The sequence below is a fragment of the Escherichia sp. 93.1518 genome (assembly GCF_013368915.2).
Taxonomy (GTDB): Bacteria; Pseudomonadota; Gammaproteobacteria; order Enterobacterales; family Enterobacteriaceae; genus Escherichia; species Escherichia ruysiae.
This window is the reverse complement of the sequence record NZ_JABWMT020000030.1, coordinates 1-47,797: the sequence shown is the minus strand read 5'-3', so window position 1 is coordinate 47,797 and position 47,797 is coordinate 1. Positions and strand designations below refer to the sequence as shown.

General features: G+C 50.8%; 45 protein-coding genes and 1 pseudogene. 23 read left to right on the top strand and 23 right to left on the bottom strand.

Annotated elements, in window-relative coordinates:
- Positions 1-175: 175 nt before the first annotated feature.
- From kdsA to hemA, 6 genes are read right to left on the bottom strand one after another with little or no spacing between them, the layout of a single operon-like run.
- Positions 176-1,030 carry a 3-deoxy-8-phosphooctulonate synthase gene (gene kdsA / locus HEN21_RS18625; RefSeq protein WP_000811058.1) on the bottom strand — a complete coding sequence of 285 codons (855 nt, stop codon included), beginning with the start codon at positions 1,028-1,030 and terminating at the stop codon, positions 176-178.
- A 35-nt stretch (positions 1,031-1,065) separates the two neighbouring features.
- Positions 1,066-1,875 (bottom strand): invasion regulator SirB1, encoded by an 810-nt coding sequence (gene sirB1, locus HEN21_RS18620; RefSeq protein ID WP_001257033.1) that lies wholly within the window; start codon positions 1,873-1,875, stop codon positions 1,066-1,068.
- A gap of 3 nt (positions 1,876-1,878) precedes the next feature.
- Positions 1,879-2,271 (bottom strand): invasion regulator SirB2, encoded by a 393-nt coding sequence (gene sirB2, locus HEN21_RS18615; RefSeq protein WP_176251886.1) that lies wholly within the window; start codon positions 2,269-2,271, stop codon positions 1,879-1,881.
- The gene (prmC, locus tag HEN21_RS18610) at positions 2,268-3,101 is read right to left on the bottom strand and encodes a peptide chain release factor N(5)-glutamine methyltransferase (RefSeq protein ID WP_000456437.1); all 834 of its coding nucleotides are present in this window, start codon (positions 3,099-3,101) and stop codon (positions 2,268-2,270) included. Before prmC ends, sirB2 begins: the two co-directional genes overlap by 4 nt.
- Positions 3,101-4,183 (bottom strand): peptide chain release factor 1, encoded by a 1,083-nt coding sequence (gene prfA / locus HEN21_RS18605; RefSeq protein ID WP_000804729.1) that lies wholly within the window; start codon positions 4,181-4,183, stop codon positions 3,101-3,103. Before prfA ends, prmC begins: the two co-directional genes overlap by 1 nt.
- Before the next feature lie 40 nt (positions 4,184-4,223).
- Positions 4,224-5,480: a glutamyl-tRNA reductase gene (gene hemA / locus HEN21_RS18600; protein WP_010352454.1), complete on the bottom strand. Its 1,257-nt coding sequence runs from the start codon at positions 5,478-5,480 to the stop codon at positions 4,224-4,226.
- A 213-nt stretch (positions 5,481-5,693) separates the two neighbouring features.
- Between hemA and lolB the strand changes: the two genes are divergently transcribed.
- The 4 genes from lolB (at position 5,694) to dauA (ending at position 10,070) form a co-directional block, all read left to right on the top strand.
- Positions 5,694-6,317 carry a lipoprotein insertase outer membrane protein LolB gene (gene lolB, locus HEN21_RS18595; RefSeq protein WP_001130678.1) on the top strand — a complete coding sequence of 208 codons (624 nt, stop codon included), beginning with the start codon at positions 5,694-5,696 and terminating at the stop codon, positions 6,315-6,317.
- Positions 6,317-7,168, top strand: a complete 852-nt coding sequence (gene ispE / locus HEN21_RS18590) for a 4-(cytidine 5'-diphospho)-2-C-methyl-D-erythritol kinase (protein WP_176251887.1) — start codon at positions 6,317-6,319, stop codon at positions 7,166-7,168. The genes lolB and ispE overlap by 1 nt, the downstream gene beginning before the upstream one ends.
- A gap of 150 nt (positions 7,169-7,318) precedes the next feature.
- Positions 7,319-8,266, top strand: a complete 948-nt coding sequence (prs, locus tag HEN21_RS18585) for a ribose-phosphate diphosphokinase (protein WP_001298109.1) — start codon at positions 7,319-7,321, stop codon at positions 8,264-8,266.
- A 124-nt stretch (positions 8,267-8,390) separates the two neighbouring features.
- Positions 8,391-10,070, top strand: a complete 1,680-nt coding sequence (gene dauA / locus HEN21_RS18580; protein ID WP_001033163.1) for a C4-dicarboxylic acid transporter DauA — start codon at positions 8,391-8,393, stop codon at positions 10,068-10,070.
- Between the two features lie 59 nt (positions 10,071-10,129).
- Here dauA and ychH read toward each other — a convergent pair whose 3' ends face one another.
- On the bottom strand, positions 10,130-10,408 hold the full coding sequence (gene ychH / locus HEN21_RS18575) for a stress-induced protein YchH (RefSeq protein WP_000823884.1): 279 nt from the start codon (positions 10,406-10,408) through the stop codon (positions 10,130-10,132).
- Positions 10,409-10,684: 276 nt separating this feature from the next.
- On the opposite strand from ychH, the gene pth reads away from it, so the two are divergent.
- The 3 genes from pth to HEN21_RS18560 all read left to right on the top strand — a co-directional run bounded on the left by pth (position 10,685) and on the right by HEN21_RS18560 (position 12,834).
- Entirely contained in the window at positions 10,685-11,269 is a 585-nt protein-coding gene (pth, locus tag HEN21_RS18570; protein WP_000152950.1) for an aminoacyl-tRNA hydrolase, read from the top strand.
- A 116-nt stretch (positions 11,270-11,385) separates the two neighbouring features.
- On the top strand, positions 11,386-12,477 hold the full coding sequence (gene ychF, locus HEN21_RS18565) for a redox-regulated ATPase YchF (protein WP_000505860.1): 1,092 nt from the start codon (positions 11,386-11,388) through the stop codon (positions 12,475-12,477).
- 180 nt (positions 12,478-12,657) lie between these two features.
- Positions 12,658-12,834 (top strand): hypothetical protein, encoded by a 177-nt coding sequence (locus HEN21_RS18560; protein WP_016158417.1) that lies wholly within the window; start codon positions 12,658-12,660, stop codon positions 12,832-12,834.
- A 35-nt stretch (positions 12,835-12,869) separates the two neighbouring features.
- Here HEN21_RS18560 and dhaR read toward each other — a convergent pair whose 3' ends face one another.
- Positions 12,870-14,789 carry a dihydroxyacetone kinase operon transcriptional regulator DhaR gene (dhaR, locus tag HEN21_RS18555; RefSeq protein ID WP_176251888.1) on the bottom strand — a complete coding sequence of 640 codons (1,920 nt, stop codon included), beginning with the start codon at positions 14,787-14,789 and terminating at the stop codon, positions 12,870-12,872.
- Between the two features lie 226 nt (positions 14,790-15,015).
- On the opposite strand from dhaR, the gene dhaK reads away from it, so the two are divergent.
- From dhaK to dhaM, 3 genes are read left to right on the top strand one after another with little or no spacing between them, the layout of a single operon-like run.
- A complete protein-coding gene (dhaK, locus tag HEN21_RS18550; RefSeq protein ID WP_016231742.1) occupies positions 15,016-16,086 on the top strand; it encodes a dihydroxyacetone kinase subunit DhaK in 1,071 nt (356 codons plus the stop codon).
- A gap of 10 nt (positions 16,087-16,096) precedes the next feature.
- Entirely contained in the window at positions 16,097-16,729 is a 633-nt protein-coding gene (dhaL, locus tag HEN21_RS18545; protein WP_176251889.1) for a dihydroxyacetone kinase subunit DhaL, read from the top strand.
- Between the two features lie 10 nt (positions 16,730-16,739).
- Entirely contained in the window at positions 16,740-18,158 is a 1,419-nt protein-coding gene (gene dhaM / locus HEN21_RS18540) for a dihydroxyacetone kinase phosphoryl donor subunit DhaM (RefSeq protein WP_105285523.1), read from the top strand.
- A gap of 52 nt (positions 18,159-18,210) precedes the next feature.
- On the opposite strand, the gene HEN21_RS18535 is transcribed toward dhaM, so the two are convergent.
- Positions 18,211-19,566, bottom strand: a complete 1,356-nt coding sequence (locus HEN21_RS18535; RefSeq protein ID WP_176251890.1) for a glycoside-pentoside-hexuronide (GPH):cation symporter — start codon at positions 19,564-19,566, stop codon at positions 18,211-18,213.
- Between the two features lie 329 nt (positions 19,567-19,895).
- Here HEN21_RS18535 and HEN21_RS18530 point away from each other — a divergent pair, with 329 nt between their 5' ends.
- Positions 19,896-21,587 (top strand): alpha,alpha-trehalase, encoded by a 1,692-nt coding sequence (locus HEN21_RS18530; protein WP_000804566.1) that lies wholly within the window; start codon positions 19,896-19,898, stop codon positions 21,585-21,587.
- Between the two features lie 139 nt (positions 21,588-21,726).
- On the opposite strand, the gene HEN21_RS18525 is transcribed toward HEN21_RS18530, so the two are convergent.
- Positions 21,727-21,981, bottom strand: coding sequence for a GlsB/YeaQ/YmgE family stress response membrane protein (locus HEN21_RS18525; RefSeq protein ID WP_000511315.1), 255 nt, complete (start codon positions 21,979-21,981; stop codon positions 21,727-21,729).
- 200 nt (positions 21,982-22,181) lie between these two features.
- Here HEN21_RS18525 and ycgR point away from each other — a divergent pair, with 200 nt between their 5' ends.
- Positions 22,182-22,916, top strand: a complete 735-nt coding sequence (gene ycgR, locus HEN21_RS18520) for a flagellar brake protein YcgR (protein ID WP_000020171.1) — start codon at positions 22,182-22,184, stop codon at positions 22,914-22,916.
- 1 nt (position 22,917) lies between these two features.
- On the opposite strand, the gene emtA is transcribed toward ycgR, so the two are convergent.
- Entirely contained in the window at positions 22,918-23,529 is a 612-nt protein-coding gene (gene emtA / locus HEN21_RS18515) for a membrane-bound lytic murein transglycosylase EmtA (protein WP_001295616.1), read from the bottom strand.
- Positions 23,530-23,628: 99 nt separating this feature from the next.
- On the opposite strand from emtA, the gene ldcA reads away from it, so the two are divergent.
- A complete protein-coding gene (ldcA, locus tag HEN21_RS18510; RefSeq protein WP_000051594.1) occupies positions 23,629-24,543 on the top strand; it encodes a muramoyltetrapeptide carboxypeptidase in 915 nt (304 codons plus the stop codon).
- Positions 24,544-24,637: 94 nt separating this feature from the next.
- A pseudogene (locus HEN21_RS18505) lies at positions 24,638-26,308 on the top strand (potassium/proton antiporter); the annotation flags it as partial.
- On the opposite strand, the gene HEN21_RS23625 reads toward HEN21_RS18505, so the two are convergent.
- From HEN21_RS23625 to dadA, 3 genes are read right to left on the bottom strand one after another with little or no spacing between them, the layout of a single operon-like run.
- Positions 26,246-26,392 (bottom strand): hypothetical protein, encoded by a 147-nt coding sequence (locus HEN21_RS23625; protein ID WP_423779532.1) that lies wholly within the window; start codon positions 26,390-26,392, stop codon positions 26,246-26,248. The pseudogene HEN21_RS18505 and the gene HEN21_RS23625 sit on opposite strands and share 63 nt — an antisense overlap.
- A gap of 43 nt (positions 26,393-26,435) precedes the next feature.
- Positions 26,436-27,506 (bottom strand): catabolic alanine racemase DadX, encoded by a 1,071-nt coding sequence (gene dadX, locus HEN21_RS18500; protein WP_000197886.1) that lies wholly within the window; start codon positions 27,504-27,506, stop codon positions 26,436-26,438.
- A 9-nt stretch (positions 27,507-27,515) separates the two neighbouring features.
- The gene (gene dadA, locus HEN21_RS18495) at positions 27,516-28,814 is read right to left on the bottom strand and encodes a D-amino acid dehydrogenase (RefSeq protein ID WP_001266888.1); all 1,299 of its coding nucleotides are present in this window, start codon (positions 28,812-28,814) and stop codon (positions 27,516-27,518) included.
- A 329-nt stretch (positions 28,815-29,143) separates the two neighbouring features.
- On the opposite strand from dadA, the gene HEN21_RS18490 reads away from it, so the two are divergent.
- Positions 29,144-30,676, top strand: a complete 1,533-nt coding sequence (locus HEN21_RS18490; RefSeq protein WP_176251891.1) for a SpoVR family protein — start codon at positions 29,144-29,146, stop codon at positions 30,674-30,676.
- 149 nt (positions 30,677-30,825) lie between these two features.
- Here the strand turns inward: HEN21_RS18490 and fadR are convergent, their stop codons facing one another.
- A complete protein-coding gene (gene fadR / locus HEN21_RS18485; protein ID WP_010350948.1) occupies positions 30,826-31,545 on the bottom strand; it encodes a fatty acid metabolism transcriptional regulator FadR in 720 nt (239 codons plus the stop codon).
- 221 nt (positions 31,546-31,766) lie between these two features.
- On the opposite strand from fadR, the gene nhaB reads away from it, so the two are divergent.
- The gene (nhaB, locus tag HEN21_RS18480) at positions 31,767-33,308 is read left to right on the top strand and encodes a Na(+)/H(+) antiporter NhaB (protein WP_000406399.1); all 1,542 of its coding nucleotides are present in this window, start codon (positions 31,767-31,769) and stop codon (positions 33,306-33,308) included.
- 145 nt (positions 33,309-33,453) lie between these two features.
- The gene (gene dsbB, locus HEN21_RS18475; protein WP_000943445.1) at positions 33,454-33,984 is read left to right on the top strand and encodes a disulfide bond formation protein DsbB; all 531 of its coding nucleotides are present in this window, start codon (positions 33,454-33,456) and stop codon (positions 33,982-33,984) included.
- Between the two features lie 87 nt (positions 33,985-34,071).
- Here the strand turns inward: dsbB and ruvB are convergent, their stop codons facing one another.
- Together ruvB and ruvA are read right to left on the bottom strand one after the other, a co-directional pair.
- Entirely contained in the window at positions 34,072-35,082 is a 1,011-nt protein-coding gene (ruvB, locus tag HEN21_RS18470) for a Holliday junction branch migration DNA helicase RuvB (RefSeq protein WP_000568526.1), read from the bottom strand.
- 8 nt (positions 35,083-35,090) lie between these two features.
- A complete protein-coding gene (gene ruvA / locus HEN21_RS18465) occupies positions 35,091-35,702 on the bottom strand; it encodes a Holliday junction branch migration protein RuvA (RefSeq protein ID WP_000580341.1) in 612 nt (203 codons plus the stop codon).
- A 274-nt stretch (positions 35,703-35,976) separates the two neighbouring features.
- Here ruvA and HEN21_RS18460 point away from each other — a divergent pair, with 274 nt between their 5' ends.
- Positions 35,977-36,579, top strand: a complete 603-nt coding sequence (locus HEN21_RS18460; RefSeq protein WP_000701079.1) for a YebB family permuted papain-like enzyme — start codon at positions 35,977-35,979, stop codon at positions 36,577-36,579.
- Position 36,580: 1 nt separating this feature from the next.
- Here the strand turns inward: HEN21_RS18460 and ruvC are convergent, their stop codons facing one another.
- The 4 genes from ruvC to aspS are packed head-to-tail and all read right to left on the bottom strand — an operon-like array spanning position 36,581 to position 40,123.
- Positions 36,581-37,102: a crossover junction endodeoxyribonuclease RuvC gene (gene ruvC / locus HEN21_RS18455; RefSeq protein WP_010350951.1), complete on the bottom strand. Its 522-nt coding sequence runs from the start codon at positions 37,100-37,102 to the stop codon at positions 36,581-36,583.
- Positions 37,103-37,136: 34 nt separating this feature from the next.
- Complete coding sequence (locus HEN21_RS18450; RefSeq protein WP_000907234.1) at positions 37,137-37,877, bottom strand: YebC/PmpR family DNA-binding transcriptional regulator; 741 nt, start codon at positions 37,875-37,877, stop codon at positions 37,137-37,139.
- A gap of 28 nt (positions 37,878-37,905) precedes the next feature.
- Positions 37,906-38,358: a dihydroneopterin triphosphate diphosphatase gene (nudB, locus tag HEN21_RS18445; RefSeq protein ID WP_077629253.1), complete on the bottom strand. Its 453-nt coding sequence runs from the start codon at positions 38,356-38,358 to the stop codon at positions 37,906-37,908.
- Complete coding sequence (gene aspS, locus HEN21_RS18440) at positions 38,351-40,123, bottom strand: aspartate--tRNA ligase (protein WP_176251892.1); 1,773 nt, start codon at positions 40,121-40,123, stop codon at positions 38,351-38,353. Before aspS ends, nudB begins: the two co-directional genes overlap by 8 nt.
- Before the next feature lie 310 nt (positions 40,124-40,433).
- Here aspS and HEN21_RS18435 point away from each other — a divergent pair, with 310 nt between their 5' ends.
- The 5 genes from HEN21_RS18435 to cmoB are packed head-to-tail and all read left to right on the top strand — an operon-like array spanning position 40,434 to position 44,015.
- Complete coding sequence (locus HEN21_RS18435) at positions 40,434-41,000, top strand: hydrolase (RefSeq protein WP_000891640.1); 567 nt, start codon at positions 40,434-40,436, stop codon at positions 40,998-41,000.
- Positions 40,997-41,815, top strand: coding sequence for a DUF72 domain-containing protein (locus HEN21_RS18430; protein ID WP_176251893.1), 819 nt, complete (start codon positions 40,997-40,999; stop codon positions 41,813-41,815). The genes HEN21_RS18435 and HEN21_RS18430 overlap by 4 nt, the downstream gene beginning before the upstream one ends.
- 52 nt (positions 41,816-41,867) lie before the next feature.
- Positions 41,868-42,263: an MAPEG family protein gene (locus HEN21_RS18425; RefSeq protein WP_002462319.1), complete on the top strand. Its 396-nt coding sequence runs from the start codon at positions 41,868-41,870 to the stop codon at positions 42,261-42,263.
- Positions 42,264-42,303: 40 nt separating this feature from the next.
- Positions 42,304-43,047, top strand: coding sequence for a carboxy-S-adenosyl-L-methionine synthase CmoA (cmoA, locus tag HEN21_RS18420; protein WP_000019621.1), 744 nt, complete (start codon positions 42,304-42,306; stop codon positions 43,045-43,047).
- A complete protein-coding gene (cmoB, locus tag HEN21_RS18415; RefSeq protein ID WP_000564734.1) occupies positions 43,044-44,015 on the top strand; it encodes a tRNA 5-methoxyuridine(34)/uridine 5-oxyacetic acid(34) synthase CmoB in 972 nt (323 codons plus the stop codon). Before cmoA ends, cmoB begins: the two co-directional genes overlap by 4 nt.
- 35 nt (positions 44,016-44,050) lie before the next feature.
- On the opposite strand, the gene torZ is transcribed toward cmoB, so the two are convergent.
- Both torZ and HEN21_RS18405 read right to left on the bottom strand, forming a co-directional pair.
- The gene (gene torZ / locus HEN21_RS18410; protein WP_000176862.1) at positions 44,051-46,480 is read right to left on the bottom strand and encodes a trimethylamine N-oxide reductase TorZ; all 2,430 of its coding nucleotides are present in this window, start codon (positions 46,478-46,480) and stop codon (positions 44,051-44,053) included.
- A gap of 24 nt (positions 46,481-46,504) precedes the next feature.
- Positions 46,505-47,605 carry a NapC/NirT family cytochrome c gene (locus HEN21_RS18405; RefSeq protein WP_176251894.1) on the bottom strand — a complete coding sequence of 367 codons (1,101 nt, stop codon included), beginning with the start codon at positions 47,603-47,605 and terminating at the stop codon, positions 46,505-46,507.
- Positions 47,606-47,797 lie beyond the last annotated feature (192 nt).

Genomic DNA, 47,797 nt, shown 5'->3' with positions numbered 1-47,797 from the left:
TTGTTAGCTGGTGGCGTAACCGGAAGTAAGGTGAATACGGGCGTCAGGCTGCCGTGATGGCAATATGCGCCCGAAACCGGTCGCAGGGGTAACAGCCTGCGGCCTTTTTTGTCTCCGTCAACCATGAAAAAAGCCTTACCGCAGAACGATAAGGCTTTTGTTTTCAAGCAAAAAATTACTTGCTGGTATCCAGTTCTTCGAAACCTTTCACCAGATCATCAATCGCTTTCATCTGCTTGAGGAACGGTTCCAGTTTAGCCAGCGGCAGCGCAGATGGGCCATCGCATTTTGCGTGTTCCGGGTCCGGATGCGCTTCAATAAACAGCCCCGCCAGACCTACCGCCATACCAGCACGTGCCAGCTCAGCCACCTGAGCACGACGACCACCAGAAGCTGCACCAAACGGATCGCGGCATTGCAGTGCGTGGGTCACGTCGAAAATCACCGGCGAGTTGCCAGAAACTTTCTTCATAATGCTGAAGCCCAGCATATCGACAACCAGGTTGTCATAGCCAAAGTTAGCGCCGCGATCGCAAAGAATCACTTTATCGTTGCCGCCTTCTTTGAATTTATCAACGATGTTACCCATCTGACCCGGGCTGACAAACTGCGGTTTCTTGACGTTAATTACCGCACCGGTTTTCGCCATGGCTTCCACCAGGTCAGTCTGACGAGCGAGAAATGCCGGTAACTGGATCACATCCACAACATCAGCAACTGGCTGTGCCTGGCTTGGTTCGTGAACGTCGGTGATAATTTTCACGCCAAAAGTTTGCTTCAATTCCTGGAAGATTTTCATCCCTTCTTCCAGGCCCGGTCCACGATAAGAGTGGATAGAGGAGCGGTTGGCTTTGTCAAAAGAGGCTTTGAACACGTAAGGGATACCCAGTTTCTGGGTCACGGTTACGTAGTGTTCGCAAATGCGCATCGCCAGATCGCGAGATTCCAGCACGTTCATACCGCCAAACAGCACGAACGGCAGGTCATTTGCTACGTTGATGTCGCCAATGCTAACCACTTTTTGTTTCATAGGATCGCCTTAATCTTAAGTAAAATGTCGATTAATTAATGCAGCACAATATGTTTATGCGCGATGTTATTAATTTGCGCACGGATCATTTCGCTGATCGGGTCTTCCGGACACTGTTCAACGAAATAACTTAAATCATTTAACGCAACGTGTTCGCAATCCAGTTGCGCGTAAATCAACCCACGATCGCGAATTTCATACGGATCTTCCGGGTTGAACTGTAATAAGGCCTCGCTGGTGCGTAATGCCAGTTCCATCTGATTTTCTTCCATCAGCGACGCTTTCAGCGTATCCAATAGTTTGCGGATAACCTCAATGTTATCGGCTTCATCCAGGTCTTCATAAAACAGTTCCGCCGACGGGCTGATATTTCCCTTTAACCATACATCCAGCATATGTTCGCTTAACGATTCACCGTTAAAAGGGTTAATCAACCAAATTTCGCCATCCGGACATTCAATGCGCAATATAAGCTGCGTCGGGAATATCACCGGCATCAGCGGCAAATCAAGACGATTAGCGACCCACACCAAAACGGCGCCTAATGATACCGCACTGCCCTGCCGATTTTTTAACACCTGATCCAACCATAATGCATCGGAAAGACGATAAACACCGCGTGAGGCTTTAAATCCCCATTCGCCGTAAAACAACGCGATCAATTTTTCCAGCTGCTCTTCTAAAGGCAGAAGCTGGCTAATTTCTTCCTTCGCCAGATTAACGAGACGCTCCAGTTCGTCGTATACATCTTGCGAGGGAAAATCGCGGCGGATTGCTTCGCAAGCCAGGATCATGCCTTCGCACAGCGGCGCTTTATTAAATTCGAAATCAGCTAACGATCTCATGACTTACCCCAGTAACGGTACTTTTGTGGTGGCGAGTTTAATGATGATGTACAGCACCACCAGCGCCAGCGGGAAGGCAATAATGCGCACCTGCTGACTGTGCACCTGACGATAATCGAGAGCAATAAAACCCAAAACGATATAAATGATAACTCCAAACAGCTTTTCAGTCAGCCATTGTGCCTGCCCGGAAAATGGCAGGATGTGCGCTTTAGCCATTAGCGCAACGCCGCTTAACAATAACACCGTGTCGATAACCGGCTGCGTAATGCGCGTCCAGCGAGCAAATGCCTGAGGATGCTCCTGATAACGTAGCCAGAAACGTAAGGTTAGTAGCCCAACAGAAAGCGCGATGCTAATGAGATGAACGCTAAGCAGCGTAGTAAAACTTGTCATCGATAATAGCGACCAAGCGTCACGCGCTCGTTATCACCGTAGTCCCGGCAGGTTTCGACATTACGATAACCCGCCTGCATAAATGCCTGTCGAACCACTTCGCCCTGCTGCCAGCCATGCTCCAGAAGCAGAAATCCGCCAGATGTCAGTGCGTTACGAGACTTTTCGATGATGTGAACGATATCCGCCATACCGCTGTCTGCCGCAACCAACGCCGACAGCGGCTCAAAGCGGACATCGCCTTGTTGAAGATGGGGGTCCTGCTCGTCAATATATGGCGGATTGCTGACAATCATCGCAAATTGCTGCTCGCCAAGCGCACTAAACCAGTCGCTTTGCAGGATATGGATATTTTTAATCGCCAGATGCTGCGCATTACGCTTCGCAAGGGCAACAGCATCCGGCATTCGGTCAACGGCGGTTACCTCACAATCTGGACGCTCGCTGGCCAGCGCCAGCGCAATTGCCCCGGTGCCCGTACCGAGATCGAGAATACGACAAGACTGTTCAGGCAACCGAGCCAGAGCCTGTTCCACCAGACATTCGGTGTCAGGACGGGGAATTAAGGTCGCTGGCGAAACAAATAACGGCAACGACCAAAATTCACGCACACCGGTTAAATGAGCAATAGGTTCACCCGCACGACGACGCGCCAGCAGTACGTCGAGTTGCTCACACTGCGCATCAGTCAGCAGTGTTTCGCCAAAAGCGAGAATGAAGGTGCGTCCCTTGCCGGTAACATGCTCCAGCAAGATTTCAGCATCGCGACGCGGACTTTCGCTCGCCTGAAGTTGGGTTATTGCGTCACGCAACCAGTGTTGATATTCCATTATTCTTGCTCGGACAACGCCGCCAGTTGGTCAGCCTGATGTTCCTGGACGATCGGCTCAATCAGCATATCCAGCTTCCCTTCCATCACTTCATCCAGACGGTAGAGCGTCAGGTTGATACGGTGGTCGGTGACGCGCCCCTGCGGGAAATTGTAGGTACGGTTACGGTCGCTGCGATCGCCACTGCCCAGCAGGTTACGACGGGTAGACGCCTCCGCCTGCTGGCGTTTTGCCATTTCTGCTGCGTGGATGCGAGCACCAAGTACAGAAAGAGCTTTAGCTTTGTTTTTATGTTGTGAACGTTCGTCCTGACATTCAACAACAATACCGGTTGGTAAGTGGGTAATACGGATTGCCGAATCGGTGGTGTTAACGTGCTGCCCGCCTGCCCCTGAAGAGCGGAAAGTATCAATGCGCAAATCTGCCGGGTTGATATCCGGCAGTTCCGCGTCAGGCAGTTCTGGCATTACAGCAACGGTACAAGCAGAAGTATGAATACGCCCCTGGGATTCAGTGGCCGGAACACGCTGCACGCGATGACCACCGGATTCAAATTTCAGACGTCCATACACACCGTCACCGCTGATTTTGGCGATGATCTCTTTATAGCCACCATGCTCGCCCTCGCTGGCGCTCATGATTTCCACGCGCCAGCGACGGGCTTCTGCGTAACGGCTGTACATACGGAACAGATCGCCGGCAAATAATGCGGCTTCATCACCACCGGTTCCGGCACGCACTTCGAGGAAGGCGTTGCGTTCGTCATCAGGATCTTTTGGCAGCAAGAGAACCTGAAGTTGTTGTTCCAGTTGCTCGCTTTTTTCTTTAGCTTCGCGCAGTTCATCCTGCGCCATTTCACGCATTTCAGGATCGTCGAGCATCATCTGTGCGGTTTCGATATCTTCCTGAACCTGTTGCCAGTCGGTGAAACAGCGCGAAACATCACTTAACTGCGCATATTCACGAGATAATGCGCGAAAACGTTCCTGGTCAGCGATGGTTTGCGCATCACCCAGCAGCGCCTGAACTTCTTCATGGCGTTCATGCAGGGCTTCCAGTTTGGCAACGATAGAAGGCTTCATAGGCGTAAATGCACCCTGTAAAAAAGAAAATGATGTACTGCTACTCCAGCCCGAGGCTGTCGCGCAGAATATTCAGGCGTTCGTTATCCCCGTCACGGGCGGCCTGTTGAAGTGATTTCGTTGGCGCATGGATCAGGCGGTTAGTCAGTTTCCATGCCAGATCCTGCATAATGGCTTGCGCGTCTCCGCCCTGCTCAAGGGCGGCTAACGCTTTGGCGGTTAACTCATCGCGAACCTGCTCTGCCTGACTGCGATACTCGCGAATGGTTTCGCTGGCGCTTTGTGCGCGCAGCCACGCCATAAATTCGCTGGTTTCCTGAGCGACGATAGTTTCCGCCTCAACTGCTGCAGCTTTACGCTGCGCCAGGTTATGCGAAATAATACTTTGCAGATCGTCAACGCTATAAAGATAAGCATTCGCCAGTTTGCCGACTTCCGGCTCAACATCGCGCGGAACGGCAATATCCACCAACAGCATCGGTTGGTTGCGACGGCTTTTTAATGCGCGCTCCACCATACCTTTACCGATGATCGGTAACGGGCTTGCAGTGGAACTAATGATGATATCGGCTTCACGCAGACGTTCGTCGATATCGCTCAATGCAATCACTTCCGCACCGACTTCATCTGCCAGAATTTGGGCACGTTCACGAGTACGGTTGGCGATAATCATCTTCTGAACTTTGTGTTCGCGCAGGTGACGCGCCACCAGCTCGATGGTTTCACCCGCACCAACCAGCAAAACCGTTACCGTTGAGAGCGATTCAAAGATCTGCCGCGCCAGCGTACAAGCCGCAAAAGCGACAGATACGGCACTGGCGCCAATATCCGTTTCAGTGCGGACGCGTTTTGCTACAGAGAAAGATTTCTGGAACATGCGTTCCAGCTCGCTCGCCTTCATATGGCCTTTTTGCGAATCAGCAAATGCTTTTTTCACCTGACCAAGGATTTGCGGCTCACCAAGGACGAGTGAATCAAGCCCGCTGGCAACACGCATCAGATGGCTGACCGCGTCGTTATCCTGATGCCAGTAGAGGCTATTACGCAGATCTTCTTCGTTGAGATTGTGGTAATCGCACAACCAGCGAATGAGCGCCTCTTGCAGGTTATCCTGCTCTTCAACGCTAAGATAAAGTTCCGTGCGGTTACACGTCGACAGCACCACGCCGCCCTGCACCATCGGCTGCGCGAGCAGGCTGTCAAGCGCCTGATCGAGCTTGTCCGGCGAAAACGATACACGTTCTCGTAGCGATACAGGTGCCGTTTTATGGTTAATACCGAGTGCTAAAAGGGTCATGTCTGCGGGAAATAATACCAACGTTGATATGGTTAGTCTGCACGCATCATACAGGATGCGTGGGATCAATAAAAGAGAGCGCCCCCTTTTGGAGTAATTGCCAAAAGCCGTTAGATTCTGGCAACTAAGACAACTTGAACATAGACGATAGCGGACGGTAACGCTAGCATTAAGGGTTATAACTGCAACGTATCTCAAGGACTTGTCATCACTATGCCCCTGCCCGATTTTCGCTTTATCCGCCTGCTACCGCTGGCTGCCCTCGTGCTCACTGCCTGTTCCGTTACCACGCCAAAAGGCCCCGGCAAAAGCCCGGATTCCCCGCAGTGGCGTCAGCATCAGCAAGACGTTCGTAACCTCAATCAATATCAGACACGCGGTGCATTTGCGTATATTTCCGACCAGCAGAAAGTGTATGCCCGCTTCTTCTGGCAGCAAACTGGCCAGGATCGCTACCGTCTGCTGCTGACTAACCCATTGGGAAGCACCGAACTGGAGCTGAATGCTCAGCCGGGTAACGTGCAGCTCGTAGATAACAAAGGTCAACGTTACACCGCCGATGACGCCGAAGAGATGATTGGCAAATTGACAGGAATGCCGATTCCGCTCAACAGCTTGCGTCAGTGGATTTTAGGTTTGCCCGGTGATGCGACCGACTACAAACTGGACGATCAGTACCGCCTGAGCGAAATCACCTACAGCCAGAACGGCAAAAACTGGAAAGTCGTATACGGTGGTTATGACACCAAAACGCAACCTGCGATGCCAGCCAATATGGAACTCACCGACGGTGGTCAGCGCATCAAGTTAAAAATGGATAACTGGATAGTGAAATAATGCGGACACAGTGGCCCTCTCCGGCAAAACTTAATCTGTTCTTATACATTACCGGTCAGCGTGCGGATGGTTACCACACGCTGCAAACGCTGTTTCAGTTTCTTGATTACGGCGACACCATCAGCATTGAACTTCGTGACGATGGGGATATTCGCCTGTTAACACCCGTTGGAGGCGTGGAACACGAAGATAATCTGATCGTTCGCGCAGCACGGTTGTTGATGAAAACAGCAGCAAACAGCGGGCGTCTTCCGGCGGGAAGCGGTGCAGATATCAGCATTGACAAACAATTACCGATGGGCGGCGGCCTGGGCGGTGGTTCATCGAATGCCGCGACTGTTCTGGTGGCGCTGAATCATCTCTGGCAATGCGGCCTGAGCATCGATGAGCTAGCGGAAATGGGTCTGACGCTGGGCGCAGATGTTCCTGTATTTGTCCGTGGTCATGCCGCTTTTGCTGAGGGAGTGGGTGAAATATTAACGCCAGTGAATCCGCCAGAGAAATGGTATCTGGTGGCGCACCCTGGTGTAAGTATTCCGACACCGGTGATTTTTAAAGATCCTGAACTCCCGCGCAACACGCCGAAAAGGTCAATTGATACGTTGCTAAAATGTGAATTCGGTAATGATTGCGAGGTTATCGCAAGAAAACGTTTTCGCGAGGTTGATGCGGTGCTTTCCTGGCTGTTAGAATACGCCCCGTCGCGCCTGACTGGGACAGGGGCCTGTGTCTTTGCTGAATTTGATACAGAGTCTGAAGCCCGCCAGGTGCTAGAGCAAGCCCCGGAATGGCTCAATGGCTTTGTGGCGAAAGGCGTCAACCTTTCCCCATTGCACAGAGCCATGCTTTAAGCCGGGCAAGCTGAGTTTCGGTGACAACGTCACCTTGTTCCAGACGTTGCATCGCGCTCTTTAATACACCGCCTGGAAAGAATATTGCCTGGCCCGCACAGTTTTCGGCAGATTCTTTCCACCAATGGACGCATGCCTGAGGTTCTTCTCGTGCCTGATATGAAGCTTTTTGCTGGTAACGCCACCCCGGAACTAGCACAACGTATTGCCAACCGCCTGTACACTTCACTCGGCGACGCCGCTGTAGGTCGCTTTAGCGACGGCGAAGTCAGCGTACAAATCAATGAAAATGTACGCGGTGGTGATATTTTCATCATCCAGTCCACTTGTGCCCCTACTAACGACAACCTGATGGAATTAGTCGTTATGGTTGATGCCCTGCGTCGTGCTTCCGCAGGTCGTATCACCGCTGTTATCCCCTACTTTGGCTATGCGCGCCAGGACCGTCGCGTCCGTTCCGCTCGTGTACCAATCACTGCGAAAGTGGTTGCAGACTTCCTCTCCAGCGTCGGTGTTGACCGTGTGCTGACAGTGGATCTGCACGCTGAACAGATTCAGGGTTTCTTCGACGTTCCGGTTGATAACGTATTTGGTAGCCCGATCCTGCTGGAAGACATGCTGCAGCTGAATCTGGATAACCCGATTGTGGTTTCCCCGGACATCGGCGGCGTTGTGCGTGCCCGCGCTATCGCTAAGCTGCTGAACGATACCGATATGGCAATCATCGATAAACGTCGTCCGCGTGCGAACGTTTCCCAGGTGATGCATATCATCGGTGACGTTGCAGGTCGTGACTGCGTACTGGTCGATGATATGATCGACACTGGCGGTACGCTGTGTAAAGCTGCTGAAGCTCTGAAAGAACGTGGTGCTAAACGTGTATTTGCGTACGCGACTCACCCGATCTTCTCTGGCAACGCGGCGAACAACCTGCGTAACTCTGTAATTGATGAAGTCGTTGTCTGCGATACCATTCCGCTGAGCGATGAAATCAAATCACTGCCGAACGTGCGTACTCTGACCCTGTCAGGTATGCTGGCCGAAGCGATTCGTCGTATCAGCAACGAAGAATCGATCTCTGCTATGTTCGAACATTAATCGAACCCGGCTCAAAGACCCGCTGCGGCGGGTTTTTTTGTCTGTAATATCCATTTGTATGACCTATGCCTCCTTCACCTGCCATTTAGTTGACAGATGATGCGCTCACGGATGAAACATTATTGTGAACAAAATATTCTTCTCACATGTGATGCCTTTCCGCGCTCTGATCGACGCTTGCTGGAAAGAAAAATACACTGCCGCACGGTTTACCCGTGACCTGATTGCCGGGATTACCGTCGGGATTATCGCTATTCCGCTGGCGATGGCGTTGGCAATTGGTAGTGGCGTAGCTCCGCAGTACGGTTTATATACCGCTGCTGTTGCAGGGATTGTCATTGCTCTGACGGGTGGGTCGCGTTTTAGCGTTTCCGGTCCGACTGCGGCATTTGTGGTAATTCTCTATCCTGTTTCGCAACAGTTTGGACTGGCAGGCCTGCTGGTTGCGACGTTGTTGTCGGGGATCTTTTTGATCCTGATGGGGCTGGCGCGCTTCGGTCGCCTGATTGAGTATATTCCGGTTTCCGTTACCTTAGGCTTCACTTCGGGTATCGGGATCACCATCGGTACGATGCAGATTAAAGATTTTCTCGGTCTGCAAATGGCACATGTCCCGGAACATTATCTGCAAAAAGTTGGCGCATTATTTATGGCGCTACCGACCATTAACGTGGGCGATGCCGCAATTGGTATTGTAACGCTTGGGATACTGATTTTCTGGCCGCGTCTGGGCATTCGTTTACCCGGTCATCTTCCGGCCTTGCTGGCTGGTTGTGCGGTGATGGGTATTGTTAACCTGCTCGGTGGACACGTTGCTACCATCGGATCGCAATTCCACTACGTCCTCGCCGATGGATCTCAGGGTAATGGTATTCCGCAACTGCTGCCGCAACTGGTACTGCCGTGGGATCTACCTAATTCAGAATTCACGCTGACCTGGGACTCCATACGCACACTGCTGCCTGCGGCATTCTCAATGGCAATGCTCGGCGCAATCGAATCTCTGCTCTGCGCTGTGGTACTGGATGGTATGACCGGGACTAAACACAAAGCGAACAGCGAGCTGGTCGGTCAGGGTCTGGGGAATATCATTGCCCCGTTCTTTGGTGGTATTACCGCTACAGCCGCGATCGCGCGTTCTGCCGCTAACGTCCGTGCCGGTGCAACCTCGCCCATCTCGGCGGTGATCCACTCGATTCTGGTTATTCTCGCCCTGCTGGTACTGGCACCGCTGCTCTCCTGGCTGCCGCTTTCCGCCATGGCTGCCCTGCTGTTAATGGTGGCATGGAACATGAGTGAAGCACACAAAGTGGTCGACTTGCTGCGCCATGCGCCGAAAGATGACATCATCGTCATGCTGCTTTGCATGTCGCTGACCGTGCTGTTTGATATGGTTATTGCCATCAGTGTGGGTATCGTACTGGCATCGCTGCTGTTTATGCGTCGCATCGCCCGTATGACTCGTCTGGCACCTGTGGCGGTAGATGTTCCTGACGATGTACTGGTTCTGAGAGTTATTGGTCCGCTGTTTTTCGCTGCGGCTGAAGGCTTATTCACCGATCTTGAATCGCGTCTGGAAGGCAAAAGAATTGTTATTCTGAAGTGGGATGCAGTTCCGGTGCTTGATGCCGGTGGCCTTGATGCGTTCCAGCGTTTTGTGAAGCGCCTGCCTGAAGGGTGTGAACTGCGGGTGTGTAACGTGGAATTCCAGCCACTGCGCACCATGGCTCGTTCTGGTATTCAACCGATCCCTGGACGCCTGGCGTTCTTCCCGAATCGCAGCGCAGCAATGGCTGATCTGTAAGAAAGGCATTAAATTGACCAGTCAGCGCAAACTGACTGGTCAGCAAACTACATTATGCGTTAGCTATGACGACGATTATCGTTACGGCGGCAACGTTTGTCATAGTGGCGAACCCACCAGTAACGGTCACACACCTGTTCATGTCCGCCAACACGGGCACCCGCCAGCCAGAGAATGGCACCGACGAAAATACTCAGCACTGCACCATGTGCGAAATACTGGGGCATATTAAACTGTGGTAACTGGTTGAGGATTGAATACCCCACGCCGACCACCATGACCACCAGACCCAACCCCATGAGCACGTTACCGAGTAACGAAGCGTTTTTGCGTTTCATATGTCACCTCCGGAACTTTCTGGGTTGTAACAGGGAATACCCCTCTTCCTTATGTGTAAAGTATAGACAACACCCTGTAGGTTATGTGCGGGCGTGATCACAATTACAACCCTTATTTCAACAAAACTTTACAAATAACCGCCTGAACACCCTGACTTTCTAATAGTTCGCAGAGGCAATTATTGTGTTGTCTGCGTATAAGGTGCTGTTTTTTGTCAAGCGAGGCCACAACCAGTAAACTACGCGCCAGTTATGCACTCACTCAGGACAAAATACGTGACGATTAAATTGATTGTCGGCCTGGCGAACCCCGGCGCTGAATACGCCGCAACGCGACACAATGCTGGCGCCTGGTTCGTTGACTTACTGGCGGAGCGTTTGCGCGCTCCCTTGCGCGAAGAAGCTAAATTCTTTGGTTATACCTCGCGAGTTACCGTTGGAGGCGAAGATGTCCGCCTGTTAGTCCCGACCACATTTATGAATCTCAGCGGCAAAGCCGTCGCGGCGATGGCCAGTTTTTTCCGCATTAACCCGGACGAAATTCTGGTCGCCCACGACGAACTGGATCTGCCCCCTGGCGTCGCCAAATTTAAGTTGGGCGGCGGCCATGGTGGTCACAATGGACTGAAAGATATCATCAGTAAATTGGGTAATAACCCTAACTTTCACCGTTTACGCATTGGAATCGGTCATCCGGGCGATAAAAACAAAGTTGTCGGGTTTGTGTTAGGCAAACCTCCTGTTAGTGAACAGAAGTTAATTGATGAAGCCATCGACGAAGCGGCACGTTGTACTGAAATGTGGTTTACAGATGGCTTGACCAAAGCAACGAACCGATTGCACGCCTTTAAAGCGCAATAAGTCGTTGTCTGCGGCATTTTTGCCGCGTGCCGTGTATAATAGGCAGAGTTATTTCCATTTCTACAATCTGTTTACGATAACAGGTTGATTATTAAGATATTAAGGTGATTTAAATCATGGGATTCAAATGCGGTATCGTCGGTTTGCCCAACGTCGGGAAATCTACCCTGTTCAACGCGCTGACCAAAGCCGGTATTGAAGCGGCCAACTTTCCATTCTGCACCATCGAGCCGAACACAGGCGTTGTGCCAATGCCCGATCCGCGTCTGGATCAACTGGCTGAAATCGTAAAACCGCAGCGTACGCTTCCCACGACCATGGAGTTTGTCGATATCGCTGGCCTGGTAAAAGGCGCATCGAAAGGCGAAGGTCTGGGTAACCAGTTCCTGACCAACATCCGTGAAACCGAAGCGATCGGTCACGTTGTTCGCTGCTTTGAAAATGACAACATCATTCACGTTTCCGGCAAAGTTAACCCGGCAGACGATATTGACGTTATCAATACCGAGCTTGCTCTGGCGGATCTCGACACCTGTGAACGTGCGATTCACCGCGTACAGAAAAAAGCCAAAGGTGGCGATAAAGACGCGAAAGCCGAGCTGGCGGTACTGGAAAAATGCCTGCCCCAACTGGAAAACGCAGGTATGCTGCGCGCGCTGGATTTAAGCGCAGAAGAAAAAGCAGCTATTCGTTACCTGAGCTTCCTGACGTTGAAACCGACGATGTACATCGCTAACGTCAACGAAGACGGTTTTGAAAACAACCCGTATCTGGATCAGGTGCGTGAAATCGCGGCGAAAGAAGGTTCTGTTGTCGTTCCGGTTTGTGCTGCTGTTGAAGCCGACATTGCCGAACTGGACGACGAAGAACGTGACGAATTTATGCAGGAACTGGGACTGGAAGAGCCGGGTCTGAACCGTGTGATCCGTGCCGGTTATAAACTGCTGAACCTGCAAACTTACTTCACCGCCGGGGTGAAAGAAGTGCGCGCATGGACCATTCCGGTTGGTGCAACCGCGCCGCAGGCTGCTGGCAAAATCCACACCGATTTTGAAAAAGGCTTTATCCGTGCACAAACCATCGCGTTTGAAGATTTCATCACTTACAAAGGTGAACAAGGCGCGAAAGAAGCAGGCAAAATGCGTGCAGAAGGTAAAGATTACATCGTTAAAGATGGCGATGTGATGAACTTCCTGTTTAACGTTTAAATCCCCTGACGGTTAATAATGAGCCATTATGTGAATCGCACATAATGGCTTTTTTACGCCTGCTACTCTGCTTCTTTCAATTCTGAGTTACCAAAACTCATAATCAGACTCCTGGCAATATTAACAATGCGGTCTTTATGTGATAACAATCACAATGCATTAACTGTTCAAGAGTTTGTCATGAAAAAAACATTTACCTTCAGCCTGTTAGCAATTGTCTTTGCGAGCCTGTTAAGTGCTTGTGTTCCTCACCATCATCACCGCCACAGCGATGGCCCGCGTGGTCCTGCGGCTTCCGGTAAGCCAATGCCACCTTCAAATGGTGGGCCAAATCATGGCAGTCATGGTCGCTATTAATTAGCAAGTCATACGCGGGAGAGTGCATACTCCCGCTATCCCCGGCGCTTAAACTGCCCCGCATCAATGCCATATTGTTTCATTTTTCGCCACAGCGTGGTGCGACCAATTCCAAGTAACGCCGACATTTCCAGAATACGTCCGTCAGTCACCTGGGCGGCGTTAATAATCGCTTCTTTTTCGACTTCCGCAAATGACAGACTGGTGGAAAGACGCGTGGCGCTGATATCTTCTGTCGCCTGTTCGGTAAACAGATGCTCAGGCAAATTACTGACGCGAATACGCCCGTTGTCGCTGCTCAGGGCAAGGTTCTCAATGACGCTATACAGTTCAAAATCATTACCGGGCCATGCGCAGGAGACCAAACGAGCAAGCGCATCATCATCAATCTTCAAACGGGTTGAGAAGCGTTTTTCGAGATTACGCAATTTATTATTCACCAGCGCCGGAATACTGCCGCGCCGCATACGCAGAGGCGGGATGGTAATTTCAAATGCATGGAGCGCGTAATAAAGCTGCCGACTAAAGCGATTTTGTTCCACCAGCATTGCCAGATCTGCGGTCGTTGTGGCAATCACTTTGACATCAATCGGGATTAAACGCCGCGCATCCAACCGCGTGATAACGCCCTGCTTGATGACCTGAAGCAATGCTGACTGTAACTCCATCGCCAGATACTCAATCTTTTCGAGAAACAGCGTGCCGCCGTGTGCCAGTTCCAGACGACTCAGACGGCCATTTTTATTCTCCGTGCGATCGCCGCCAATAAATTCTTCCACCAGCGTCGCATCACCATATAACTCGCAATTGACGGCGATATAGGGACCTGCGGCGCGTTCGCTTTCATTATGAATCGCCTGGCTTAACAGGGCTTTACCAACGCCTTCTTCTCCACAAAGTAACACCGGAAAACTGCTGCGCGCCGCCTGACGACCAAAATGAATCAAGCGGCGGGTTTGCGGATCATCCTGTGGCATATGAGCAAAAGTATGACTAACTTTGCCTAATTGACTGGTCATCAATTGCCGCATCTGTTCCACCGGATGCAGCAGCAGAATAAAGCTGGTTCCCTGGGCTTCAATTATCGGTTTAAGGGTAATGACCGTATCAATAAACTGGTGCTGACTTTCAAAGGTCGCTTCCACATGTTTGAGCGGATGTGCCTGTTTTATTGCCTGTTGCAACACGGCGGGTAACGTTAACAGTTCCGTGATTGCTCTTCCCTGACTTGCCGTCACATCCAGACGTAAAACACGCGCCGCCTGAGCATTGATAAATTGCAGATTACCCTGCTCATCCCAGCTAATCACGCCATCGTCCATACTTTCTAACAGGGCGTTAAGCTGATTTAAATGCCGATTAGTTTCAGCCAGCAAACTGTCCGTTAGCAGTAAGTTTCCCACCTCGCGAGCAATTGCCAGCGTCAACGGCAAATCGGCTGCTGTCGATTGTTCCGCCGGACACGCCAGGGCTATCGTCCCCGTCAATCGCCCCTTGCTGTCAAACAGCGGCGTTGCACAAAATGCCCATTTCCAGAGCGCCTGTTTAAAATGTTGATCGGCTATCGTTTTCACCGCCTGACCAGAGATAGCCGCTAACGATAACGCACAAGTACCGATGATTCCTTCGGCACAATAAGTGCCGTCATTAAATCCCAACGCACTAAGCTGCTCCATAGTCTGCGGATCACCATAACGGCTAAGGATGCAGGCAGTTTCATCGAGAATAAGCAAAACGCACGCTCGTGGCGCCATATATTCCAGGGCATCTTCCAGCGCCGCCTGACCAAGTGTCAGCATCGCCTTTTTACGCCGACAGATAGTAGCAAATGTCACGCCCTGGGCCTGGTGCGGTACGCTCCACGATTCCCGTTTCATCAGTTTGCGGCATCGCTCCCAGGATGCTGCAATCCAGGGAGAGTTAGCCTGGTCATCGTTGTGAAAACCGCCTCTCATATTCCACTCGCTTCTGGCAAAAGGTGTTCTGACTCGCAATTTTAAGTATCAGGGCATTCTTATGTTCCATAATGGAACATTTATTAAAACATATGTTTCACCATGAAACATAATTTGTATGAATTTTCTTTTCCTAAGTCTGATGCACAATGGATTCATCGGCAGTCAGTGGTCGCCGTGTCGTTGAACATCATCCATGCCCTACGATAATTGCTGGAGCAAAATAATGAAAAAATTGATCAATGATGTGCAAGACGTACTGAACGAACAACTGGCAGGGCTGGCGAAAGCGCATCCTTCACTGACATTGCATCAGGATCCGCTGTACGTCACACGAGCCGATGCACCGGTTGCCGGAAAAGTCGCCCTGCTGTCAGGCGGCGGCAGCGGGCACGAACCGATGCACTGCGGTTATATCGGTCAGGGAATGCTCTCGGGGGCTTGTCCGGGCGAAATTTTCACTTCACCGACCCCCGATAAAATCTTTGAATGCGCCATGCAAATTGATGGCGGCGAAGGTGTACTGCTGATCATTAAAAATTACACCGGCGATATTCTTAACTTCGAAACAGCAACCGAATTACTCCACGACAGTGGCGTAAAAGTGACCACGGTGGTCATTGATGACGACGTCGCGGTGAAAGACAGTCTTTATACCGCCGGGCGGCGCGGTGTTGCCAATACGGTGTTAATAGAAAAACTTGTGGGTGCGGCGGCGGAACGTGGCGACTCACTGGACGCCTGTGCGGAACTGGGGCGTAAGCTGAATAATCAGGGGCACTCAATTGGTATCGCTCTCGGTGCCTGTACCGTTCCAGCCGCTGGCAAACCCTCATTTACGCTGGCAGATAATGAGATGGAGTTTGGCGTCGGTATTCATGGCGAGCCGGGTATCGATCGTCGCCCCTTCTCTTCCCTTGATCAAACCGTCGATGAAATGTTCGACACACTGCTGGAAAATGGCACATACCATCGCACACTGCGCTTCTGGAATTATCAACAAGGAAACTGGCAGGAAGAGATACAAACCAAACAGCCGCTACAATCTGGCGATCGGGTGATTGCGCTGGTCAACAATCTCGGCGCCACGCCACTTTCTGAGCTTTACGGCGTCTATAACCGTCTGACTACGCGTTGTCAGCAAGCGGGGCTGACTATCGAACGTAATTTAATCGGCGCGTATTGCACTTCACTGGATATGACCGGTTTTTCCATCACCTTACTGAAGGTTGATGACGAAACGTTGGCGTTATGGGATGCCCCAGTCCACACCCCGGCGCTGAACTGGGGTAAATAAGGAGATAACGATGTCACTGAGCAGAACTCAAATTGTTAACTGGCTTACTCGCTGTGGAGAAATCTTCAGCAAAGAGAGCGATTATCTTACCGGACTGGATCGTGAAATTGGCGACGCTGACCACGGGCTAAATATGAATCGAGGATTTAGCAAAGTGGTGGAAAAACTACCCGCCATTGAGGACAAGGATATTGGTTTCATCCTCAAAAATACCGGTATGACGCTGCTTTCCAGCGTCGGTGGTGCCAGTGGTCCGCTATTCGGTACATTCTTTATTCGCGCCGCGCAGGCGACTCAGGCGCGCCAAAGCCTGACGCTGGAAGAGCTTTATCAGATGTTCCGCGATGGTGTGGACGGCGTAATCAGTCGGGGGAAAGCCGAACCTGGCGATAAAACCATGTGCGATGTCTGGAAACCAGTGGTTGAGTCGTTACGCCAGTCCAGCGAGCAAAATCTCTCTGTTCCGGCGGCGCTCGACGCAGCCAGCGGAGTGGCTGAATCCGCTGCACAAAGCACGATTACGATGCAAGCTCGCAAAGGCCGTGCCAGTTATCTCGGTGAACGCAGTATTGGTCACCAGGATCCTGGCGCGACCTCAGTGAGGTTTATGATGCAAATGCTGGCGTTAGCCGCGAAAGAGTAAGGAATTGGTGATGGTAAACCTGGTCATAGTTTCACATAGCGCCCGGCTGGGTGAAGGTGTCGGTGAATTAGCCCGTCAGATGTTAATGAGCGATAGTTGTAAAATCGCCATTGCCGCAGGGATTGATGACCCGCAAAATCCCATTGGTACTGATGCCGTCAAAGTGATGGAAGCCATCGAATCCGTTGCTGATGCCGACCATGTGCTGGTTATGATGGACATGGGAAGCGCGTTATTGAGTGCAGAAACCGCTCTGGAATTGCTGGCGCCAGAGATCGCCGCAAAAGTACGTTTGTGTGCAGCGCCATTGGTCGAAGGAACTCTGGCGGCAACGGTTAGCGCGGCATCGGGTGCAAGTATCGACAAAGTTATTCATGATGCTATGTCTGCGCTGGAAGCCAAACGCGAACAACTGGGTTTACCGTCATCCGCCACTGAGATATCTGACACATGCCCGCCGCACGATGAAGAAGCCCGTTCCCTCGCTGTGGTGATTAAAAACCGTAACGGCCTCCACGTACGCCCGGCCTCTCGACTGGTCTATACCTTATCGGTATTTAATGCAGATATGTTGCTGGAGAAAAACGGCAAATGCGTCACGCCGGAAAGTATTAACCAAATTGCGCTATTACAAGTCCGCTATAACGATACTCTGCGCCTGATCGTGAAAGGGCCAGAAGCTGAAGAGGCGCTGGCCGCTTTCCGCCAGTTGGCTGAAGATAACTTTGGTGAAACAGAAGATATTGCGCCACCAACTCTGCGCCAGGTTACTCCTGTCACGGGTAAAGCCTTTTATTATCAACCGGTTTTATGCACAGTACAGGCAAAATCAATCCTGACGGTGGAACACGAACAGGAACGATTACGCCAGGCTATTGACTTTACGTTGTTAGACCTGATGACGTTAACGGCAAAGGCAGAAGCAAGCGGGCTTGACGATATCGCCGCGATCTTTTCCGGTCACCATACTCTGTTAGACGATCCTGAACTGCTGGCGGCAGCAAGCGAACTTCTTCAGCATGAACATTGCACCGCAGAGTATGCCTGGCAGCAGGTTCTTAAAGAACTTAGCCAGCAATATCAGCAGATTGATGATGAATATCTGCAGGCGCGCTATATCGATGTGGATGATCTTCTGCATCGCACCCTACTCCATCTGACACAGACAAAAGAAGAACTACCGCAATTTAGTACACCGACCATTTTGTTGGCAGAGAACATTTATCCCTCCACCGTGCTGCAACTGGACCCGACGGTCGTTAAAGGCATCTGCCTTAGTGCCGGAAGTCCGGTATCCCACAGCGCCTTAATTGCCCGTGAACTGGGTATTGGCTGGGTTTGCCTGCAGGGGGAAAAACTGTACGCGGTACAACCTGAAGAGACGTTAACTCTGGACGTTAAAACCCAACGTTTTAGCCATGATGGCTAAAACAGTGTTCGGATGGCATCGCTACGATGCCATCCGAAAAAGCCGTACGCTATTAGCCAGCGTACTGACCATGTTGTAAATCCTGTACTACTTTGTTCATTTTCGCTTCATTCAACAGATAAAACTTAATAGAAATTGCAGTCAGGAAGTAGAAGAATGCCGGCAGGAGGGTAAACAGTAACACTACGCCCTGTACTGAATTAGCGGATTGAGTTGTGCTACTGGTTGCATAACCATAATAAGCCAGTACCCAACCAATCACCGCCCCACCTACCGCAACACCCAGTTTGATGACAAAAATATTCGCAGCAACGTTCATCCCCGTAATACGACGACGCGTTTTCCATTCACCATAGTTATTCGCATCGGTAATCATTGACCACTGGAGCGCACCATTTCCGCCCTGAATAATCTGAATTGCCAGATGAGCCAGTAATGGAATAATCCAGTATTCCACCGACAGGAAATAACAGAGCACGCCCAACGCTGCGTTAATAATATTAACCCAGAATGAAAGTTTAATTTTACAAAAGCGAGTACCAAATGGTTTCGCCAGTACAGAACCTAACATAGAAGCAAACATTCCGCCGAGCATAAACCACGTAAGAATATCTGAACCTTTATTTAAAACGGTATTAACATAATAAACAACAGCACCGCCACGGATAACCACCGCCACCAGCATCATAAAATTATAAACAGAGAGAATGCGCCACTGATCATTCTTAAAAAGAATCTTCAAATCGCGCGCGATATTCAGATTTTCTTCCTGAATAGGTTGTACACGCTCTTTGGTGGTCAGGAAACAAATTAAGAACATAATGCAGCCAATAACGCCAAAAACCGCCATCGCAATCTGGATACCAGTAGCCCGGTCCCCAGGAGAGAGGAAGTCAGCGACAGGCAGGATAAATGCAGTACCTAACGCACCACCAATAGGCGTGATGGCAAAACGCCAGGATTGCAGTGACAGGTTTTCACGCGGATCGGACGTCAACGCCGCGCCCAATGAGCAGTAAGGGATATTAATGGCCGTATACATTAATGTCATAAATATATAGGCGGCAACCGCATAGACAACCTTACCGCTGTCAGAGAAATCAGGAATGGAGTAAACCAGCACGCAACTGACCGCAAACGGTACACAGATGGCCAACAGCCACGGACGGAAACGCCCCCAACGAGATGAGGTTGCATCGGCGATTGCCCCCATAATCGGATCGGTAATTGCATCCAGTAGACGCACCAGTAAAAACATGGTTCCCATTACGGCTGGCGGCAGACCATAAATATCGGTATAGAAATAAGCGAGGATGGCAACAGAAGAATCAAAGACGATATGGCTGGCAGCATCACCCAGGCTATAGCCTATTTTTTCTTTTATTGGCAATTTTTCCACATTAGACATGTTTTATCCTTATCTATAAATTTACTTCACGTAATACCTTTCACTGGCGCAATTCTTCACGGAAGTTTTTGGTCGGTCTATTATGTTTTTTCATTAAATTCTTATGATTTTTTTCTTCTGTGATCGCACAGCAAAAGTCACTGCCCATTTAATAAACAACATATATTTTGTGAATATATTGCAACACTATTTATGCCTTTAATTACACCATCCATATGCCTGACACTTCGCAGAATGAGATTTCAATCATGCAGTTGCCGCGATCCTGAACTAAGGTTTTCTGATACTTGATTACCGTTTTGTTCGGTATCGCCAAAGGAGAATGATTGATGAAACCACGTGTCCCTCGTCACCTGCAAAGAATGGCGTTAATTCCCACCACCGTTTTATTGTGTTTTGCCACGCTATCGGCACAAGCGGAAGAAATCGCTGTCACACCACAATCGCCTGATATTTTGTTGGGACCGTTGTTTGACGATGTGCAAAACGCCAAACTTTTTCCTGATCAAAAAACCTTTGCCGACGCCGTGCCCAACAGCGACCCGCTAATGATCCTCGCTGATTACCGGATGCAGCAGAACCAGAGCGGGTTTGATTTACGGCACTTTGTGAAAGTTAATTTCACTCTGCCAAAAGAAGGCGAGAAGCATGTCCCACCGAAGGGACAGTCGCTGCGTGAACATATTGATGGACTTTGGCCGGTATTAACCCGCACAACGGAAAGCACCGAAAAATGGGACTCTCTGTTGCCATTGCCGAAACCCTATGTCGTGCCAGGAGGCCGTTTTCGGGAAGTGTATTACTGGGACAGTTACTTCACCATGCTGGGGCTTGGCGAAAGCGGTCACTGGGATAAAGTGGCGGATATGGTGGCGAATTTTGGTTATGAAATAGATACTTATGGACATATTCCCAACGGGAACCGCAGCTACTATTTAAGCCGTTCGCAGCCGCCTTTCTTTGCATTGATGGTGGAGTTACTGGCGCAACATGAAGGCGACGCCGCGTTGAAACAGTATCTGCCGCAACTACAAAAAGAATATGCTTACTGGATGGACGGCGTTGAAAATCTGCAAGCCGGGCAACAGGAAAAGCGCGTTGTAAAGCTCAAGGATGGCACCATTCTTAACCGCTACTGGGACGACCGCGATACACCTCGTCCGGAATCATGGGTAGAAGATATCGCTACCGCTAAAAGCAATCCAAATCGTCCTGCCACTGAAATTTACCGTGACCTGCGTTCTGCCGCCGCATCTGGCTGGGATTTCAGCTCGCGCTGGATGGACAATCCACAGCAGTTAAGTACATTACGCACCACCAGCATCGTACCGGTCGATCTCAATAGCCTGATGTATAAAATGGAAAAAATCCTTGCCAGCGCCAGTAAAGCCGCCGGGGATAATGCGATGGCCAGCCAATACGAAACGCTGGCGAATGCCCGTCAGAAAGGGATCGAAAAATACTTGTGGAATGATCAACACGGCTGGTATGCTGATTACGATCTGAAGAGTCATAAAGTACGTAATCAGTTAACTGCCGCCGCCCTGTTCCCGTTGTACGTTAATGCAGCAGCGAAAGATCGCGCCAGTAAAATGGCAACAGCGACCAGAACGCATCTGCTGCAACCTGGCGGACTGAACACCACCTCGGTGAAAAGTGGGCAGCAATGGGATGCGCCAAATGGCTGGGCGCCGTTACAATGGGTCGCTACTGAGGGATTGCAAAACTACGGACAGGAAGATGTGGCGATGGACATTAGCTGGCACTTTCTGACCAATGTTCAGCACACCTATGACCGGGAGAAAAAGCTGGTGGAGAAATATGATGTCAGCACCACCGGAACAGGTGGCGGTGGTGGCGAATATCCGTTGCAAGATGGTTTTGGTTGGACCAACGGCGTAACGCTGAAAATGTTGGATTTGATCTGCCCGAAAGAAAAGCCGTGTGACAACGTTCCGGCAACGCGCCCGACCAGTGCTTCCGCAACGCAGCCAACAAAAGTCACAGAACCCACACCTTAATCTTTTCTTCTCCCGACAGCGTCATTCTGCTTATCAGGATGACGTTGCCGTTTTATCTGGTTTTCAAACACCGTGAGATTTACACATAATTTGAAAGCGGATAGTGATGCCTGCACCGCTATCCGCCAGAAAGATTACGTTATTCTCTTCGCAGGAGGCGGAATACCCCCAGCACCAGGATAGCGCCGACCACCGCCACCAGGAAGCTATGTAAATTAAAACCACTGATGGAGCCGCCAATGCCAAACATGGTCGCCAGCCAGCCGCCGACAACCGCACCGACTATCCCGAGAATGCAGGTCAGGAAAAATCCACCACCATCACGCCCTGGCATGATCAGCTTGGCGATAATGCCGGCTATCAGGCCAAAAATAATCCAGGCAATAATTCCCATGTTCAGGCCCTCGTTTCGATGAATCGGACGCAAGAAATGCTTACGTCAACGCTCTAAGTATAGGCAAGCACAGGATCAATGGTGGGAGGCTGTCGGTTGAATTAGTCGTAAGTTGTAAAAAAAATTCACGCATTTGTATTAAGTTTTGTTAGTCCCTACCGATAAACCAAAGACAGTTTGTCGGTCAGGAGTTTTTCCGCGTGAGTCATTACCATGAGCAGTTCCTGAAACAAAATCCGTTAGCAGTCCTGGGCGTTTTACGCGATTTACATAAAGCCGCAGTACCACTGCGTATCAGTTGGTCAGATGGTCAGTTGATCAGCAATATACTGGCGATAAGCCCTGATAAACTGGTGCTGGATTTTGGTAGTCAGCAAGAAGACAACAATGCCGTGCTTAAAGCGCGACAAATCACTATTACCGCCGAAACGCAAGGCGCCAAAATCGAATTTACCCTTGCTCAATTACAGCAAAGTGAATATTTGCAGCTTCCGGCGTTTATCGCCACTCCCCCTCCCGCATTATGGTTTGTGCAACGACGCAGATATTTCCGCATCTCCGCCCCACTTCATCCGCCTTATTATTGTCAGACCAAACTGGCGGATAACAGTACGTTACGTTTTCGCCTGAGTGATTTATCACTAGGTGGCATGGGTGCATTACTGGAAACGGAAAAACCGGCCGGATTGCACGAAGGTATGCGCTTCGCACAGATTGAAGTCAACATGGGACAATGGGGTGTTTTTCACTTTGACGCCCAGTTACTGACCATCAGCGAGCGCAAAGTGATTGATAGCAGAAATGAAACTATCTCCACTCCCCGCCTGAGCTTTCGTTTTCTTAACGTCAGCCCGACGGTGGAGCGGCAATTACAGCGGATTATATTCTCACTCGAACGGGAAGCCCGGGAGAAAGCGGACAAAGTGCGCGACTGAGTTACATCGCGTCCAGCGCCTGCTCAAGTTTGTAGATATAGCGTGGAGCCTGCGGTGCAGGATGATTTCTTGCTACGTGATCGAGGAACTCATCAGCATCCAGATCATTAATTTTGCTGATCGCTTTTTTCCGATCTGATGAGAAAGTCCGCAGCAACGCACCAGCCCCGTTAGCGTATGACACCACCAGCGCATATTGCAGTACCTTCGGATCTTCAATGCCTGCCAGCGGGCCGGTTTCCAGAATATTCAGGTAAGCCGCCCCCATTGAGATATTACGCTCCGGGTTTTTCAGCTCGCTGGTCGTCGGCTCGCCACTCCAGCCCATACGGCGATAAACATCACGTCCGGAGGTTGAGGCTTTTAACTGCATTAAACCAATAGCATTCGACTTACTTACCGCGTTCGGGTTACCACCCGATTCGATAGCGATAATTGCCGTGATCAATTGCGGATCAACGCCCCATGCCGCTCCGGCTTTCTGACTTATTGGCATCCACTGCATCGCACGTTGTACCGGGACTTTCGCATTCCATGGCGGGTTCGTATAGTCATGCTTTGAAGAACAACCCGCTAATAACACAATCAAAAAGGCAAACCATCTCAATTTCACTTCATCAATCCTTATAGCCTGGAATCGCCGTTGAGGTGACAACGGCACACCTAAGCGGCATGATATACATTTCGTTTCTGTTGTCAGCAAGGAATTGCCATGTCTCTGTTTCACTTAATTGCCCCGTCGGGTTACTGCATTAATCAGCACGCCGCACAGCGCGGCGTTCAGCGCCTTACCGATGCGGGGCATCAGGTCAATAACGTCGGGGTTATCACCCGTCGCTGTGAACGTTTTGCTGGTACGGAAACGGAGCGTCTGGAAGATCTCAATTCCCTTGCCAGACTGACCTCACCCAACACCATCGTGCTGGCAGTACGCGGCGGTTACGGTGCCAGTCGCTTACTGGCGGATATTGACTGGCAGGCTCTGGTGGCTCGCCAACAACATGATCCGTTGCTTATCTGCGGGCATAGCGATTTTACGGCCATTCAGTGCGGTCTTCTGGCACAAGGCAATGTCATCACCTTTAGCGGCCCGATGCTGGTGGCAAATTTTGGCGCGGATGAGCTGAATGCCTTTACCGAGCACCACTTCTGGCTGGCGTTACGCAATGAAACGTTCAGCATTGAATGGCAAGGGGAAGGCCCGGCGTGTCAAACAGAAGGAACATTGTGGGGAGGCAACCTCGCGATGTTGATTTCGCTTATCGGTACGCCGTGGATGCCACAAATTGAGAACGGTATTCTGGTACTGGAAGACATCAACGAACATCCGTTCCGTGTCGAACGCATGTTGTTACAGCTTTATCATGCTGGAATTTTACAGCGCCAGAAGGCGATTATTCTCGGTAGCTTCAGTGGCAGCACGCCCAATGATTATGATGCGGGTTACAACCTGGCGTCGGTGTACACGTTCTTGCGTTCCCGCCTGTCGATTCCGCTGATTACCGGCCTCGACTTTGGTCATGAACAACGCACAGTGACGCTGCCGCTGGGTGCACATGCTATCCTCAAAAACGACAAAAACGGCACACAATTGACAATTAGCGGTCATCCTGTTCTGAAAGCGTAAAAAAATCACGCTTCCGGGCTAACTAAAACGCTGTTTCTGCCGTGAATATGGTAGGTTTATAGCACGAGACAGCGTAATCAGGAGTAACCGACCGTTGGATGCCGCAACAATTATTAGCCTTTTTATCTTAGGCTCCATCCTTGTCACCAGCAGTATTTTACTTAGTTCATTTTCTTCCCGCCTTGGCATTCCGATTCTGGTTATTTTCCTGGCGATCGGTATGCTGGCTGGAGTCGATGGTGTCGGCGGCATTCCGTTTGATAATTATCCTTTTGCCTACATGGTAAGTAACCTGGCACTGGCGATTATTTTGCTCGATGGCGGAATGCGCACCCAGGCCAGTTCATTTCGCGTGGCGTTAGGACCTGCACTTTCACTGGCGACGCTGGGCGTGCTTATCACCTCCGGTTTAACCGGCATGATGGCGGCATGGCTGTTTAATCTTGATTTGATTGAAGGCTTATTGATTGGCGCAATTGTCGGCTCCACCGACGCCGCAGCGGTCTTTTCTCTGCTGGGCGGCAAAGGGCTTAACGAACGTGTTGGCTCGACGCTGGAAATAGAGTCCGGCAGCAATGATCCGATGGCGGTCTTTCTGACAATAACCCTGATTGCGATGATCCAGCAGCATGAAAGCACTATTAGCTGGATGTTCGTTGTCGATATCCTGCAACAATTTGGCCTGGGGATCGTAATCGGTCTTGGCGGGGGTTATTTACTGCTGCAGATGATTAACCGCATCGCCCTGCCTGCGGGCTTGTATCCATTGCTGGCATTAAGCGGCGGTATTTTAATTTTTGCTTTAACCACGGCGCTGGAAGGCAGCGGCATTCTGGCAGTTTATCTGTGCGGTTTTCTGCTGGGTAATCGTCCGATTCGCAACCGCTACGGCATTCTGCAAAATTTCGACGGCCTCGCCTGGCTGGCACAAATCGCTATGTTCCTGGTGCTGGGGCTGTTGGTTAACCCGAGCGACCTGTTGCCTATTGCCATTCCGGCGCTCATTTTGTCTGCATGGATGATTTTCTTCGCCCGCCCCCTTTCGGTATTTGCTGGATTGCTACCGTTCCGTGGCTTCAATCTGCGCGAGCGCGTGTTTATTAGTTGGGTTGGATTACGCGGCGCAGTGCCGATCATCCTGGCGGTGTTCCCGATGATGGCGGGGCTGGAGAATGCGCGTCTGTTCTTTAATGTCGCCTTCTTCGTAGTTCTGGTTTCACTGCTATTGCAGGGAACATCGCTGTCGTGGGCAGCGAAAAAAGCCAAAGTGGTGGTTCCGCCAGTGGGGCGTCCGGTGTCACGCGTTGGACTGGATATTCATCCGGAAAATCCGTGGGAGCAGTTTGTTTACCAATTGAGTGCCGATAAATGGTGCGTGGGCGCGGCGCTGCGCGATCTGCATATGCCAAAAGAGACGCGCATTGCGGCACTGTTTCGTGATAACCAGTTGCTTCACCCCACCGGCAGCACCCGACTGCGCGAAGGCGACGTGTTATGCGTGATTGGTCGGGAACGCGATCTTCCGGCACTCGGAAAACTGTTTAGCCAGTCGCCGCCGGTCGCGCTTGATCAACGCTTCTTTGGTGACTTCATTCTCGAAGCCAGCGCGAAATATGCCGATGTGGCGCTGATCTATGGTCTGGAAGACGGTCGGGAGTATCGCGATAAACAGCAAACGCTGGGTGAAATTGTTCAGCAATTGTTAGGTGCGGCTCCGGTTGTCGGCGACCAGGTGGAGTTTGCCGGGATGATCTGGACGGTGGCTGAGAAAGAAGATAACGAAGTGTTGAAGATTGGCGTTCGGGTGGCGGAGGAAGAAGCCGAATCTTAAGTTTGATGCGGCTGATATCGCCGGATGCGATGCTTACGCATTTTATCCGGCTTGCCACAAGTTACACCGTCACAACAGGTACACGTAGCGCCAGCGCGCACATCAACTCATAGCCCACCGTTCCGGCAGCGGCGGCGACATCATCAATTTTGATCTCCTTGCCCCACAGCTCAACTGGCGTACCAATACCCGCCTGCGGGCAAGGCGTCAAATCGACCGCCAGCATATCCATCGAGACTGTCCCCACCGTCATGGTGCGCACGCCGTCCACTAAAACAGGTGTTCCGGTTGGTGCATGACGCGGATAGCCGTCGGCGTATCCGGCGGCGACAATGCCGATTCGCTGCTCATCGAGCGCAGTATAGCGACCGCCATAGCCCACACGTTCGCCCGCTTTTAGCGTCTGAACACCAATAATCTCACTGCTTAACGTCATTACCGGACGTAATCCGGTATTGGCGATATCGCGCCACTGACCGGACGGCGAAGCACCATATAAAATAATGCCAGGTCGAACCCAGTCAAAATGCACTTCCGGATGCCACAGGGTTGCCGCCGAATTAGACAACGAGCGCCGACACTCCAGCCCTTCCGCTGCCTGCTCAATACGCGCCATCGCGCCGGAAATCCCATCAGGATGCTCCGCATCGGCAAAATGCGACATCAGCGTCATTTCGCCAACGTTCGCCATCGCCCGCAGCTGCTGCCAGACAGTGAGCACGCGATCGGGCTGGAACCCCAACCGATTCATCCCACTATTCACCTTAAGGTAAATATCCAGCGGCGCTTTTAGCCGCGCATTTTGCAGTGCTTTGAGCTGCCAGTTACTGTGCACGCAGGTGGTCAGGCGGTACTGGTCATAAATTTCCAGATCCTGAGCGTGAAAAAAACCCTCCAGCATCAGGATTGGCCCTTTCCAGCCGCGCTCGCGCAGGATAATAGCCTCTTCAAGATTAAGTAACGCAAAACCATCGGTCGCCCCGAGCGCGCTCCAGATACGCTCGATACCGTGCCCGTAAGCGTTCGCTTTTACCACCGACCAGACGCGCGCGTGCGGCGCGGCCTGGCGGACAATGGTCAGATTTTGTTTTAATGCCTGCAGATCGAGGCTGGCCTGTATCGGACGAGTCATCTCGATTCCTTAACTGTGCGCGCCATGTAAATGGCCTGGACGTGATGGCGTAAATCCACGACTGTAGCGCGCTACACTTAGATCCTCATACGGGATCGCTGGCGTGCGCCCTGACAGCAGATCGCTTAACAACTGACCGGAACCGCAAGCCATCGTCCAGCCAAGCGTGCCGTGACCGGTATTCAGCCACAAATTTTTAAAGCGTGTACGCCCCACAACCGGCGTGCCATCTGGTGTCATCGGGCGCAGACCGGTCCAGAAAGTAGCCTGCTCGACATGACCGCCGCGCGGATAGAGATCGCGCACCACCATTTCCAGCGTTTCACGACGCGGCTGCAATAACTCAGTATTAAAACCAACGATTTCCGCCATGCCGCCGACACGAATGCGATTATCGAAACGGGTAATGGCGATTTTGTAGGTTTCATCAAGAATGGTGGACACCGGCGCACCGTCTTCATGCGCAATCGGAATGGTCAAAGAATAACCTTTCAGCGGATAAACCGGGATATCGACAATGCCCTTGAGCATCGCCGTCGAGTAAGAGCCAAATGCCATAACATACGCATCGGCCTTAATCACCTCATCACCACACTTCACGCCATAGATCTGCTCGCCGTCACAAAGCAGTTGATCGACTGGCGTATTAAAGCGGAATTTAACCCCCGCCTGTTCCGCCATTCGCGCCAGATTCTGGGTAAAGAGCTGACAGTCACCGGTTTCGTCATTGGGTAGTTGCAGGCCGCCAGTCAGTTTGTGCGCAACTTCCGCCAGCGCAGGTTCCACTTCCGCCAGGCGACTGGATTCCAGCAATTTATATGGCACGCCTGCATCTTCCAGTACGGCGATATCGCGAGTGGCGTTTTCATACTGTTGTTCAGTGCGGAACAGTTGCAGCGTCCCGCCCTGCCGGCCTTCATACTGGATATTGGTTTCGGCGCGCAATGCTTTCAGGCAATCACGGCTGTATTCTGCCAGGCGCACCATCCGCCCTTTGTTTTCCATATAGTGGCTGGTGTCACAGTTACGTAACATTTGCCACATCCATTTCAACTGGAATTGCGAACCATCGAGACGAACCGCCAGCGGCGCATGGCGCTGGAACATCCATTTGATCGCTTTTAAAGGCACACCTGGTGCCGCCCACGGTGCAGCATATCCGGGGGAGATTTGCCCGGCATTCGCGGCGCTGGTTTCCAGGGCGGCCCCCGGCTCCCGATCAATGACGGTGACCTCATGTCCTGCCTGATTTAAATACCAGGCGCTGGCAACGCCTACCACACCACTTCCCAGTATGACAACTCGCATAGCCACTCCGATAACGGTAGATATAGTAAAAGAACAATAATCTAATTACATCTTGATAACTCAGATAAAAATATTATTCAACATATGGCTTTTTTATGGTGAGCTGGCTCACATCTCCCTGACTCTACGGGAATATGGCGTCTTTAGTATCTCCTGCTGGTCGAGCTTTATATCCAGCAGAAAATTCCGTTCAGAAGCTAATTATTGGCACTCCGATAATAAGAAATCGCAAAGAAAAAAATTCTCCAGCGACGCGGTTTTTAACTGGTGTTCTATGCTTGAAATGAGGTGCTCCACACAGAGAGCGCCGACAACAATGAGGTGCGCGTATGGCGACGATCGATTCTATGAATAAGGACTCCACACGTTTGAGCGATGGACCTGACTGGACGTTCGACCTGCTGGATATTTATCTGGCAGAGATAGACCGGGTGGCAAAACTCTACCGGCTTGATACCTACCCGCACCAGATTGAAGTAATTACATCAGAGCAAATGATGGATGCCTACTCCAGCGTCGGGATGCCAATTAACTATCCGCACTGGTCGTTTGGCAAAAAGTTTATTGAAACCGAGCGTCTGTATAAGCACGGTCAGCAAGGGCTGGCCTATGAAATCGTTATTAACTCTAATCCGTGCATCGCTTACCTGATGGAAGAGAACACCATTACCATGCAGGCGCTGGTGATGGCTCACGCCTGTTATGGCCATAACTCTTTCTTCAAAAACAATTACTTATTCCGTAGCTGGACCGATGCCAGCTCGATTGTCGATTACCTGATTTTCGCCCGCAAATACATTACCGAGTGCGAAGAACGCTATGGCGTTGATGAGGTAGAAAAGCTGTTGGACTCGTGCCATGCGCTGATGAACTACGGTGTGAATCGTTATAAACGCCCACAAAAAATCTCGCTGCAAGAGGAGAAAGCCCGGCAGAAAAGTCGCGAAGAGTATCTGCAAAGCCAGGTCAATATGCTCTGGAGAACGCTGCCTAAGCGCGAGGAAGAGAAAACCGTTGCCGAAGCGCGCCACTATCCATCCGAGCCACAAGAAAACCTGCTCTATTTTATGGAGAAAAATGCGCCGCTGCTGGAATCATGGCAGCGTGAAATCCTGCGCATTGTACGTAAAGTGAGCCAGTATTTTTATCCGCAAAAACAGACTCAGGTGATGAACGAAGGCTGGGCGACCTTCTGGCACTACACTATCCTTAACCATCTGTATGATGAAGGGAAAGTGACCGAACGTTTTATGCTGGAGTTCTTGCATAGCCACACCAATGTGGTCTTCCAGCCGCCCTATAACAGCCCGTGGTACAGCGGAATTAACCCGTATGCCCTCGGATTCGCTATGTTTCAGGATATTAAACGGATTTGTCAGTCGCCAACGGAAGAAGACAAATACTGGTTCCCGGATATCGCCGGTTCCGACTGGCTGGAAACGCTGCATTTCGCGATGCGTGACTTCAAAGATGAGAGCTTTATCAGCCAGTTCCTGTCACCGAAAGTAATGCGTGATTTCCGCTTCTTCACAGTGCTGGATGACGATCGGCATAATTATCTGGAGATTTCCGCCATTCATAATGAGGAAGGTTATCGGGAGATCCGTAACCGTTTATCGTCGCAATATAACTTAAGTAATCTTGAGCCGAATATTCAGATCTGGAACGTAGATTTACGCGGCGACCGTTCGCTGACGCTACGTTACATTCCACATAACCGCGCACCACTGGATCGGGGGCGTAAAGAAGTGCTGAAGCATGTACATCGCCTGTGGGGGTTTGATGTGATGCTCGAACAGCAAAACGAAGACGGCAGCGTTGAGTTACTGGAACGTTGCCCGCCAAGAATGGGAAATCTGTAAATATCCCTCCTCGTTTGAGGAGGGTTTATTTTGCCGGATGCGGCGTAAACGTCTTATCCGGCTTATAGAACATAGCAAATTCAATATATTGAAGGCCTGATAAGCATAGCGCATCAGGTAACTATGCATTAGTCATCAGTATGGATGGATTATCGCCCCTGAATGGCTAAATCACCCGGCAGGTTTTTCTGCATCCGGTGCCAAATCTCGCCACTCTCATGCCCATAGCGGCGTACTGTTTCGTAAACCTGGTCGTGGGCGCCTTCACTGCACAACGCAGACAGCTTGTGGTAGAAGCCCAGCGCCAGACTACGCGCTTCCGGATTGGCGAAATAGTGACGACCAATGCGCGTATACAACCCTTTCATTCCGTTAAGGATCAGACCATAAATCGGGTTACCAGAGGCAAACGCCAGACCGCGAAAAATGTTGTAATCCAGATCAGCAAAAGCGTCTGCGTGATCGGCCACTTCATTAGCCGTTGCCAGCACTTCCTGCGCTTTATCAGGATGCTGGCGAAACGCGGTACGAATAAAAATGGTCGAAATATTGGTACGCACTGACAGCAAATTATCTATGAGTTGCGGTACACTTTCGTGATCCAGTCGCGCCAGCGTCTCAAGGATATTCAACCCGGAGGTTTCCCAGAAATTATTCACCTTCGTCGGTTTGCCGTGTTGAATGGTCAGCCAGCCGTCTCGCGCCAGGCGCTGTAACACTTCGCGTAACGTCGTTCTCGTTACACCAATTAATTCCGAAAGTTCACGTTCTGCGGGCAAAATAGTCCCGGGTGGGAAGCGGTTATTCCAGATACTTTCAATAATGTACTCTTCCGCGAAACCCGCCGGGCTTTGCGCCTTAATGACCATAGTGAGATTTCCATAACACAGCAAAACAAAGTTGGACTCATCATACCAGAGGGCTAACAACGCTGATAGCAGACAAAAAGAAGAAAAAAGGGATCAAGGCTTCATTTTCTGTATCTCTTTCCCCTTGACTATCAAGACTTGCCTCGATCCCCCCCGACCGTTAAGCTTTGCGTTCTAACATAAAAACATCATTTATTATTTGTAAGGTAAGGGAAACCATCATGGAGATCTCCTGGGGCCGCGCGTTATGGCGCAATTTTTTGGGTCAGTCACCTGACTGGTACAAACTTGCCCTTATTATTTTCTTAATTGTTAACCCGTTAATTTTCCTCATCAGCCCTTTTGTTGCTGGCTGGCTGCTTGTCGCGGAATTTATTTTCACTCTGGCGATGGCTCTGAAATGCTATCCGCTGCTCCCCGGCGGTCTATTGGCTATCGAAGCTGTCTTCATCGGCATGACCAGTGCGGAACACGTCCGTGAAGAGGTGGCGGCAAATCTTGAAGTCTTACTGTTACTGATGTTTATGGTGGCGGGCATCTATTTTATGAAACAGCTTCTGCTGTTCATATTTACCCGTTTGCTGTTAAGCATTCGCTCCAAAATGCTGCTGTCACTCTCTTTTTGCGTGGCGGCGGCGTTTCTCTCTGCGTTCCTCGATGCCTTAACCGTAGTTGCTGTGGTGATCAGCGTTGCTGTTGGTTTTTATGGTATTTATCACCGCGTAGCTTCTTCCCGCACCGAAGATACCGACCTGCAAGACGACAGCCATATCGACAAGCATTACAAAGTGGTTCTGGAGCAGTTCCGTGGCTTTCTGCGTAGCCTGATGATGCATGCGGGTGTCGGCACTGCATTAGGCGGCGTGATGACCATGGTAGGCGAACCACAGAACCTGATCATTGCCAAAGCTGCTGGCTGGCATTTTGGCGATTTCTTCTTGCGCATGTCACCGGTGACCGTCCCTGTCCTGATTTGCGGTCTGTTAACCTGCCTGCTGGTGGAGAAGCTGCGTTGGTTTGGCTACGGCGAAACGCTGCCGGAAAAAGTCCGCGAAGTGCTGCAACAGTTTGACGATCAAAGCCGCCTCCAGCGTACACGTCAGGATAAAATTCGTCTGATTGTCCAGGCGATTATCGGCGTCTGGCTGGTCACCGCGCTGGCTTTGCATCTGGCAGAGGTCGGCTTGATTGGTTTGTCTGTCATTATTCTGGCGACATCACTGACCGGTGTAACTGATGAACATGCAATCGGCAAAGCCTTCACCGAATCTCTGCCATTCACCGCACTGTTGACGGTCTTTTTCTCGGTAGTGGCGGTGATTATCGACCAACAACTGTTCTCCCCAATTATCCAGTTTGTATTGCAGGCATCAGAACACGCTCAGCTATCGCTGTTTTATATCTTCAACGGTTTGCTGTCTTCAATTTCGGATAACGTCTTTGTAGGGACGATTTATATCAATGAAGCAAAAGCGGCAATGGAGAGCGGTGCTATTAGTATGAAGCAATATGAACTGCTGGCAGTCGCCATTAACACCGGAACCAACCTGCCCTCCGTCGCCACGCCGAACGGACAGGCAGCGTTCTTATTCCTGTTGACCTCAGCACTCGCGCCATTAATACGTCTTTCTTATGGCCGCATGGTGTGGATGGCTCTGCCCTACACTCTCGTACTGACCCTCGTCGGATTACTCTGCGTAGAGTTTACGCTTGCTCCTGTAACTGAATGGTTTATGCAAATGGGGTGGATTGCAACGCTTTGATAACAACTTACCGGGCATATTTATGCCCGGTTTGCCTTTCCGCCCGATAATTGTTCAATTACATCCTATTTTTACTCCCTCCTGGTGGCGCAACGAATGAATTGGTTTAAACTGCGCATTCGATGCATATTGCAGGGAAATTATTATGTTGCGATTTTTGAACCAATGTTCACAAGGCCGGGGGGCGTGGCTGTTAATGGCGTTTACCGCTCTGGCACTGGAACTGACGGCGCTGTGGTTCCAGCATGTGATGTTACTTAAACCTTGCGTGCTCTGTATTTATGAACGCTGTGCGTTATTCGGCATTCTGGGCGCCGCGCTGATTGGCGCTATCGCCCCGAAAACTCCGCTGCGTTATGTGGCGATGATCATCTGGCTGTATAGTGCTTTTCGTGGCGTGCAATTAACTTACGAGCACACCATGCTCCAGCTCTATCCTTCACCGTTTATGACCTGTGATTTCATGGTCCGATTCCCGGACTGGCTGCCGCTGGATAAATGGGTGCCACAAGTGTTTGTCGCCTCTGGTGATTGCGCTGAGCGTCAGTGGGATTTTTTAGGTCTGGATATGCCGCAGTGGCTGCTCGGTATTTTTGTTGCTTACCTGATTGTCGCAGTGCTGGTGGTGATCTCTCAGCCGTTTAAAGCAAAAAAACGTGACCTGTTTGGTCGCTAATCAATTCGGCGCTCCTGCGGGAGCGCCTGTCTGGCTTCATCTTGTCGATAGCTTAATGTTGGATACGGCGTGGACGCCTTGCCCGACCTACGGCATTTCTGGCGGCGTAATCCCGAAGTGGTTCCACGCCCGCACTGTCGCCATACGCCCGCGCGGCGTGCGCTGCAAAAAGCCCTGCTGAATCAAATAAGGTTCCAGCACATCTTCAATGGTTTCACGTTCTTCGCCAATGGCCGCTGCCAGGTTATCCAGGCCTACCGGCCCACCGAAGAATTTATCAATTACCGCCAGCAATAACTTGCGGTCCATATAATCGAAACCTTCCGCATCAACGTTCAGCATATCCAGCGCCTGAGCAGCGATATCTGCCGAGATGGTGCCATCATGCTTCACTTCGGCGAAATCTCGCACACGACGCAGCAGGCGGTTGGCGATACGTGGCGTACCTCGCGCCCGGCGAGCCACTTCCAGCGCGCCATCGTCACTCATCTCAAGCCCCATAAACCGTGCGCTACGACTGACGATATATTGCAGATCAGGCACTTGATAAAACTCAAGACGCTGCACAATACCGAAACGATCTCGTAGGGGGGACGTCAGCGAGCCAGCACGCGTGGTCGCTCCAATAAGGGTGAACGGGGGAAGATCGATTTTAATTGAACGCGCTGCCGGGCCTTCACCAATCATAATATCCAACTGGTAATCTTCCATGGCCGGATACAACACTTCTTCCACCACAGGCGAAAGGCGGTGGATCTCATCAATAAACAACACATCGTGTGGTTCAAGGTTGGTGAGCATCGCCGCCAGATCGCCCGCCTTTTCCAGCACCGGGCCAGAGGTGGTGCGTAAATTGACGCCCATTTCATTAGCGACGATGTTGGCAAGTGTGGTTTTACCCAGACCCGGAGGACCAAAAATCAATAGATGATCAAGGGCATCGCCGCGCAGTTTCGCCGCTTTGATGAAAATTTCCATCTGTGAACGAACCTGCGGCTGACCAACATACTCTTCCAGTAATTTGGGGCGAATGGCGCGATCTACCACATCTTCCGGTAAAGTCGTACCGGCAGAAATCAGACGGTCTGCTTCAATCATCCTTTACCTCATAACGCGGCGCGCAGGGCTTCGCGGATTAATGTTTCACTGCTGGCATCAGGGCGAGCGATTTTGCTCACCATGCGGCTGGCTTCTTGTGGTTTATAGCCCAGCGCCACCAGCGCAGCAACAGCTTCCTGTTCGGCATCGTCGGTTGCTGGGCTTGCCGGTGAGGTCAATACCAGATCGGCAGCCGGTGTGAACAGATCGCCATGCAGACCTTTAAAGCGATCTTTCATTTCAACGATCAGGCGTTCAGCAGTTTTCTTACCAATGCCAGGTAATTTCACCAGTGCACCCAGTTCTTCACGCTCAACGGCATTCACAAACTGCTGCGCTGACATACCCGAGAGGATCGCCAGTGCCAGTTTCGGTCCCACGCCGTTAGTTTTGATCAACTCTTTAAACAACGTGCGCTCTTGTTTATTGTTAAAACCATACAGTAGCTGCGCATCTTCACGCACCACAAAGTGAGTGAAAACAATCGCTTCCTGGCCCGCTTCAGGGAGTTCATAAAAACAGGTCATCGGCATATGCACTTCATAGCCTACGCCGCCCACTTCAAGTAACACCAGCGGGGGTTGTTTTTCCAGAATGATGCCTCTCAGCCTGCCTATCACATGACGCTCCTGCGTAATGAATCAAAGATAATGTTGTATGATAAAAAAATGCTGGATAGATATCCAGCGAAGGATGAAGAAAAATTGCGAGGCGTCTCCATGAACTGAAAAATGACGCAGTATAATTGATCCGCTAAGTCATCTTTAAAATAAATATTGTAATGTTAAATATTTAGAGGATAAATCCACTAAAAAAATAAACCTTTCCGTTCCTGCAAAAAAATATTTTTTATGGTATTACGTATATTCATATTTATTTCAATGGAATGACAAAGTGAAAATTAATTACCCTTCTGAATATGAAATTGGCGATATTGTATTTACATGTATAGGTGCTGCCTTATTTGGTCAAATATCTGCCGCATCAAATTGCTGGAATAATCACGTCGGGATCATTATCGGTCATGACGGCGATGATTTTCTGGTCGCAGAAAGTCGTGTTCCCCTCTCCACCATCACTACACTGTCCCGCTTTATTAAACGCTCTGCTAACCAACGCTATGCAGTAAAGCGATTAGGTATCGGGTTAACAGAACAGCAAAAACAACGGCTGGTAGAACAGGTTCCCTCCCGGCTGCGCAAGCTCTACCATACCGGTTTTAAATACGAATCTTCCCGCCAGTTCTGTTCAAAATTCGTTTTTGATATTTATAAAGAGGCGCTATGTATCCCGGTGGGTGAAATAGAGACATTTGGAGAACTGTTAAACAGCAATCCGAATGCAAAGCTTACTTTCTGGAAATTCTGGTTTTTAGGTTCGATTCCGTGGGCGCGTAAAACCGTCACGCCAGCGAGTTTGTGGCATCATCCGGGTCTGGTGTTGATTCATGCAGAGGGAGTAGAAACACCTCAGCCAGAATTGACTGAGGCGGTATAACTTAACGCAGTCGCCCGCGAGCCAGGTTCAGCCTCGATTCGCTCATCTGCATCGCATTCTGGCTGACATGGCAGTGGGTGATGGCAATCGCCAGCGCATCGGCGGCGTCCGCCTGTGGGTTAGCGGGTAGTTTTAGCAAGGTGCGCACCATATGTTGCACCTGGCTTTTTTCAGCACTACCAATACCTACCACCGTTTGTTTGACCTGACGGGCAGCATATTCAAACACCGGCAATTCCTGATTAACCGCTGCCACAATCGCCACGCCGCGTGCCTGCCCCAGTTTCAGGGCAGAGTCGGCATTCTTCGCCATAAAGACTTGTTCGATTGCGAAATAATCGGGCTGGAACTGGGTGATGATTTCCGTCACGCCCGCATAGATGAGCTTCAGACGAGACGGTAAATCATCCACTTTGGTGCGTATGCATCCACTGCCCAGGTAGGACAGTTGCCTGCCCACCTGACGGATAACGCCGTAGCCGGTAACGCGCGAACCCGGGTCAATACCGAGAATAATAGACATCACGCGTCTCCGTTTTGTTGGTTAGCCGGCCTCATCAGAGGGTCGCAGCAACCTCATCAGAGATCTCACCGTTATGGTAAACTTCCTGCACGTCGTCACAGTCTTCCAGCATATCGATCAGACGCATCAGTTTCGGTGCAGTTTCTGCATCCATATCGGCTTTGGTTGACGGGATCATGGAAACTTCTGCGCTGTCTGCTTTCAGACCAGCCGCTTCCAGAGCATCACGTACTTTACCCATCTCTTCCCACGCAGTGTAGACGTCGATTGCGCCGTCATCATAGGTCACAACGTCTTCTGCACCTGCTTCCAGCGCCGCTTCCATGATGGTGTCTTCATCACCTTTCTCAAAGGAAATCACACCTTTTTTGCTGAAAAGATAGGCTACGGAACCGTCAGTACCAAGGTTGCCGCCACATTTGCTGAATGCGTGACGCACTTCAGCAACAGTACGGTTACGGTTGTCAGACAGACATTCAATCATTATTGCAGTGCCGCCAGGACCGTAACCTTCGTAGATGATGGTTTCCATGTTCGCATCATCATCACCGCCTACACCACGTGCAATTGCGCGGTTCAGGGTGTCACGAGTCATGTTGTTAGACAGTGCTTTATCAATGGCTGCACGCAGACGCGGGTTAGCATCCGGATCGCCGCCGCCCAGTTTAGCTGCGGTCACCAGCTCACGAATGATTTTAGTGAAGATTTTACCGCGCTTAGCATCCTGCGCAGCTTTACGATGTCTGGTGTTGGCCCATTTACTATGACCTGCCATAAAAATATCTCCAGATAGCCCTGCCTGTTCAGGCAGCGTTAATTACAAACTGTTCAATCGCCTGCCGGTTGCTCCATGACTTAGTGAGCGCCGCTGCAGCGGGCGCATCAAGCCACTTGTAGGCCAGATGTTCAGTAAAAACAATCTGACGTTCGTGGGGGAGCGCAAGGCAGAACCATGATTCTGTATTGCGCGTCACGCCCGGCGCATAGCGATGACGTAAATGTGAAAAAATTTCAAACTCTACCGTGCGCTGACAGTCAATTAAGGTCAGTTGTTCAGCGACAACATCTATAGTGACCTCTTCCTTTACTTCGCGCATGGCAGCTTGCGGCGCGGTTTCACCCTCTTCCACGCTGCCGGTTACCGACTGCCAGAAATCGGGATCGTCACGCCGCTGCAACATCAGCACCCGTTTCGTATCTTGTGCATAGATGACCACTAAGATCGAAACGGGACGCTTATAAGTCATATCAATTATTCTCAGCCTTCTTTACAACCTGAATGCTCAGCTCAGCCAGAGCAGTCGGGTTGGCAAAGCTCGGAGCTTCAGTCATCAGACACGCTGCCGCCGTGGTTTTCGGGAAGGCGATAACGTCACGGATGTTGTCGGTGCCAGTCAGCAGCATGGTCAGACGGTCAAGGCCAAATGCCAGACCTGCGTGCGGCGGAGTACCGAATTTCAGGGCGTCGAGCAGGAAGCCGAATTTCTCGCGCTGTTCCTCTTCGTTGATTCCCAGAATACCAAACACCGTCTGCTGCATATCACCATTATGGATACGCACAGAGCCACCGCCTACTTCGTAACCATTGATGACCATATCATAAGCGTTCGCCACCGCATTTTCCGGCGCCGCTTTCAGCTCGGCAGCAGTCATGTCTTTCGGTGCGGTGAACGGATGGTGCATCGCGGTCAGGCCGCCTTCGCCGTCGTCTTCAAACATCGGGAAGTCGATAACCCACAGCGGTGCCCATTTGCTTTCGTCAGTCAGACCAAGGTCTTTACCCACTTTCAGACGCAGTGCGCCCATCGCGTCGGCAACAATTTTCTTGTTGTCGGCACCGAAGAAAATCATATCGCCATCTTGCGCGGCAGTACGATCCAGGATGGCTTCGATGATTTCAGCGTTGAGGAACTTCGCTACCGGGCTGTTGATACCTTCCAGACCTTTCGCGCGTTCGTTGACTTTGATGTAAGCCAGACCTTTCGCGCCGTAGATTTTGACGAAGTTACCGTATTCATCGATCTGCTTACGGGTCAGCGATGCACCGCCCGGAACACGCAGAGCAGCGACGCGGCCTTTCGGATCGTTCGCCGGACCCGCGAATACCGCAAATTCAACAGATTTCAGCAGGTCTGCAACGTCGGTCAGTTCCATCGGGTTACGCAGATCCGGTTTATCGGAACCGTAACGGCGTTCGGCTTCCGCAAAGGTCATTACCGGGAAATCGCCCAAATCCACGCCTTTCACTTCCAGCCACAGATGACGCACCAGGGCTTCCATCACTTCACGCACTTGCGGCGCGGTCATGAAAGAGGTTTCCACATCGATCTGGGTAAATTCTGGCTGACGGTCAGCACGCAGGTCTTCGTCACGGAAGCATTTTACAATCTGATAATAACGGTCGAAACCGGACATCATCAGCAACTGTTTGAACAACTGCGGCGATTGCGGCAGCGCATAGAATTTACCTTTATGCACACGAGAAGGCACCAGGTAGTCACGCGCACCTTCCGGCGTCGCTTTGGTCAGCATCGGGGTTTCGATGTCGAGGAAGCCATGGTCATCCATAAAACGGCGCACCAGGCTGGTGATTTTTGCGCGGGTTTTCAGGCGCTGAGCCATTTCCGGGCGACGCAGATCAAGATAGCGGTATTTCAGACGCGCTTCTTCGGTGTTGACGTGGTTAGAGTCCAGCGGCAGAACGTCTGCGCGGTTGATGATGGTCAGCGAGGACGCCAGCACTTCGATTTCGCCGGTCGCCATATCGCGATTGATATTTTTTTCGTCACGCGCACGTACGGTGCCCGTTACCTGAATGCAGAACTCATTACGCAGTTCAGAGGCCAGCTTTAACGCGTCCGCACGATCCGGATCGAAAAATACCTGCACGATACCTTCGCGGTCGCGCATATCGATGAAGATCAGGCTACCAAGATCACGACGACGGTTGACCCAACCACACAGAGTCACCTGCTGCCCCACGTGGGACAAACGGAGCTGTCCACAATATTCTGTACGCATGAGATATCCCTTAACTTAGCTGCCGGCGGACGTCCCCTGCTGCGCAGGTGACCTAAGTCGCAGCGTTAGCTGTATGTCACAACTGAATGAAAAAAGGCGGCTATTATACTGGAAATTCTGCCGCACCGTAAGAGTCTGGCCCGCTCTGGAACGACTCGTTACCACTTTATATCAGGCCTGAAATTAGACTCTACCCTTGTTTGCTATAAAGGTGTTGCCTGAGCACATAAAAATTAACAAAATTTGTCGTTCTGCCATCGGCTAATCGCATTAAGGTGAGAGGCTCGATTTTGTTTTATCTGGAGTCATCATGCTTGAACTGAATGCTAAAACCACTGCGCTGGTGGTGATTGATTTACAAGAAGGCATCTTACCGTTTGCCGGTGGTCCGCACACTGCTGAAGATGTCGTTAATCGCGCCGGGAAGCTGGCAGCGAAATTTCGAGCTAACGGACAGCCTGTGTTTCTGGTGCGCGTCGGCTGGTCTGCCGATTACGCCGAAGCATTAAAACAGCCTGTTGATGCACCCTCACCTGCCAGAACGTTGCCGGAAAACTGGTGGCAACATCCTGCGGCGTTAGGTGCAACCGACAGCGATATCGAAATCATCAAGCGTCAATGGGGTGCGTTTTACGGTACGGATCTGGAGTTACAATTACGCCGTCGTGGCATTGACACCATCGTCTTATGTGGGATCTCAACCAATATTGGCGTCGAATCAACCGCCCGCAATGCCTGGGAACTCGGCTTTAATCTGGTGATAGCCGAAGACGCCTGCAGTGCAGCCAGCACCGAACAGCACAATAACAGCATCAACCATATCTACCCGCGCATTGCCCGCGTGCGTCGCGTGGAAGAGATCCTCAACGCATTATGATTTACATCGGTCTGCCGCAATGGTCGCATCCCAAATGGGTGCGGTTGGGGATCTCCAGCCTGGAAGAGTACGCCCGCCATTTTAACTGCGTGGAGGGCAACACCACACTTTATGCTCTGCCAAAGCCGGAAGTTGTTCTGCGCTGGCGCGAGCAGACCACCGATGATTTTCGTTTTTGCTTTAAGTTTCCGGCGACTATTTCGCATCAGGCAGCATTACGGCATTGCGATGATTTAGTGACTGAATTTTTGACCCGCATGTCACCGTTAGCGCCGCGCATTGGACAATACTGGCTGCAACTGCCCGCCACGTTTGGTCCACGGGAGCTGCCAGCTCTTTGGCACTTTCTTGATTCTCTTCCTGACGAATTTACCTATGGTGTGGAAGTCCGCCATCCGCAGTTTTTCACCAAAGGCGAGGAAGAACAAACGCTTAATCGCGGTTTGCATCAGCGTGGCGTTAATCGGGTGATTTTAGACAGCCGTCCGGTTCATGCAGCACGTCCACATAGTGAAGCCATTCGCGACGCGCAGCGGAAAAAACCGAAAGTTCCGGTACATGCCGTGTTGACGGCGACGAATCCGCTGATCCGTTTTATCGGTTGCGATGATATGACACAAAACCAGGAATTATTTCAGGTCTGGTTACAAAAATTAGCGCAATGGCAACAGACCACCACGCCTTATCTTTTCCTGCATACACCAGATATCGCCCAGGCACCGGAACTGGTACATACTCTGTGGGAAGACTTGCGTAAAACACTCCCAGAGATCGGAGCAGTTCCGGCTATTCCACAGCAATCTTCTCTTTTCTGAAATTGCCACCTATCATAGACAAGTGCCATCGGCCATTTTAAAGGGAGTTTGTATGGTAAGCGCGCTGTATGCCGTTTTAGGTGCGTTGTTATTAATGAAGTTCTCTTTTGATGTTGTTCGCCTGCGAATGCAATATCGCGTTGCCTATGGCGACGGCGGTTTTAGCGAACTGCAAAGCGCCATTCGCATTCACGGTAACGCGGTGGAATATATTCCCATCGCGATTGTGTTGATGCTGTTTATGGAAATGAATGGCGCAGAAACCTGGATGGTGCATATTTGCGGCATCATTCTGCTTGCTGGTCGTCTGATGCATTATTACGGTTTTCATCACCGTCTGTTTCGCTGGCGACGTTCCGGCATGAGCGCCACCTGGTGTGCGCTGTTGCTGATGGTGCTGGCGAATCTTTGGTATATGCCCTGGGAGTTGGTTTTCTCCCTGCGTTAGCGCACAATACGCCACTTTCTTTTTCCCGGATTTTTACGTTATGTCTCACCGCGACACGCTATTTTCTGCCCCTATCGCCAGTCTGGGTGACTGGACCTTTGATGAACGGGTAGCCGAAGTCTTCCCGGATATGATCCAGCGTTCCGTTCCTGGCTATTCCAATATTATTTCAATGATTGGGATGCTGGCTGAACGCTTTGTACAACCAGGTACGCAGGTCTACGATTTGGGCTGTTCTTTGGGCGCCGCGACGCTCTCGGTGCGTCGCAACATTCATCATGATAATTGCAAAATTATTGCCATCGACAACTCTCCAGCGATGATCGAACGCTGCCGTCGCCATATCGATGCATACAAAGCGCCGACACCTGTAGACGTGATCGAGGGTGACATTCGCGATATCGCTATTGAAAACGCGTCAATGGTGGTACTGAATTTTACCCTGCAATTCCTGGAACCTTCTGAACGTCAGGCATTACTGGATAAAATTTATCAGGGGCTGAATCCTGGCGGCGCGCTGGTGCTTTCGGAAAAATTCAGTTTCGAAGATGCCAAAGTTGGTGAACTGCTGTTCAACATGCACCACGACTTTAAACGAGCCAACGGTTACAGCGAGCTGGAAATCAGCCAGAAGCGCAGCATGTTAGAAAACGTAATGTTGACTGATTCCGTTGAAACCCACAAAGCGCGTCTGCATCAAGCCGGGTTTGAACATAGCGAGCTATGGTTCCAGTGCTTTAACTTTGGTTCGCTGGTGGCATTAAAAGCAGAGGACGCTGCATGATCGACTTTGGTAACTTTTATTCTCTGATTGCCAAAAATCACCTTTCGCACTGGCTGGAAACACTGCCCGCGCAGATTGCCAACTGGCAGCGTGAACAGCAGCACGGTCTGTTTAAACAGTGGTCCAATGCGGTGGAATTTCTGCCTGAAATTAAACCGTATCGTCTTGATTTACTGCATAGCGTGACGGCAGAAAGCGAAGAGCCACTGAGTGCCGGGCAAATTAAACGCATCGAAACCCTGATGCGCAACCTGATGCCGTGGCGCAAAGGGCCTTTCTCGCTGTATGGCGTTAACATTGATACCGAATGGCGTTCCGACTGGAAGTGGGATCGTGTTCTGCCCCATCTCTCTGATTTGACCGGGCGCACGATCCTCGATGTCGGCTGCGGCAGCGGTTATCACATGTGGCGCATGATTGGCGCGGGCGCACATCTGGCGGTGGGTATCGACCCTACGCAACTGTTTCTGTGCCAGTTTGAAGCGGTGCGTAAACTACTGGGTAACGATCAGCGCGCACATTTGTTACCGTTAGGTATTGAACAACTTCCGGCACTGAAAGCCTTTGATACCGTCTTTTCGATGGGCGTGCTTTACCATCGCCGTTCGCCGCTGGAGCATCTCTGGCAGTTGAAAGATCAGCTGGTGAATGAAGGTGAACTGGTACTGGAAACGCTGGTTATTGATGGCGACGAAAACACCGTGCTGGTGCCGGGCGACCGTTACGCGCAAATGCGTAATGTCTACTTTATTCCTTCCGCGCTGGCGCTGAAAAACTGGCTGAAAAAGTGTGGTTTTGTTGATATCCGCATTGTGGACGTGAGTGTCACCACAACAGAAGAGCAGCGACGCACCGAATGGATGGTTACCGAGTCTCTGTCCGATTTCCTCGACCCGCATGATCCGAGTAAAACGGTAGAAGGATATCCTGCGCCTAAACGCGCGGTGCTGATTGCGCGTAAGCCGTAAAAATTTAGCGCCCATTTCCGGGCGCTATTTATTTCTTACGCCTGAATGGCTGGCTGATCAAACGCCGTTAACTTCGGCGCATTGCCCGTGTATTTTTCGATATACACCAGAGAGGTGTTACCGGCACAAGCATTCGCCAGCTGCGAGCTGGGGATATCCGCCGTTAACACGTTCGCACTGCCGTTTTTACATAAGCCATTTTCCAGATCTGGCCATGCACCTTCATGCACGCATACCACGCCTTTTTTGATCCCGTCAGTCACCACGGCTCCAGTCAGGATCTGACCGCGTTTGTTCCAGACGCGTACCAGATCGCCGTTCGCAATGCCAAAACGAGCAGCATCTTCGGTGTGAATGGTGATCGGCTCACGATCGGCAACCGCATATTTTTTACGCAGCTCCGCATAGTTAAGCTGACTGTGTAAACGGTGTGCCGGATGCGCGGTCAGAAGCTGCAACTGCTTCTCGTCGGCGGTGCCTTTCCACTCATCAGGTGCAAGCCAGGTTGGGTGCGCCGGGCAATCCTTATAAGCAAATTTTTCCAGCGTTTTGGAATAGATCTCAATTTTGCCGCTTGGCGTACCCAGCGCGTTTTTCACCGGATCGGCGCGGAAATCGCCATAGCGAACATATTGCTCGTTCTTCTCGCTGCGGCGCATTTCGAGCAGTTTATTTTGCAACCAGAAGATATTAAACACTGGCATGGTAACACGCTGCGCACGGGCGCTTTTCTGAGCGGCATCATAAAAGAATTTCAGCCACGCCATTTCATCTTTACCTTCGGTATAGATCTCTTTTCCGCCAGGTTTCAGTAATTCAGCAAGGTCGGCAAACACGTCAAAATCGTTACGTGCTTCAAACTGCGGCGCAACCACTTGCTTCATCGGTACGATGTGCTGGTTGCTGTAGTCGCCGGTCATCGTCAGGTCATTGCGCTCAAACGATGTGGTGATCGGTAATACGATATCCGCGTGTTTAGCTGCTGCCGTCCAGTAGCATTCAGAAACGACGATCAGCTCTGGTTTCTGCCAGGCTTTTATCAGACGATTGGTATCCTGGTGATGGGTGAAATTACCGCCGCCAGCCCACCAGATCATTTTGATATTTGGGTAAGTTTGTTCTTTACCATTGTGCTGATATTTGCCGCCAGGATTTTCCAGCGCATCGACAATACGGGCGACAGGGATCGCCGTCATTCCGCCATCATCAGCGGACTCACTGGCCTGTCCGGCAACCGCCGCAGACATTTCCGGCAGTACGCCGCCAACGCGTGTTGGGTTGCCACCGTTGGAGTAATGATAAGAGAAACCAAAGCCGCCGCCCGGCGTACCAATCTGTCCTAACATCGCCGCCAGGGTCACCAGCATCCAGTGTTTCTGTTCACCATATTGCTGGCGCTGAATTCCCCAACCTGCCATCAGCATCGTGCGATTCGCCGCCATCAGTTCGGCAAGTTTGACTATCTGCGCCTCCGGCACACCGGTAATTTCCGCCGCCCAGGCCGCGCTCTTCGGCGAATTGTCTTTCTTGCCGGTCAGATACTCTTCAAATTGCGGATAGCCGGTGGTGTATTTTTCAAGGAACGCTTTATCGTGTTTGCCTTGTGTCATCAGGGTGTGCGCAACCCCTAACATCAGCGCCACGTCTGTGCCCATATTCGGCGCGATCCAGGTGGCGTTATCGCCAAAGAACTCGATCGTTTCGGAGCGGATAGGATCAATGGCAATCACCGGTTTGCCGGATTTCTTCAGTTGATGGAAGTACTCCAGCCCCTGCTCATCGGTACTGCTCCAGGCAATTTTTAAGGTATTCAGCGGGTTCATCCCCCACAACACCACCACCTGGCTGTTTTCCAGAATTAGCGGCCAGGAGGTCTGCTGTTCATAAACCTCTACGGAACCGACAACGTGCGGCATGATCACCTGCGCAGCCCCGGTCGAGTAATCGCCGCTATGTCCTGAATAACCGCCCGCCAGATTCATATAACGTTGCAGTAAAGTTTGCGCTTTATGCAACACGCCAGAAGAACGCCAACCGTAAGATCCGGCAAAAATAGCAGATGGTCCATTGGCCTTGCGGATGCGCTCGTGTTGTTCATGAATCAGTTTTAATGCCTGTTCCCAGCTCACCTGAACGTAACTGTCGTCGCCGCGACCTTTCGCCGGTTGCAGTGGATTGTCGAGATAGCTTTTTCTCACCATCGGATGCTGAATACGCGCCGTGGTATGCACCTGATCCGCCGCCGTAGATTGCAAAGAGTTCGGGATGGTCTTCGCCAGCGCGCCTGTAGAAGAAACAATTTTACCGTCCTTCACTTCTACGTTCATCGCCCCCCAACGGCCTGCGGTAAGAATTTTACCGCCCTTCTCTTCTGCCCAGGCAGGTAACGGTACAGCCGATGTCACCACCAGCGCCCCTGCCGCAATACCGCTATGTTTAATAAACTCACGTCTTGTTAATGTCATAACTTCCTCCCTGATCAACGAAGATCACTGTTTCTCGGTAATATCTTTAGCGTTGTACTGGAAGTACCGCGTCAAAATATCCAGTTCGTTTTCGCTCATGCTGGTTCGCGCCCCCATCCCTTTGGCAATGGACGGCCAGGCATTGACGGTGTAATGGTCGGCGGCAATAGGCGCATGGCAACCAGCGCAATAGGTGTCGTCAAGTTTTTCAGCGTATTGCCATAGCGGTTTACGGTCCGCTAATACGGGATCGGTAAGCGTCCCCTGTAATGACGCCTGACGCCATTGATTACCGTATTCGTCAGCTTTCCATTCCCCGTTTATCGTTAGCGCCTTGATACCTTCTTCGCTTAGTGTGGCTAACGCCAGCCGTTGACCTGCCGCCAGGTAGAGCGTGTTTTCACTGCCCTGCATTTGATAACCCTGCAACAGAACGATCGGCTGTTTGCCACTGGCATCAACGACGGTGAGATCGGTACCAGGATTCACAGTAGCCAGTTCACCTATGCGAGAAGTTTTGAAAGGATAAATATGTGCGCCATTAGTAACTGAAGTAGCGGCCTGACTTTCCAGTTCATGCTCCGCCTTGTCATCCATTTTTATTTCAGGCGGAAAATGGGCAATGCCTTTATGACAATCGATACAGGTTTCGCCATCCTTTTGCGCTTTGTTGTGCATTTTCTGCGCAGCTTCACTTTGCGAAGCAATATCCATGGCATCAAAAGAATGGCAACTACGGCACGTTGCAGAGTCTGAGGCCTTTAATTCTTTCCACACTGTTTCGGCCATTTCCTGACGATGGGATTCGAACTTATCGTCGCTGTCTATTTTGCTGCTAACAAATTCATGATAAATATCTTTAGATGCCTTTAATTTAGCAAATAAATAATCCATTCCTGACTTTGGAATATGGCAATCGGCACATTCAGCACGAATACCTTTTTGATTAGAAAAATGGACAGTCCCCTGATATTCCTCAAACGGTTTGCTCATTGAGTGGCAGGAAAGACAAAATGCCGTTTCCGACGTTTTATGCAACGTTTTTTGCGCCAGCAATAACCCACCGCCACCCACCACTACTGCCATGAGCAGAAAAAATAACCAAATGCGTTTTTTCCCTCGCATAGATTCCTCTAATTAAATTCCAGTACACCGAACTAGTTGTATAAATAAATACACAACGAATTAATAACTCACTAAATTCGGCACAACACTGCCTGAAATAATCGACAAAGAATATGATTTATTGCAATTTAACCATTAATTATTAAAGAAGAAAGCAGTCGTTATTTTTAATATATATTTGGTGGTTTTAAT

Excerpts from the sequence above, each read along its gene's own strand:
- kdsA (WP_000811058.1), bottom strand. The coding sequence starts at position 1,030 with ATGAAACAAAAAGTGGTTAGCATTGGCGACATCAACGTAGCAAATGAC.
- sirB1 (WP_001257033.1), bottom strand. The coding sequence starts at position 1,875 with ATGAGATCGTTAGCTGATTTCGAATTTAATAAAGCGCCGCTGTGCGAA.
- sirB2 (WP_176251886.1), bottom strand. The coding sequence starts at position 2,271 with ATGACAAGTTTTACTACGCTGCTTAGCGTTCATCTCATTAGCATCGCG.
- prmC (WP_000456437.1), bottom strand. The coding sequence starts at position 3,101 with ATGGAATATCAACACTGGTTGCGTGACGCAATAACCCAACTTCAGGCG.
- prfA (WP_000804729.1), bottom strand. The coding sequence starts at position 4,183 with ATGAAGCCTTCTATCGTTGCCAAACTGGAAGCCCTGCATGAACGCCAT.
- hemA (WP_010352454.1), bottom strand. The coding sequence starts at position 5,480 with ATGACCCTTTTAGCACTCGGTATTAACCATAAAACGGCACCTGTATCG.
- lolB (WP_001130678.1), top strand. The coding sequence starts at position 5,694 with ATGCCCCTGCCCGATTTTCGCTTTATCCGCCTGCTACCGCTGGCTGCC.
- ispE (WP_176251887.1), top strand. The coding sequence starts at position 6,317 with ATGCGGACACAGTGGCCCTCTCCGGCAAAACTTAATCTGTTCTTATAC.
- ychH (WP_000823884.1), bottom strand. The coding sequence starts at position 10,408 with ATGAAACGCAAAAACGCTTCGTTACTCGGTAACGTGCTCATGGGGTTG.
- ychF (WP_000505860.1), top strand. The coding sequence starts at position 11,386 with ATGGGATTCAAATGCGGTATCGTCGGTTTGCCCAACGTCGGGAAATCT.
- HEN21_RS18560 (WP_016158417.1), top strand. The coding sequence starts at position 12,658 with ATGAAAAAAACATTTACCTTCAGCCTGTTAGCAATTGTCTTTGCGAGC.
- dhaR (WP_176251888.1), bottom strand. The coding sequence starts at position 14,789 with ATGAGAGGCGGTTTTCACAACGATGACCAGGCTAACTCTCCCTGGATT.
- dhaK (WP_016231742.1), top strand. The coding sequence starts at position 15,016 with ATGAAAAAATTGATCAATGATGTGCAAGACGTACTGAACGAACAACTG.
- dhaL (WP_176251889.1), top strand. The coding sequence starts at position 16,097 with ATGTCACTGAGCAGAACTCAAATTGTTAACTGGCTTACTCGCTGTGGA.
- dhaM (WP_105285523.1), top strand. The coding sequence starts at position 16,740 with ATGGTAAACCTGGTCATAGTTTCACATAGCGCCCGGCTGGGTGAAGGT.
- HEN21_RS18535 (WP_176251890.1), bottom strand. The coding sequence starts at position 19,566 with ATGTCTAATGTGGAAAAATTGCCAATAAAAGAAAAAATAGGCTATAGC.
- HEN21_RS18530 (WP_000804566.1), top strand. The coding sequence starts at position 19,896 with ATGAAACCACGTGTCCCTCGTCACCTGCAAAGAATGGCGTTAATTCCC.
- HEN21_RS18525 (WP_000511315.1), bottom strand. The coding sequence starts at position 21,981 with ATGGGAATTATTGCCTGGATTATTTTTGGCCTGATAGCCGGCATTATC.
- ldcA (WP_000051594.1), top strand. The coding sequence starts at position 23,629 with ATGTCTCTGTTTCACTTAATTGCCCCGTCGGGTTACTGCATTAATCAG.
- dadX (WP_000197886.1), bottom strand. The coding sequence starts at position 27,506 with ATGACTCGTCCGATACAGGCCAGCCTCGATCTGCAGGCATTAAAACAA.
- dadA (WP_001266888.1), bottom strand. The coding sequence starts at position 28,814 with ATGCGAGTTGTCATACTGGGAAGTGGTGTGGTAGGCGTTGCCAGCGCC.
- HEN21_RS18490 (WP_176251891.1), top strand. The coding sequence starts at position 29,144 with ATGGCGACGATCGATTCTATGAATAAGGACTCCACACGTTTGAGCGAT.
- fadR (WP_010350948.1), bottom strand. The coding sequence starts at position 31,545 with ATGGTCATTAAGGCGCAAAGCCCGGCGGGTTTCGCGGAAGAGTACATT.
- nhaB (WP_000406399.1), top strand. The coding sequence starts at position 31,767 with ATGGAGATCTCCTGGGGCCGCGCGTTATGGCGCAATTTTTTGGGTCAG.
- dsbB (WP_000943445.1), top strand. The coding sequence starts at position 33,454 with ATGTTGCGATTTTTGAACCAATGTTCACAAGGCCGGGGGGCGTGGCTG.
- ruvB (WP_000568526.1), bottom strand. The coding sequence starts at position 35,082 with ATGATTGAAGCAGACCGTCTGATTTCTGCCGGTACGACTTTACCGGAA.
- ruvC (WP_010350951.1), bottom strand. The coding sequence starts at position 37,102 with ATGTCTATTATTCTCGGTATTGACCCGGGTTCGCGCGTTACCGGCTAC.
- HEN21_RS18450 (WP_000907234.1), bottom strand. The coding sequence starts at position 37,877 with ATGGCAGGTCATAGTAAATGGGCCAACACCAGACATCGTAAAGCTGCG.
- aspS (WP_176251892.1), bottom strand. The coding sequence starts at position 40,123 with ATGCGTACAGAATATTGTGGACAGCTCCGTTTGTCCCACGTGGGGCAG.
- HEN21_RS18435 (WP_000891640.1), top strand. The coding sequence starts at position 40,434 with ATGCTTGAACTGAATGCTAAAACCACTGCGCTGGTGGTGATTGATTTA.
- HEN21_RS18430 (WP_176251893.1), top strand. The coding sequence starts at position 40,997 with ATGATTTACATCGGTCTGCCGCAATGGTCGCATCCCAAATGGGTGCGG.
- HEN21_RS18425 (WP_002462319.1), top strand. The coding sequence starts at position 41,868 with ATGGTAAGCGCGCTGTATGCCGTTTTAGGTGCGTTGTTATTAATGAAG.
- cmoA (WP_000019621.1), top strand. The coding sequence starts at position 42,304 with ATGTCTCACCGCGACACGCTATTTTCTGCCCCTATCGCCAGTCTGGGT.
- cmoB (WP_000564734.1), top strand. The coding sequence starts at position 43,044 with ATGATCGACTTTGGTAACTTTTATTCTCTGATTGCCAAAAATCACCTT.
- torZ (WP_000176862.1), bottom strand. The coding sequence starts at position 46,480 with ATGACATTAACAAGACGTGAGTTTATTAAACATAGCGGTATTGCGGCA.
- HEN21_RS18405 (WP_176251894.1), bottom strand. The coding sequence starts at position 47,605 with ATGCGAGGGAAAAAACGCATTTGGTTATTTTTTCTGCTCATGGCAGTA.